Below are 57367 nucleotides of genomic sequence, written 5' to 3' on the forward strand. Positions count from 1 at the left end.
CGGTGCTGGGCTTTGGCAATACGCTGCTGGGCGTCCCGCTGAAAATCCTCTACCCCCTGGCCTGGCTGCTCAATGGCATCAGCCTGTTGCTGCTGCGCCCGTTCGCACGCACATCCGGCGTGGTGAAAAAGAGCGACGAACCGCAGCCCGACCACGACGATGAACCGGAACCGGAGGCCGACGAAAACCGTACCCCCGGCATGCCAGGCATCCACGCCCTGGACAACATCACGGTCAACGACATCCTGGTGCCCCGCAGCGAAGTGGACGGCATCAACCTGGATGACTCGGTCGAAGAGATCATCGAGCAACTGCGTACCTCCGAGCGCACCCGCCTGCCGGTGTTCCACAGTGATATCAACCAAGTCCAAGCCGTACTCAACACGCGGCAGATCCAGCACCTGCTGCCTGACGCCAGCCTGACCAAAGAAGCGTTGCTGGCGGCTTGCCACGAACCCTACTTCGTCCCCGAAAGCACGCCCCTGCAACTGCAATTGCTGAATTTCCACAAGCAACAGCGACGCCTTGGCATGGTGGTGGACGAGTACGGCGAAGTGCTGGGCATTGTCACCCTGGAAGATATCCTCGAAGAAATCGTCGGCGAATTCGAAAGCGAGCAGAGTGCAGACAACCCGCATATCGAAGCGCAACCGGATGGCCGCTATATCATCGACGGCGCCGCCTCGATCCGCGAACTGAACAAGAGCCTGAACTGGCACCTGCCCAGCGATGGCCCCAAGACCCTCAACGGCCTGGTCACCGAAGCCCTGGAGACCATCCCGGACTGCGCGGTGTGCCTGAAAATCGGCCGCTACCGCCTGGAAATCCTCGAGACCGAAGACAACCGGGTGAGCAAGGTGCTGATCTGGCACACCAGCAAAATGCCCGTCGCCGCTTAGTTTCCAGACAAAACACAATCAAATGTGGGAGGGGGCTTGCCCCCGATGGCCGAGTGTCAGTCACTGCATCAGGTGACCGATACACAGCTATCGGGGGCAAGCCCCCTCCCACATTTTGACTTGTTGTAAGTTCAAACCCCTTCCTATAATCCCTGCGGCTTATCCAAGCCCCGCCCGACCGCGTGCTACCCGCACCCAACGCGTCCAGGCACCGCTTCATCCTGTCTGACCGGTGTTCGCTCCCATCCCGAGCCACCCCGCGCAACCCCTGATCCATGGGTGTTCGACCAATAATAATCCGCGTCCAAACGCGCAATGACCGTCAGGGATATCGCCATGAGCACCACCTACAACGAGGCCGCGACCGCCGCCCCGACCAACTCGACTGCACGGGTCGCCACGGCGAGCATCGTCGGCACCGCCATCGAGTTCTACGATTTCTATATCTACGCCACGGCAGCTGCGCTGGTGATCGGCCCGGTGTTCTTCCCGCAGACCTCCGGCACCGCGCAGATGCTGGCGTCGTTCCTGACCTTCGGTATCGCCTTCATCGCCCGCCCATTGGGCTCGGCGCTGTTCGGCCACTTCGGTGATCGCATCGGGCGTAAATCGACGCTGGTGGCTTCGCTGCTGCTGATGGGCGTGTGTACCACGCTGATTGGCTTGCTGCCGGGTTATGACAGCATCGGGGCCTGGGCGCCGATCCTGTTATGCATACTGCGGTTTGGCCAGGGCTTGGGGCTCGGTGGGGAATGGGGCGGCGCGGCACTGCTGGCGACCGAGAATGCGCCCAAAGGCAAGCGCGCCTGGTTCGGCATGTTCCCGCAACTGGGCCCTTCGATTGGCTTCCTGGCGGCCAATGGCTTGTTCCTGATCCTGGCGATGAGCCTGAACGACGAGCAGTTCCGCAGCTGGGGCTGGCGCATCCCGTTCATCCTCAGCGCTGCGTTGGTGATGGTGGGCCTGTATGCGCGCTTGAAGCTGCATGAAACGCCAGTCTTCGCCAATGCCGTCGCCAAAGAAGCGCCGGTAAAAGTGCCGTTGGTGGAACTGTTCAGCCAGCATTGGCTGCCCGTATTGCTGGGCGCCGCGTCGATGGTGGTGTGTTATGCGTTGTTCTACATCACCACCGCGTTTTCACTGAGCTACGGCGTTTCGACCTTGGGCTATAGCCGCGAGACCTTCCTTGGCTTGTTGTGCTTTGCCGTGCTGTTCATGGGCCTGGCCACGCCGCTGGCGGCCTTGGCCAGTGACCGTTACGGGCGCAGGCCTGTGCTGATCGTCGGTGCGATCCTGGCGATCCTGTCGGGCTTTACCATGGAGCCGCTGCTGACCCACGGTTCGACCTGGGCGGTGGCGCTGTTCCTGGCCTTGGAGCTGTTCCTGATGGGCGTGACCTTCGCGCCGATGGGCGCCATGCTGCCGGAGTTGTTCCCAACGCGCGTGCGTTATACCGGCGCGTCGGCGGCGTATAACCTGGGTGGGATCGTGGGGGCTTCAGCGGCACCGTTCTTCGCGACCAAGCTGGTGGCGATGGGCGGGCTGAGTTATGTCGGCGGGTATGTGTCGGCGGCGGCGTTGCTCAGCTTGATCGCTGTGCTGTGCCTGAAAGAGACGCGGGATAATGATTTGAACAAGGTCGTCTGATAGACCGTCTTCGCGAGCAAGCCCCACATTTGATCGGGTTCACACATTTTGACTTGTGAACTCATTCAAGTGTGGGAGCCGGGCTTGCCCGCGATGGGCGCGACGCGGTTTAAAGCTCTACGACAACAGCCTTGGAAGCACGAGTAGCCTTGGCCCGAGCCGCTTCAATCGACTCATCCCGCGCCAGCGCCACACCCATGCGACGCTGGCCATTCACTTCCGGTTTGCCAAACAGGCGCAACGCCGTGTCCGGCTCGCTCAACGCGGCGCCCAAGTTGGCGAACGCGGTCTGGGTCGACTGCCCTTCCACCAGAATCACCGCCGAAGCCGAAGGCCCGAACTGACGGATCAACGGGATCGGCAGGCCCAGGATGGCGCGAGCGTGCAAGGCGAACTGCGACAGGTCCTGGGAAATCAGGGTCACCAGGCCGGTGTCATGCGGGCGCGGCGACACTTCACTGAACCACACCTGATCACCCTTGATGAACAGCTCCACGCCAAACAGGCCACGACCGCCCAGGGCCTCGGTCACCGCTTTGGCAACGCGCTCGGACTCGGCCAGGGCAATCGGGCTCATGGCCTGCGGCTGCCAGGATTCCTGGTAGTCGCCCTTCTCCTGACGGTGACCGACTGGCGCGCAGAAGGTGGTGCCACCGATGTGACGCACGGTCAGCAGGGTGATTTCGTAGTCGAAGTCGATAAAGCCTTCGATGATCACGCGGCCTTTACCGGCACGACCGCCTTCCTGGGCGTAATCCCAGGCTTTCTGCACATCGTCTGTGCTGCGCAGTAGGCTCTGGCCCTTGCCCGACGAACTCATCACCGGCTTGACCACGCACGGGAAGCCCAGGTCCTGGACGGCCTTGCTGTAGTCTTCGAAGGTATCGGCGAAGTGGTACGGCGAGGTCGGCAGGTCCAGCTCTTCGGCGGCCAGGCGGCGGATGCCTTCGCGGTTCATGGTCAGCGAGGTAGCACGCGCGGTCGGGATCACGGTGAAGCCTTCAGCTTCCAGTTCCACCAGGGTGGCGGTGGCGATGGCTTCGATTTCCGGCACGATGAAGTGCGGTTTTTCCGCCTCGATCACCGCACGCAGGGCGGCGCCGTCGAGCATGTTGATCACGTGGCTACGGTGCGCCACCTGCATGGCCGGCGCGTTGGCGTAGCGATCCACGGCAATCACTTCAACGCCCAGGCGTTGCAGTTCGATTACCACTTCCTTGCCCAGCTCACCGCAGCCACACAGCAAAACGCGGGTCGCGGTTGGCGACAATGGAGTTCCGATTCGGGTCATCTCAGGTCCTCAGGGGAGCGGATCATGGGGAGAAAGGCGGGCATTTTACATGAACTGTAAAAATTGGCCTCAGTTGGCGACGGCCCGCTTGCGGATTCGCCAAGCCATGATCAGCCACACCACCGTGACCCCGGCGAATTTCGATACCAGCGCGGTGCCCGCCACGGCCGGGGTGAGCGCGCCGATCAGGCCGAAGAAGATAAACGTGTCGAGGGGAATGCTCAGTGCTGAACTTATCCACAGGCGATCGTGCAGCGGGCGCTTGGTGATACTGAACACCAGCCAGTCAATGCACTCGGACACCGCGAACGCCGTGGCGCTGGCCAGGGCAATGGCCGGGTCGGACGTGACATACGACAGCACCAGCGCCGCCAGCATGGCAATGATTGCACCGTGGCCGAAGCGGGTTTGCACCATGTCGCGCAAGATGAAGACCAGGCCACCCCAGGCGGACCAGATGACGTCGAGGTGCGGGGCGGTGGAGAAGGCGAAGTTGATCAGCACGACGCTGCTGATGTAGGCGATCAGGAAGAGCATGGAGGACGGACCTGTGGGTGATGCCGCACAGGGTACTTCACAGCAACCCTTGTAGCGAGCGGACCTCTTGTGGTGAACGGGCTTGCTGTGGTGAGCAGGCTTCTTGTGGTGAGCGGGCTTCTTGTGGTGAGCGGGCTTGCCCCGCGCTGGGTGGCGAAGCCGCCCCAAACCCAGGCACTCAGTTCTAACTGGAAAAACTCAGTGCCTGAAATGGGGCGGCTTCGCCACCCAGCGCGGGGCAAGCCCGCTCACTACAAATCAGGCACCGGATTCCCCGGAGACCATAAACACCAACCCACTCGCCACCGCCCGCTCATGGCACAACCCTAACACCACCCGGCGCTCGGCATTGTCCATGCGGCTCCAACGCGTGATCTCATCCACCGTACGCTGGCAGCCGGTGCACAGGTCGTCATCGTCCAGCGCGCAAATACTCACGCACGGCGAGGCGACGGGGCGTTCAATGGGGTTCATGCTTCCTGCTCAACCAGGTCACGCGCATAACGCTGCGAGTTGTGCACATAGTGCGCAGCGCTGGCTTCGAGCATGCGTTTTTGCGCGTCGGTCAGTTCACGCACCACCTTGCCCGGCGAGCCCATCACCAGCGAACCATCCGGGATTTCCTTGCCTTCGCCGATCAGCGAGTTGGCGCCGATGATGCAATGTTTGCCGATCTTCGCGCCGTTGAGGATCACAGCATTAATGCCGATCAGGCTGTAATCGTCGACAGTGCAACCATGCAACATGGCGTTATGACCAATGGTCACGCCGGTGCCCAGGGTCAGCGGGTAGCCCATGTCGGTGTGCATCACGCTACCGTCCTGCACGTTACTGTTCTTGCCGATCAGGATCAGTTCGTTGTCGCCACGCAACACCGCGTTGAACCAGACGTTGGCGCCCTCCTCCAGCTTGACCTTGCCCACCAGTGTGGCATTCGGTGCCACCCAGCTCTGTGGATGAGTCTCGACACGGGCGTCGCCCAGGCGGTATTTCATGGTTTTCCCTCACGGCATTGCCATTCAAACGATGGCTTAGGTATTGATGAAGCTCTTGGGCGGCTGATGCAGGCTGATCTGAGCGTCGTCATAGAGCAGATTGATCAGTTCGACGATCATGATTGCCGTCAGCCCCCAAATCTTGTATTCGCCGAACCGATAGCTGGGCACGTACCAACTGCGGCCCTGGTAATCAATCCGATGGGTATGTTCGCGCGGATCCTGTCGGAAGAAGTCCAACGGCACGCTGAAAACGGCGGCAATCTCGGCATCGTTGGCCAGGTATTCGACGTAATCGGGGATAACGCCCACATACGGCGTGACGCGAATGCCATGCAAGGAGATCAACGGGCTCAGGGGGCCGATCACTTCGACCAGCCCAGGCGGCAGGCCGATTTCTTCTTCGGCCTCGCGCAGCGCGGTGAAGATCAGGTCCGGGTCTTCGGGGTCGCGGCGCCCGCCGGGGAAGGCCACTTCGCCACCATGGGTCGACAGGCCGCTGGCGCGCAGGGTCAGGATCAGCTCAGGTTCGTCACTGCGGGTAATCGGCACCAATACAGCGGCCTCGGGGAAACGTCCGTCCGTTTCCAGCGTATGCGGCGTGTGATTGCTTACCCGGCGAAGTAGCTCGTCCAGCATGAGTCATCTCGGTCTGTTGGCTACCTTGCATCATGCACCAAAGCGTGCGGGTGCCCAACCCCAAAACCCGCGCAGTGTCGCTAAACGACAACTTGCAGCGCCCTGCCCGTCACGCCAAGATAGACGCACTTTCCAGGAACCCCAGCATGAATTTCTGCAGCCAGTGCGGTAAACCGGTTACCCAACGCATCCCCGAAGGCGACGGCCGCCTGCGCTTTGTGTGTGATCACTGCTCGACCATCCACTACCAGAACCCCAATATCGTCGCCGGCACCGTACCGGTGTGGGGCGATAAAGTGCTGCTGTGCCGCCGCGCCATCGAGCCGCGCCTGGGTTACTGGACCCTGCCCGCAGGGTTTATGGAGAACGGCGAGACGGTGCAACAGGCCGCCGCCCGCGAAACCCTGGAAGAAGCCTGCGCCCGCGTGCACAACCTGAGCCTCTACACGCTGATCGACGTGCCGCACATCAACCAGGTGCATATCTTCTACCGCGCCGAGCTGGTGGACCTGGATTACGCCGCCGGCCCCGAAAGCCTTGAAGTGCAGTTGTTCGACGAAGCCGACATCCCTTGGTCCGAGCTGGCTTTCCGCACCGTGGGGCGTACCCTAGAATACTTTTTCGCTGACCGTCGGCAACAGTCGTTCCCGGTGCGCAGCGAGGCCGTGCCGCCAATGGGCAAGCCCACCCAATAACACTCCGGCAGATGGCCTTTAAAGGGATACCGTTTCAATGCGTTGGTTGCTTGCTCTTATCTGCCTGTCGTTCGTTACCCTGTCATCCGCCTCCACCGTGGAAACCCTGGGCGGTAAAACCGTCGAAAAAGTCCTGGTGCTCAAGTCCGCCCACCAGCTGCAGTTGATCAACGACGGCAAGCCCTTCAAGACCTACCGTATTTCCCTGGGCAAAAACCCCAAGGGCCACAAGTTGATCGAGGGCGACCGCCGCACGCCGGAGGGCCTGTACTGGATCGACTGGCGCAAGACCAGCGAGCGCTTCAACCTGGCCATGCACATCTCCTACCCGAATATCAGCGACGCCGCCCGCGCCCGCCGCGAAGGCGTGAAGCCGGGCAGCATGATCATGATCCACGGCACCCCCGACACCGAGGATTACCCGGAGCAGTGGTTCCACACCCTGGACTGGACCGACGGCTGCATCGGCATGCGCAATGTGGATATGCGTGAAGTCTGGACCCTGGTCAAAGACGGCACCCTGATCGAGATTCGGCCGTAATCTCGTACCGTTCGTAAAATAATCTGAAAATAATTCCTGCCCCTGGCAGGGCCTGCCGGTGAATACCAGTTCACCGTGCGGGCTGCGCACTTCTGTGCGCGATAAAGACCTCTCTAATACCACTTGATACCAGGCACCAATAGAGCGCCATAAAACCGGTGCTTGCACCGTTTTGGCAGCATTGACATGGTATTTAAGTGGTATTAATTTCCGGCCCATACCGGGCGACAACACTCCAATAACCGCATCGGAAACCTCACAGATGAACCCCATCCTGACGCTGCGTCCCGACGACAAACAATCCACGCCGCTGTACCTGCAACTGGCGCGCAACCTCGAAGCGGCGATCCATGCCGGCCAGTGGAAATCCGAACAAGCACTGCCGTCGGAGCGCGCCCTCAGCGAGCAGTTGAGTATTTCGCGAGTGACTGCGCGTAAAGCGCTGGAAGTGCTGTTTGCCCAAGGCCTCATCCGCCGCAGCCAAGGCTCCGGCACGTTTATCACGCCGCGCCTGGAACAACCGTTGTCACGCCTGTCGGGCTTCAGCGAGATGCTGCGGCTGAAGGGTTTTGTCCCCACCTCCCAGTGGCTGGAGCGCGATATCACCCCGCCGACCCACGAAGAGCTGATCCGCCTGGGCCTGTCGCCCACCGACAAAGTGGCGCGCCTCAAACGCCTGCGCAAAGCCGATGACACGGTCATGGCGATTGAAATGACCGCCATGCCCGCCTCCGTGCTGCCCCACCCGCAAGCCATCGGCAATTCGCTGTACGAATACCTGGAAAGCATCGGTAAGCCCGTCGTGCGTGCCCTGCAGCACATCCAGGCCATTAATGCCTCGGATGAGTTCGCCAAGCTGGTAGGTATTGCTCCCGGCACCGCCATGTTGCTGATGACCCGGGTCGGCTACACCGCCGACAACACCCCGATTGAAATCACCGACACCTACTGCCGCAACGACTACTACGACTTCGTCGCAGAACTGCGCCGCCATGACTATTCCGCTGAACTGCGAATTTAGAGAACTGCCCATGTCCGAAGACAACATCCTCACGCCCAGCGGCTGGATTCGCGGCCGCCTGGTGCACGAGCACGGCAAGGTCGTCGCCATCGAAGGCACGCCGTGCGACCCGGCTGACAACGACGTGCCCTACTTGCTGCCCGGCTTTATCGACCTGCATGTGCACGGCGGTGGCGGCAAGGACATCATGGAAGGCGTTGAAGCCTTCGAGACCATCACCCGCACCCATGTGCGTTTCGGCACCACCTCGCTGCTGGCCACCACCATGACGGCACCGGTGGATGAAATCTCCCGCGTGCTCGGCCAGCTCGGCACCTTCTGCGAGCAACGTCCTACAGGCAGCGCCCGTGTGCTCGGCGTGCACTTGGAAGGTCCCTACATCAACCCAGGCAAACTCGGCGCCCAACCCAACTTCGCCCACACCGCGTTGATGGCCGAAGTGGAAGCCTACCTGCGCCTGGCGCCGATCCGGGTGATCACCATCGCGCCGGAAATCGTCGGCCACGATGCGCTGATCCGCGCCCTCAGCGAACGCGGCGTGCGCATGCAAATCGGCCACACCCTGGGCAGCTATGAAGAAGGCGTCGCCGCCCTCGCCGCCGGTGCCACCAGCTTCACGCATTTGTACAACGCCATGAGCCCGCTGCATCACCGCGAACCGGGCATCGTCGGCGCCGCGTTGGCGCATGCCACGTACGCCGAATTGATCCCCGACCTGCTGCACGTCCACCCCGGCGCCATGCGCGTGGCACTGCGCGCGATCCCCTGCCTGTACTGCGTCACCGACTCCACCGCCGCCGCCGGCATGCCCGATGGCGAATACAAGCTGGGCAGCCACACCGTGACCAAATGCCTGGGCGGCGTACGCCTGGCCGACGGCACCCTGGCCGGCAGCACGCTGACCATGGACCAGGCGCTGCGCAACCTGGTGAAGATCGGCCTGCCCATCAGCGAAGCCTCACAACGCCTGTCGCAATTTCCCGCGGACTACCTGGGCCTGGAAGAACGCGGCCGCCTGCAACCCGGCAGTTTTGCCGACTGCGTGCGCCTGAACCGCTCCCTGACACTCACCGACGTAATGGTCGAAGGAGAAACCATTGACTTCAAAAATGCTTGAAGAGGCCCTGGCCTCCTGCGACGCCGTCGCGGCGCAGCTGCAACGCCTGGACCCGTTGCTGGAGGAAGTCGCCGGCCGCCTGCGCCGCCAGCCGCCGCAAGTGGCGATGACCATCGCCCGTGGCAGCTCGGACCATGCCGCCAGCTACTTCGCGTACTTGGCCATGCAGCATGTGGGCATTCCGGTCGCGTCATTGCCCATGTCCGTGGTGACCTTGTTGCAAGCGCCGATGAAAGTCAGCGGCCAGGTGGCATTTGGGTTTTCCCAATCGGGGCAGAGCCCGGACCTGGTCAACAGCCTGCGCCTGCTGCGTAAACGTGGCGCCTTGAGCGTTTCGCTGGTCAACGCCGAAGATTCGCCCTTGGAAGCCGCCTGCGAGTTTCATATACCGCTGTGCGCCGGGCCGGAACACAGCGTGGCCGCCACCAAAAGCTTTATCGCCACCCTCAGCGCCAGCGCGTTGTTGATCGGCCACTGGAACCAGGAAGCCGATTTGCTCGAAGCCTGCCGCGCCCTGCCCGACGAGCTGCGTACAGCCGCCAAGCAGGATTGGAGCACAGCCATCGACGCCCTGCGCGACTGCCAGCAATTGATGGTCATCGGCCGAGGCGCCGGCTTTGCCATCGCCCAGGAAGCCGCGCTCAAGCTCAAGGAAACCTCGGCGATCCAGGCTGAAGCGTTCAGCAGCGCCGAAGTGCGCCACGGGCCGATGGCGTTGATTGGCGATAACTATCCGCTGTTGATATTCGCCCCACGCGGCGCCGAGCAAGCCGGCCTGCTGAGCCTCGCCGCCGACATGCGTCAACGCGGTGCCCGCGTGCTGCTGGCCGCGCCGGACGATATCGCCGAGCGCGACCTGACGTTGAGCCGCGCCGAACACCCGAGCCTGGACCCGATCCTGGCGATCCAGAGTTTCTACGTGATGGCCGCAGGCCTGGCGGTCGCCCGGGGCATGGACCCGGACCAACCGCGCCACCTGAGCAAAGTCACTCGCACTCACTGAGTCGAGTGCCGTGTTTTCCTGATGAGTACCGTGCCCATGTCCAACAACAATAATGATCTGACCCTCTGCGCGCCCCTCAGCGGGCCGGTACTGACCCTGGGCAATGTTCCCGACGACGTGTTCGCCAGTGGCGCCATGGGCGACGGCATTGCCATCGACCCGCTGAATGATTGCCTGCACGCGCCGTTTGACGGGGAAATCATCCACGTCGCGCGCACCGGGCACGCCCTGACGATCCGCGCCAAGAACGGTGCCGAGGTGTTGATGCATGTGGGCATCGATACGGTGGAACTGAATGGCGAGGGGTTTGCCTTGCTGGTGAAGAACGGCGCGCGGGTGAGCCAGGGCCAAGCCCTGGTTCAGTTTGACCTGGACCGCATTGCGCGCCAGTGCAAGAGCCTGGTCAGCCTGATCATCCTGACCAATGGCGAGCGCTTTGAATTGCGTGCGCTTGCCGGGCGAACGGTCAAGGTCGGCGAGCCGTTGTTGCAGATCGTGGCGCGTTCGGCGGCGTCGGCTGAAACGCCTGTGGATAACTCGGCAGGTGAAGCCAGCGCCAGCGTACGCATTACCCATCGGGGCGGATTGCATGCGCGTCCGGCGGCATTAGTGCGCAAGGCCGCGCAGGGTTTCAGCAGTCAGGCGCAACTGCATTTTGGCGACAAGTCGGCGTCGTGCGACAGCTTGATTGGCTTGATGGGCCTGGGCATTGGTGAAGGTGATGAGGTCCGTGTGAGCTGTCGTGGCAAGGACGCTGAGGCGGCGCTGCAGGCGTTGGTCGCGGCCTTGTCCGCCGTCATTAAAGAAGAACACCACGCCCCCGCCGCAGCCCCCGCGCCGCGCCGGGCGAATACCGAAGTCGGTGTGTTGCAAGGCGTGTGTGCTGCGCCGGGCCTGGTGTGCGGGCCGCTGTTCCGCCTGACCGGCATCGAACTGCCTGCCGACACCGGCAACCACTCTGCCGATGAGCAACTGCAGCGTCTGGACGCGGCCCTGGAGCAAGTGCGCAGTGAAATCCGCAGCACCCTCGACCACGCCCGCCAGCGCAAGAACACCGAGGAAGAGGACATCTTCGCCGCCCATCTTGCGCTGCTGGAAGACCCTAATTTGCTCGAAGCTGCGACCGGCTCGATTGAACAAGGCAGCGCGGCTACCCATGCCTGGCGCGATGCAATCCAGGCGCAATGCGCAGTGCTGCTGGCCCTGGGCAAACCGCTGTTCGCCGAGCGCGCCAATGACCTGCGTGACCTGCAACAACGGGTACTGCGCGCATTACTGGGTGAAGCCTGGCACTTCGAATTGCCGGCCGGGGCGATTGTCAGCGCCCATGAACTGACGCCGTCTGACCTGCTGCAACTGAGTGCGCAACACGCTGTCGGCCTCTGCATGGCCGAAGGCGGCGCCACTTCTCACGTAGCCATTTTGGCTCGGGGTAAAGGCCTGCCTTGCGTGGTGGCGTTGGGCGCCGACGTACTCGACGTGCCCCAGGGCCAACGCGTGGTGCTGGACGCCGCCAACGGTCGCCTGGAACTGGCCCCCAGCGATGCGCGCCATGCTGAAGTACACCAGATTCGCGACGCGCAAAAGTTGCGGCGCCAGCAGCAACAAGCGCAAGCCCAACAACCCGCTCACACCACCGACGGTGTGAGCATCGAGATCGCCGCGAATGTCGCCTCCAGCGCCGAAGCCCAGGTTGCTTTTGAAAACGGTGCCGATGGCATCGGCCTGCTGCGCACCGAATTTCTCTTCGTCGACCGCCGCACCGCGCCCGATGAACAGGAACAACGCCACGCCTACCAAGCCGTGCTGGATGCCATGGGTGACAAGTCAGTGATCATCCGCACCATCGACGTGGGTGGCGACAAGCAACTCGACTACCTGCCGCTGCCCGTCGAGGCCAACCCGGTGCTGGGCCTGCGTGGCATTCGCCTGGCCCAGGTGCGCCCTGACGTGCTCGACCAGCAACTGCGCGCCCTGCTGCAAGTCAGTCCGCTGGCGCGCTGCCGGATCCTGCTGCCGATGGTCAGCGAGGTCGATGAACTGCTGCACATCCGCCAACGCCTGGATGAGCTGTGCGTGGAGCTGGAACTGACCCAGCGCCCCGAATTGGGCGTGATGATCGAAGTGCCCGCCGCTGCACTGATGGCCGAGCAGCTTGCGCGGTATGCAGACTTCCTGTCCATCGGCACCAATGACCTGTCCCAGTACACCCTCGCGATGGACCGCGACCACGCCGGCCTCGCCGCCCGCGTCGATGCGTTGCACCCGGCACTGCTGCGGCTGATCGCCCAAACCTGCGCGGGCGCTGCGAAACACGGGCGTTGGGTCGGCGTGTGTGGCGCCCTGGCATCCGACCCGCTGGCCACACCGGTGCTGGTCGGCCTGGGGGTCAGCGAGCTGTCCGTCAGCCCGCTGCAGATCGGCGAAATCAAGGACCGTGTCCGCCACCTGGATGCGGCGCAATGCCGGCAACTGAGCCTTGAGCTGCTTGACCTGAGCAGCGCCAAGGCGGTTCGCCAAGCCTGTCAACACCACTGGCCGCTGAGCTGACAACAACAAGAAAAAAGGAGACACGCCATGTACCAACATTTTATTGAAGGCCTGCAACGCCTGGGCCGCGCCCTGATGCTGCCGATTGCGATCCTGCCAATCGCCGGCCTGCTGCTACGCCTGGGCGACACCGACCTGCTGAACATCGCGGTGATGCACGACGCCGGGCAGGCGATCTTCGCCAACCTGGCGCTGATCTTCGCCATCGGCATCGCCGTGGGTTTCGCCCGCGACAACAACGGCACGGCGGGGCTGGCCGGGGCGATTGGTTACCTGGTGATGGTCTCCACGCTCAAGGTGATGGACACCACCATCAACATGGGCATGCTCGCGGGGATCGCCAGCGGCTTGATGGCAGGCGGGCTGTATAACCGCTTCAAGGACATCAAATTGCCGGAGTACCTGGCGTTCTTTGGTGGGCGGCGTTTTGTGCCGATTGTCACCGGGTTTTCGGCGGTCGGCTTGGGCGTGATATTTGGTTTGATCTGGCCGCCGATTCAGCATGGCATCAACAGCTTCGGCGTCTTGCTGATGGAAAGCGGCAGCCTGGGGGCGTTCGTGTTCGGCGTGTTCAATCGCCTGCTGATCGTTACCGGGCTGCACCATATCCTCAACAACATGGCGTGGTTTGTGTTTGGCACCTTTACCGATCCGGTGACCGGGGCGGTCGTGACCGGTGACCTGACGCGCTACTTTGCAGGCGACCCGAAAGGCGGCCAGTTCATGACCGGCATGTTCCCAGTGATGCTGTTCGGCCTGCCGGCTGCGTGTTTGGCGATGTACCGCAATGCATTGCCGGAACGACGCAAGGTGATGGGTGGGATTTTCCTGTCGATGGCGCTGACCTCGTTTTTGACTGGGGTGACGGAGCCGATTGAATTTGCGTTTATGTTCCTTGCGCCGTTTTTGTACCTGATCCATGCCGTGCTGACCGGCCTGTCGATGGCGGTCACGAATATGTTGAACATCCACCTGGGCTTTACCTTCTCCGGTGGGTTTATCGACATGGTGCTGGGTTGGGGCAAGTCCACCAATGGCTGGCTGGTGTTCCCGGTGGGGTTGGCCTACGCGGTGGTCTACTACAGCGTGTTCAACTACTGCATTCGTCGCTTCAACCTGAAAACGCCGGGCCGGGAAGATATCCAGGTGGTGCAGGCTGAGGTGATGACGGATAACCAGCGGGCCACGGCATACATCCAAGCCCTGGGCGGCGCGGAGAATCTGCTGAGCGTTGGCGCCTGCACCACACGCCTGCGTCTGGACATGGTTGATCGCAACAAGGCGGTGGACGCGGAGTTGAAAGCGCTGGGCGCCATGGCCGTGGTTCGGCCGGGGAACGGCGGGAGCTTGCAGGTGGTGGTTGGGCCGATGGCGGATAGCATTGCTGATGAGATTCGCTTGGCCATGCCTTCGTTTGTTGCCAGTACACCTGTGACGGTTGCGCCTGTGGATAAGCCGATGGCGGTGAATGTGCAGGAAGCCGAGAAATGGCTGAGCGCCTTGGGTGGCCGTGGGAATGTGCGGCAGTTGGAAGCGGTGGCGATGACCCGGTTGCGGGTGGAGTTGGGGGATGATTCGGGGTTGTCCGAAGCTGATCTCACTGCACTGGGTTGCCAAGGTGTCAGCCAGCTGGAAAGCGGTGTTTGGCACCTGTTGATTGGTGACAAGGCATCCGGGTTGAGTGAGGCGCTGGAGCGGTTGGTGACCCGCCCAATCAACGCCTGATCCCCCTGTGGCGAGGGAGCTTGCTCCCGCTGGGCTGCGTAGCAGCCTTTTGTTCAGAACACCCATTTTTTCAGACAGAACGCTGTGGCAGGTTTTGGGGGCGCTTCGCACCCCAACGGGAGCAAGCTCCCTCGCCACAGAGTGTGGTGTATTCAGTTACTGACCGACACTTCCTGTAGATCCAACACTCGATCAACCATCAACTGGATACCTTCCACCATTCGATGAATCCCAGCACCGCATCACGCTGGGGGCCGTCGACGTCAAACGCCAGATTGCCCGCCAGTCCCGGTCACTGAATGGGCAGCGACTGGCGAAGATTGGTGAGGAGAGTTCCGAGGGACAACCTGAAAGGCTCGTGGGAAATCTCCGAGAGCTCAAGATGTCGCAAGCAACGAAAACCCGGCCAAAGCCGGGCTCTTTAATCTCGGTTACTCAATCCGAGCAAACCGCTCAATAACAGGCTGTTCTCTATGCTCTGCCTGCCACAGGTCATAACTGCTCTGCATTGAGAGCCACATCTGGGCCTTGCTGATGCCCGCGCGCTCAAGCCGCACAGCTAGATCAGGGCTAACAGGCGCATGCCCATGAAGAATTCTTGAAAAGGTTTCCCTAGCGAAACCCAGGCGTCGAGCAACTTCAGTGATCGTCATTCCCAGCCCGGGAATGACATCCTCAAGCAGTATTTCCCCTGGGTGAGGAGGATTGTGCATACCCATAAACAGACCCCTTCTCAGTGGTAATCCAGATAGTCGACCAGCTCGACTTAATCGTCATACATGCAATAGCCGCATATCAGTTCTGATCGTCAGACTCATAACATTCCACCACTGAGAAAATACAAAGCAGGGAGACTAGGGAGATGGGTTCCGAGGGACAACCTGAAAGGCCTGTGGGAAAGATCTGACGCGCCTGTCCCAACGCCTTGGCGAGCAAGCCCCACATTCGACTGCATTCCTTCAGGATAAACGCGGTCGAATGTGGGAGCTGGCTTGCCTGCGATTGGCCCTTACAGCCAACAAAAAACCCGCTGACCAAACTGGCCCAGCGGGTTTCTTGTTTCTACAGCCAACAGATCAAAAATCCGCCAACTGCCACACCTCATACGCCGGTGTCTCATACGGATGGCTGAGCTTGAGTGCAGCCACGACAGCCACGATCAACTCATCCGCCACCACCAGCTCAACCTTCCATTCCTCAACCACTTCAACCTGGCCAACTTGCCCAATAAACGGCTGGCTGCCGTCCAACGCGCGGAATTGGCCCTGGCCCAGCACTTGCCAGGCGCAGCTGTCGTAGTTGCCGATGCGTCCGCCGCCGGCTGCGAAGACGGCGGTCTTCACCGTCTCCACATGGCTGTCGGGCACGAAGAAGCTGAGCTTGTACACAGCCTTAGTTCACCCACACGCGGGCGTTGCGGAACATGCGCATCCAGGCGCCGTCCTCGTCCCACTCTTCCGGGCGCCACGAGTTCTGCACGGCGCGGAATACACGCTCCGGGTGCGGCATCATGATGGTCACGCGACCGTCGCGGCTGGTGAGGCCGGTGATCCCGCGCGGCGAGCCGTTCGGGTTGGCCGGGTAGGTCTCGGTGACCTTGCCGTGGTTGTCGACGAAACGCAGGGCAACGGTGCCGGACAGGTCAGCCTCAAGCAGGGCTTCTTCGCTGGCAAACTCGGCATGGCCTTCACCGTGGGCGATGGCGATCGGCATGCGCGAACCGGCCATGCCTTGCAGGAAGATCGAGTTGGACTCCTGCACCTGCACCATGGCAACACGGGCTTCGAACTGCTCGGAACGGTTGCGCACAAAGTGCGGCCAGAACTCGCTGCCTGGGATCAGTTCGCTAAGGTTGGACATCATCTGGCAACCGTTGCACACACCCAGGGTGAAGCTGTCGTTGCGTTCGAAGAAACCCTGGAACGCATCACGGGCACGGCTGTTGAACAGGGCCGACTTGGCCCAGCCCTCACCGGCACCCAGCACGTCGCCGTAGGAGAAACCGCCGCAGGCGACGAGGCCTTTGAACTCATTGAGGTCAACGCGACCGGCGAGGATATCGCTCATGTGCACGTCGATCGCATTGAAGCCTGCGCGGTCGAACGCGGCCGCCATTTCCACCTGGCCATTGACGCCCTGCTCACGCAGTACGGCAACTTGTGGGCGAATGCCTTTCTTGATGTAAGGCGCGGCGATGTCCTGGTTGACGTCGAAGCTGAGCTTGGTGCTCAGGCCCGGGTTGTCTTCTTCCAGGATCACGTCGAATTCCTGCTCGGCGCAGTCGGCGTTGTCGCGCAGGCGTTGGATCTGGTAGCTGGTCTCGGCCCACTGGCGTTGCAGCAAGCGGCGCTGGCCGGCAAACACGGTGTCGCCGTTGAACGAGATGTTGATCTCGCCGTTGTTGATCGGCTGGCCGATCACCGCCACGCAGTCGTCCAGGCCAGCGGCGCTGAATTGTGCAAGCACGTCCGGGGTAGCGTCCTGGCGAACCTGGATCACGGCGCCCAACTCTTCGTTGAACAGGATGCCGTTGATTTCGGAGGCATCCTCGGCAACGCTGTCGAGCACGATGTTCAGGCCGCAGTGACCGGCGAAGGCCATCTCGACGACGCTGGTCAGCAAGCCGCCATCGGAACGGTCGTGGTAGGCCAGCAAGTGACCGTCGGCGTTGAGGCCCTGGATCACGGCGAAGAAGGCTTTGAGGTCTTCGGCGTCATCGACGTCCGGCGCGTGTTTGCCGAGCTTGCCATGGGTCTGTGCCAGGATCGAGGCGCCCATGCGGTTCTGGCCACGGCCCAGGTCGATCAGGATCAGGTCGGTGGTGCCCTTGTCCATGCGCAATTGCGGGGTCAGGGTCTGGCGGATGTCGGTGACCGGTGCGAAACCGGTGACGATCAGCGACAGCGGCGAAGTGACGCTCTTGTCGGTGCCGTCTTCGTTCCAACGGGTGGCCATGGACATGGAGTCCTTGCCCACCGGAATGGTGATACCCAGCTCAGGGCACAATTCCATGCCGACCGCTTTGACGGTGTCATACAGGCGTGCATCTTCGCCTGGGTGACCGGCTGCCGACATCCAGTTGGCCGACAGTTTGATGTCGGACAATTTACCAATGCGCGACGCGGCGATGTTGGTGAGGGTTTCACCAATGGCCATGCGGCCCGACGCCGGAGCGTCCAGCAGGGCCAGCGGCGTGCGCTCGCCCATGGCCATGGCTTCACCGGTGTAGACGTCGAAGCTGGTGGCGGTGACGGCAACGTCAGCCACGGGAACCTGCCACGGGCCGACCATTTGGTCACGGGCCACCAGGCCGGTGATGGTGCGGTCGCCGATGGTGATCAGGAAGCTTTTGCTCGCCACGGCCGGGTGGTGCAACACACGTTCGATGCTGTCGGCCAATTCCAGCGTGCTTGGGTCGAAGTCATCGCCCAGTTCGGCTTCACGTACCGCCGAACGGTGCATGCGTGGGGCTTTGCCCAGCAGCACTTCGAGCGGCATGTCCACCGGGCTGTTGCCGAAGTGGCTGTCGGTAACGGTCAACTGCGGCTCGGCCGTGGCTTCGCCGACCACGGCAAACGGGCAGCGCTCGCGTTCGCAGATGGCCTGGAAGCGCGCGAAGTCTTCAGGGCCGACGGCCAGTACGTAGCGTTCCTGGGATTCGTTGCTCCAGATTTCGTGCGGGGCCATGCCCGGCTCGTCGTTTGGAATGTTGCGCAGTTCGAAACGGCCACCACGGTCGCCATCGTTGACCAGTTCCGGGAAGGCGTTGGACAAACCACCGGCGCCGACGTCGTGGATGAAGCTGATCGGGTTCTTGTCACCCAACTGCCAGCAGCGGTCGATGACTTCCTGGCAGCGACGCTCCATCTCAGGGTTTTCGCGCTGTACGGACGCGAAGTCCAGGTCTGCCGAGCTGGTGCCGGTGGCCATGGAGGAAGCTGCGCCGCCGCCCAGGCCGATCAACATCGCCGGGCCGCCGAGTACGATCAGCTTGGAGCCGACCAGGATCTCGCCTTTCTTGACGTGTTCTTCGCGGATGTTGCCCATGCCGCCGGCCAACATGATTGGCTTGTGGTAGCCGCGCACTTCATCGCCACGCGGGGTGGTGATGGACTGTTCGAAGGTACGGAAGTAACCGGTCAGCGCCGGACGCCCGAACTCGTTGTTGAACGCGGCGCCGCCCAGTGGGCCTTCGATCATGATGTCCAGCGCGGTCACAATGCGCTCAGGCTTGCCGTACGGCACTTCCCACGGCTGTTCAAAGCCTGGGATCTGCAGGTTGGACACGGTGAAACCGGTGAGGCCCGCCTTGGGCTTGGCGCCTCGGCCGGTAGCACCTTCGTCACGGATTTCGCCGCCGGAACCGGTGGCTGCGCCCGGGAACGGGGCAATCGCGGTCGGGTGGTTGTGGGTTTCAACCTTCATCAGGATGTGCACCGGCTCCTGCACCGCGCCGTACTGGCGGGTTTCAGGGTCCGGGAAGAAACGGCCGGCGACGGAGCCGACGATCACCGAAGCGTTGTCCTTATAAGCCGACAGAACGCCTTCGCTGTGCATCACGTAGGTGTTCTTGATCATGCCGAACAGGCTTTTTTCCTGGCTTTCGCCGTCGATGTCCCAACTGGCGTTGAAGATCTTGTGACGGCAGTGCTCGGAGTTGGCCTGGGCAAACATCATCAGTTCGATGTCATGCGGGTTGCGCTTCAAGCCGTTAAAGGCGTTGACCAGGTAGTCGATCTCGTCTTCGGCCAAGGCCAGGCCCAGCTCGGTGTTGGCCTTCTCGAGGGCGGCGCGGCCACCGCCGAGCACGTCAATCGCGGTCAGCGGCTTGGGCTCGGCGTGGCTGAACAGGCCGGCAGCCTGTTCCAACTGGCTGACGATGATCTGGGTCATGCGGTCGTGCAGGCTGCTGGCGATCAGCTCGGCTTCGGCATCGCTGAACTGGCCGGCGACGTAGAAAGCGATACCACGCTCCAGGCGCTGGATTTTGTCCAGGCCGCAGTTGCGGGCGATATCGCTGGCCTTGCTCGACCAGGGCGAGATGGTGCCGAACCGCGGCAATACCAGGAACAAGCGGCCGTTAGGCTCTTGAACCGGAACGCTTGGGCCGTACTTCAGAAGGCGCGCCAGCACTTGCTGTTCGTCGGCGGTCAACACGCCGGTAACGTCGGCGAAGTGAGCAAATTCAGCATACAGGCCTGTAACCGCTGGAACCTTCTGGCTCAGTTGCTCAAGGAGTTTGCTGTGGCGAAAGGCAGAAAGGGCAGGAGCGCCGCGCAGGATCAACATCTTCGGGACAGCCTCGGGAAGGGGGTGTGCTTTGAGGCCGTGCATTCTAGCGTAAACCGTCGCCAACGGCACCCGAAACGCTACCGGTGGCTGGCGCCGAACGTCAGTTGGCCGGATTACAGCCCTTTCGAGGGGTCATAGTGGGCATTCGGCGCAGTTATTTTAACCGTCACAATCCCCTGCCAAGCCACGTTTCTGCGGGCTACAGCACAGTTTTGCGGGCGCTAGCAGACAAGTCCCGCGCTGTCGAGATATGGCGCCGTGGGCCGTTTGCGTATACTGCGCAGATGTTCTCCCCAACTGCTTTGCGCCCGCGATGCGCCAAATGGCTCATCGCAACCGGACTCTTCCTGATGCTCAGCGCCTGTGTTGATAAGCCCAGCACGCTCGAGCGAATCAAGGAGGATGGCGTATTGCGGGTGGTTACCCGGAACAGCCCGGCGACTTATTTCCAGGACCGCAACGGTGAAACCGGTTTCGAATACGAACTGGTCAAGCGCTTTGCCGACGACCTGGGCGTGAAGCTGGAGATCGAGACCGCCGACAACCTCGACGATCTGTTCGGCCAGTTGGGCAAGCCCAACGGCCCGGTCCTCGCGGCGGCCGGCTTGGTCAGCAGTGAACAGCGCCAGGCGCAGGTACGTTTCTCCCACCCTTACCTTGAAGTCACCCCGCAGATCATCTATCGCAATGGCCAGTCCCGCCCGACCAATGCGGCGGACCTGGTGGGCAAGAAGATTATGGTGCTCAAGGGCAGCACCCACGCCGAGCAACTGGCGGCGCTTAAAAAGCAGAACCCTGCCATTGAATACGAAGAATCAGACGCCGTTGAGGTCGTCGACCTGCTGCGCATGGTGGACGAGGGCCAAATCGACCTGACCCTGGTGGACTCCAACGAAGTGGCGATGAACCAGGTGTACTTCCCCAACGTGCGCGTGGCGTTCGACCTCGGCAATGCCAGCAACCAGAGCTGGGCCGTCGCCGCCGGTGACGACAACAGCCTGCTCAACGAGATCAACAGTTACCTGGATAAAGTCGAGAAAAACGGAACGTTGCAGCGTCTGAAAGACCGCTACTACGGGCACGTCGACGTGCTCGGCTATGTGGGCGCCTACACCTTCGCCCAACATCTGCAGCAGCGTTTACCCAAGTATGAGAAACACTTCCGGGCCTATGCCAAGGCAGAAAAGGTCGATTGGCGCCTGTTGGCAGCCATTGGCTATCAGGAATCGCTGTGGCAGCCGGCCGTCACGTCCAAGACCGGCGTGCGCGGCCTGATGATGCTGACCCAGAACACCGCCCAGGCGATGGGCGTGTCCAACCGCCTGGACCCCAAGCAAAGCATCATGGGCGGTGCCAAGTACCTGGCCAAGATCAAGGATGAACTGGACGACAGCATCGCCGAGCCGGATCGCACCTGGTTCGCCCTCGCCGCCTACAACGTCGGCACCGGCCACTTGGAAGATGCCCGCACCTTGGCCAAGCGCGAAGGCCTGAACCCGAACAAGTGGCTGGACGTGAAGAAGATGCTGCCGCGCCTGTCGCAGAAGCAGTGGTACAGCAAGACCCGCTATGGGTATGCGCGCGGTGGGGAGCCGGTGCATTTTGTGGCGAACATCCGGCGTTACTACGACATCCTCACCTGGGTGACCCAGCCGCAGTTGGAAGGCAACCAGGTGGTCGAAGGCAACTTGCATGTGCCGGGCGTGGACAAGACCAAGCCGCCGGAAGATAACCCGCAGTTGTAAGAACACAGCAAACCTCATGTGGGAGGGGGTTTGCCCCCTCCCACATTTGGATCTCCACCTGGCTTAGAGGCCGGTGAGCAGATGCACTACGCCGCCCGCCAACACCATCACCCCAGACACACCTGCCGCCCTTAACGCCGCCTCGTCCACCCGCCCCGCGTCCTGCAACTGCACCCGCACCCGCGTCAGCGCCACACGCTGCTGCGACTTGAGATTATCCGCCCCACCCAATGCGCTCAGCATGTCGGCCGACAACAGACTTTGCTTCGGCGCAGTGACGGTCTCGGCAATCAAATCCGGCGTCAGCGCCTTCCAGAACGCCCGCTGTAGTTTCTCGAACATGCTCAGTGCTCCACGACAGGTGAGGTTTCAACGGTAGCCGCGTGATATTGGCGCAGGGCCTCACGCACTTCGGCGGCTTCTTCCAGGCCCAACACCTGGCGGGCGATGATCTGGCAGTCCGCCAGGTCCAGCTCGCGCACGGTGGCCTTGATGGTGGGGATCAACGGCACGCTGACCGACAACTCGTCCACGCCCAGCCCGATCAGTACCGGCACCGCCAGCGCTTCGGACGCCAACGCGCCACACACACCGACCCACTTGCCATGAGCATGCGCGGCCTTGACGGTGGTGGCGATCAAGCGCAGCACCGCCGGGTGGAAGCTGTCGGCCTGGCTGGCCAATCGTGGGTGGTCGCGGTCCATGGCCAGCGTGTATTGGGTCAGGTCATTGGTGCCGATGGAGAAGAAGTCCACATGGGGGGCAAACACGTCCGCCATCAGCGCCGCCGACGGCACTTCAATCATGATGCCCAGCTTCGGCAACTCGGTGAGCTTCAGCGCCAGCGCTTCCTCTTCAAGGATCTTGCGCGCCAGGTGCAGCTCCGACAGCAGGCTGACCATCGGCAACATGATGTGCAGCCGCGCAAACCCGGCACTGGCGAGGATCGCGCGGAACTGTTCGCGCAGCAGCTCAGGACGTTCCAGGCACAGGCGAATGCCACGCAGGCCAAGAAAGGGATTGGTCTCAGCGTCCATGGGCACATAGGCCAACGGTTTGTCGCCGCCAACATCCAGGGTGCGCACTACCAGGTTGCGCTCGGAGCCCAGGGCGCGGGCGATCGCGGTGTAGGTGCCGGCTTGCTCCTCGGGGCTCGGCGCGCGGTGGCGGTCCAGGTAGAGGAACTCCGAACGCAACAGGCCGACACCTTCGCCGCCGAGGGTCAGGGCGTGCTCCACTTCTTGCAACGAGGCCACGTTGGCGGTGACTTCGACGTGATGGCCGTCGCGGGTGGTGGCCGGTAACGACGCTTGCGCCACGTCGCGCTGATGGCGCAGCACCTGCTGTTTGCGCGCGGCCTCCAGGTGTTCGATCTCGGCCAGGTTCGGCTCCAGGTGCAGCTCGCCTTTGTCGGCGTCGAGCAGCACCTGTTTGCCATTGGCCAACCCCAGCACGTCGACCGAAACACCGCAAATGGCCGGCAGGCCAAGGGCACGGGCGAGGATCGCGACATGGCTGGTCGCGCCGCCGCCGACGGTGACGAACCCCAGCACTTTGCGGGTATCCAGGCTGGCAGTCTGCGAAGGCGTCAGTTGCTCGGCGATCAGGATTGCACGTTCCGGCAAGTCCCAGGCACTGTCCTGAATCCCCAGGATCAGCTTCAGTACACGCTGGCCGACGTCCGCCAAGTCTGCCGCACGTTCGGCCAGCAGGGCATTGCCTGAACCCTGGAACAGCTTGGCTGTGGCGAGCGTGGCACGGTTCCAGGCAAAGGCGGCGCTCTTGCCGTCAGCCAGCAGACTGTGGGCTTGTTCGAGCAAGGTCGGGTCCTCGAGCAATTCCTGATGAGCGCGGAAAATCTCCGCCTGGGCACTGGCGCAAGCCTTGTCTTGCAACGTTTGCAGGGCTGCGGTGGCAGCCCGCAGGCCACGCGCCAGGGCGGCACGCTCCGTCGCTTCATCCGTACCGTGTTCAGGAATGGCCAGTTCGGACTCGATCACCTGAACCACCTGGCCAAATGCCGAACCCGGTGAGGCGCACACGCCTTTAAGCAACGTCGCCGACAACACCGTCGCGGCCGGTTCGGCAACGGTCGCCACCGCCTCGCCACAGCCTTGCGCCAACAAGGCCACCAGTGCCTTGATCGCCGCCTCGGCATCCTCGCCCGCCGCGCTCACTTGCAGGGTGTCGCCCTTCACCGTTTGCAACGCCATGATCGCCACCAGCGACTTGGCGTTGGCGCTCTGGGTTTGCTTGTGCAGGTAGATGCTGGCCTTGAAACCCTTCGCCGCCTGGGCGAATACCGCCGCTGGGCGAGCGTGCAGGCCGTTGGCGTTGGGTAAGGCCAGCGGCTTGGAAAACAGTGCATCGCCCTCCTCTTCGTCCATCACGTCAACGGCTTCACTTGGGGATAACTGCAACAGCGGCTGGCCGGACGCCACAAGACCGCTTGCCAACACGCTAAACGGCTCACCGCTGACCACCAGCATCAAGGTCAGCAAACTGCGCGCATGGAGCGCCACGTAGTCGGCATCGAATTCGATCAGCGCCTGCCCGGCCTCCACCCGCTGGCCTTCCTGCACCCGCCGGGTGAAGCCCTGGCCCGCTAGGTTGACGGTGTCCAGCCCGATATGCAGCAGCACTTGGACCCCGTTGTCGTCGGTGATGCTGACGGCATGCCCGCTGTCCTGGATATTGCTGATCACCCCAGCCAACGGGGCACACAAGGTCTGCGAGGTCGGGTCGATGCACAGGCCGTCGCCGATCACGCGACTGGAGAATACCGGGTCGGGGACCTTGTCCAGTGCCAGCAGCACACCGGATAGGGGCGCCAGCAGTTCCAGGGGTTTAGATAGGGTCATGACTTCACCTGCTGTTTTGTTCTGTAAAAATCATTGGCTGGATGCAAATCTTTGGGGTAACGACGGTCTAGTTATTTCCACCAGTATTCGACTTGCACACCCACGTTCGACCCATGCCGCGCCGTGCCATAAGAACCGGTATCAGACAACGCCGACCCCGCCGCCAATTCATTCGCCGCACGCTTGGCCGCCTCGTTCCAGGTTGCATAGGTGTAGTACAAGCGCACCTCCGGCCGCGCCCAGAATTCCGGGCCTTTGGGGGACCAGGTCGGGGCGAAGGTGAATTTGCTCAGTTTGCGCGTGCCGCCGGTGGCGTCGACCTGATCATGCCCAAGCTCGGTGACCAGTTTGAACTGCTCGCTGATCGCGTACGCCGGGCGCACACCGATGGACATCCAGGTCTGGTCCTGGCTGCCGGGACGAATATCCTTCTGGTACACCGCCTCGACCTGTCCACCGAAACGCGGGGTCACCTGCCAGTCGAAAAACTCCACGGCGCGGTAACTTTTGCTGCTGTTGTCCAGGAAGGTATTGCCGGTGTAGCCCAGGCCGGTGCCGGGGCCTTCGCCGTACTGCAAGGCGAACTTGTTCTTGCCGCCCAGAAAAGGTTTTTGCACATGCTGCGCAGTGATCGCCCAGCCGCTGTTGGTGTCACGCCCGCCGGCTTTTTCGATGTAGCTCAGGCCCAGTTCCAGCTCACCGCCGCGGTTGGTCTTGAAGCCCGCGACGTTGAAGTCGTGACGGGTGGCGTATGCCTTCTGATACAGATTGTCCTTGCGCGAAATGGCGTAGCTGTATTTGAGGTCGCCGATCAGCACGTCCTCAATCCCGCCGCCCGTGGCGCTCTGGTTCCAGTAGTAGAAGTCGGAGATATGGATGTCGTTACGTTTGTAGTAACGCCGACCGGCCCACAGCGAGCCACCATTGAGGCTGGGCAGGTTGGACCATTGTGCATACATTTGCGGCATGCGCGCGGTGCCGTTGTTTTCGCCCTGGAATTTCAGCTCACGATCGTACTTGTTGTAGAGCGACGCCATTGCATCGACGCTGAGCACCGAGCCGTCATCAAGGGTGAGCAGGTCCTGGCGCAGTTCCAGCTCGGCGTATTGCTCGCATTCGTTACCCAGACGGTACTTGGTTTGCGCCCCCGGCAGTTGGAAACATTGCTGTGGGCCGCTGCCTGTTGAAGTGCCCGCGCCGCTGCGCAAGTAACCGGCGAATTCCAACGCCTGAGCGCCAAACGGCAGGCTCAGACAAGACGCAACGAGGCCCAGCTTTATTGTTGTTTTCATGCAGCACTCCGATATTTTTATTATGTTTTTCAAAGCGTCCCGTGCTCCCACACGGGGTTACAACGGGCCTCAGTCCTTGAGGTGCAACACAAACGATTCGTACGGGCGCAGCGCTACCGTGCCCGTACGCACCGGGCAGTCCGGGTAGTTGCTGATCAGCAGGCGTTGTTCGCTGGCCGGGTTGATGACGCCGTCCGGCAGTTGGATTTCGCAGGGCGTGCCGTAGAAGTTGTTCAGCACCAGCAGCCGCTCGCCATGGCCTTCGCGCAGGTAGGCCCAGACCTGCAGATGGTCTTGCAGCAGCTGGCGATAAACACCGGCCTGGATCAGCGGTTCATGACGGCGCAAGGCGATCAGCGCACGGTAGTGATGCAGCACTGAATCCGGGTCATCCAGCTGGCGCTCGACGTTGATCTGCGCCGCATTGGCCGGGATGCCGATCCACGGCTCGCCGCTGCTGAAACCGGCGTTCGCCTGGGCATTCCACTGCATCGGCGTGCGGCCGTTGTCGCGGGACTTCTGCATGATCGCGGCCATGCTCGACGCCTCGGACTCGCCCGCATCGCGCTTGAGCCGGAAGATGTTGAGGGTCTCCACATCGCGATACTGCTCGATCCTGTCGAAGCCCGGATTAGTCATGCCCAGCTCTTCGCCCTGGTACACAAATGGCGTGCCTTGAAGGAAGTGCAGCGCGGTCGCCAGCATCTTGGCCGAGACCACACGGTGCTCACCGTCATGGCCGAACCGCGAGACCACCCGTGGCTGGTCGTGGTTACACCAGAACAGCGCGTTCCAGCCTCCACCGGCCTGCATGCCCAGTTGCCAATCCGAGAGGATCTGCTTGAGCTGCAGGAAGTCGAAGTCGGCCTTCACCCACTTCTGAAGGTTCGGGTAATCGACTTTCAGGTGATGAAAGTTGAAGGTCATCGACAGCTCTTTCGACTCTGGCCGTGAGTAGCGGATGCAGTGTTCGAGGCTGGTGGACGACATCTCGCCGACGTTGATCAGGTCGTGCCCTTCGAAGACTTCGCGGTGCATTTCCTGCAGGTATTCGTGCACGTTCGGGCCGTCGGTGTAGAAGCGACGGCCGTCGCTGCTGTCTTCGGGAAAGTCGGCGGGCTTGGAGATCAGGTTGATCACGTCCAGGCGGAAACCGCCCACGCCTTTGTCGCGCCAGAAGCGCATCAGCTTGAACACCTCGGCGCGCACCTTGGGGTTGTCCCAATTCAGGTCGGCCTGGGTGTGGTCAAACAAGTGCAGGAAGTACTGCCCGGTTTGTGCCTCGTATTCCCAGGCCGAGCCGCCGAACTTGGATTCCCAGTTGTTCGGCTGGTCGCGCCAGATGTAGAAGTCGCGGTACGGGTTGTCGAGGCTGCTGCGCGCCTGCTGGAACCACTCGTGTTCGATGGACGTGTGGTTGACCACGATATCGAGCATCAGCTTGATGCCACGCTTGGCCGCTTCGCTGATCAGCAGGTCGCAGTCGGCCATGGTCCCGTAGCTGGGGTCGATGGCGTAGTAGTCGCTGATGTCGTAGCCGTTGTCGCGCTGTGGCGAGCGCAGGAACGGGGTAATCCACAGGCAGTCGACACCCAGCCATTTGAGGTAGTCGAGTTTGTCCACGATGCCCAGCAGGTCACCGGTGGCGTTACCCGCGTGGCTGTGGAAGCTTTTGGGGTAGATCTGGTAGATCACCGAGTGTTGCCAGTTTTGCATGGTGGGTTCCTTCAGTTGATTTTTGTGCAGGCCTTTCGGGCCTCATCGGGGGCAAGCCCCCTCCCACATTTGAAATGCGTTTCAATGTGGGAGGGGGCTTGCCCCCGATTGCGGTAGATCAAGCAACCCTGTACCCAGGCCGAACAATCTTCATGCTCAACGCACAGGTCAGAACAAACGGCACCACCATCGCGATGACCATGCCGATCACAAACACCGCGATGGATTGCGGCACGATCGAAATGAACCCAGGCAAGCCCCCCACGCCGATGGCCGACGCCTGCACCTTGTTCAGCGACAGGAAAATGCTGCCCAGCGCCGAGCCCACCAGGGCCGCATAAAACGGAAACTTGAAGCGCAGGTTCACCCCGAACATCGCCGGTTCAGTGATGCCGAAGTACGCGGAAATCGCCGAGGTCGACGCCATGCTTTTGTCCCGCGCATTGCGGGTGGTGTAGAACACCGCGAGCGCGGCGCTGCCTTGAGCCAGGTTGGACATGACGATCATCGGCCAGATAAAAGTGCCGCCCTGGGTGGAGATAAGCTGCAGGTCCACGGCGAGGAACATGTGGTGCATGCCGGTGATCACCAGCGGCGCATACAGCAGGCCGAAAATCGCCCCGCCGACCATCGGCGCCAGGTCAAACAGGGTGACCACGCCTTCGGTGATCAGGATGCCGAGGTGACGGGTCACCGGGCCGATGATGGCCAGGGCCAGCACACCGGTCACGACGATGGTGGTGATCGGCACGACGAGGAGTTGAATTGCATTGGGCACCCGCGCACGTAGCCATTTCTCGATCACACTCATCACATAAGCCGCCATCAGGATCGGCAGGATCTGCCCTTGGTAGCCCACCTTCTCGATCTGGAACCAACCGAAAATATCGAAGTACGGCAGGCTTTGACCGTCGAGCCCGGCCACTGCCTTGCCATAGTTCCAGGCGTTGAGCAGGTCCGGGTGCACCAGCATCAGGCCGAGCACGATGCCAAGGATTTCACTGCCGCCAAAGCGCTTGGCCGCCGACCAACCGACCAACGCCGGCAGGAACACGAACGAGGTGTTGGCCATCAGGTTGATCAGGCTCCACAGGCCATCCAGGTTCGGATACGCCTCCAGCAGCGTCTTGCCCTCGATGAACATGCCCTTGGCGCCCATCAGGTTATTCACGCCCATCAACAGGCCGGCGATGATCAGTGCGGGCAGGATCGGCATGAACACATCGGAGAACACCCTGACCAGCCGTTGCATGGCATTGGTCTTGTCGGCGCCCTTCTTCTTCACATCGGCGATGGTGGCGGCGGCAAGGCCGGTCTGTTCGCGCAGGGCGGCGTAGACCTTTTCCACTTCGCCGGGGCCGATCACCACTTGGAACAGGCCACCGGTAAAGAACGAACCCTTGACCAGATCGACCTGGTTCAGCGCGCTGCTGTTGACCAGGCTCGGGTCCTTGAGCGCCAGGCGCAGGCGGGTCACACAGTGGGCAGCTTGCTCAAGGTTGTCGCTGCCCCCGAGGTTTTCGAGGATCTCGCGGGCAATGTTCGAATAGTCGTGGCTCATGCTTGTTTTCCACTTTGATTTTTTTATTTGAGGGGCAGTCATTGGCAGCACGCCGAGGGCAAAACTACTCGTCTGTACGAGTTAAAGCAACAACTCGTCTGTATGAGTTACATTTTGTTTATCTTCTGCAGGCCACCACACCGCTGCAAGCCGCATACATCCAAGGGTCTAATGGACAAACCCCCTCTCTGCCACTAAGGTTCCTGCCTTGACCGCAACCCCGGCAAAGAGCCATCCCCATGAGCAAATACAACCAGATCTATACGGATCTGCTTGCCAGCATCACCACTGAACGCCTGCAGCGCGGCACGCGCCTTCCCTCCGAAACCGAATTGATGGACAGCTACCAGGCCAGCCGAGGCACCGTGCGTCGGGCCATCGAGCAGCTGCAGGAGCGTGGGTTTGCGCAAAAGATCCACGGCAAGGGCACCTTCGTGTTGTCGCCCAACCCGATCGAGTTCCAACTGGGCGGCATCGTCAGCTTCCACGAAACCCACGCCGACCTGGGCGATGACGTACGCACCGAAGTGGTCGAATTCACCCAGTTCCCACTGGAAGGCTCACTGCTGCAACACATCGAAGCCGAACCGGGCACCCTGATCACCCGCATCAAACGGGTACGGCGCATCGGCGGCAAACGGGTGATCCTCGACATCAACCACTTCGTGGCCGACGTGATCCCCGGCCTGGACCGCGCGATTGCCGAGCAGTCGATCTACGCGTTTATCGAACAGACGCTGCAGCTGCAAATTGCCTATGCCCAACGCACCATCGAGGCCCTGCCGCGCAGCAAGGACGACCAGACGCACCTCGACCTCGAGGGCCAAAGCCACGTGATCGTGGTGAGCAACCAGACGTTTTTGCAGGACGGGCGGCAGTTCGAGTACACCGAGTCGCGGCATACGTTGGATAAGTTTTACTTTTCGGATATTGCGCGGCGGTAAGCATAGGTCGGGAAGATCATTGTACTGCGATACTCTTCGCCAGCCCTGCCATCCATGCAGCAGTCATCTTCTCTCCTACCGCCGCGAACTCTGGGTGAGTGCTTCGCCGATATACAACCGATCCCTTTGACTAATCATGGAAGCTTACTGATTTCAATTCATCGAGGGTTTTGCGCCGACGTTTTGGTATGGCGGTCAATTCGTACCCCAAGCCCTCGAGGATCGCTTCGACTTTGCGAATTCCCACTTCGGAGATCGTGTTGTTCTCGATCCCCGAAATGGTGGAGCGGCTCATGCCATGACGGTGCGCAAGCTGACTTTGTGAAAGGCCCGCTGTTTTACGGAGGCTACGGATCAATTTGCCTAACTCCTCCATATCAAAATGCACCCCATACACTGCATAAATAGATAAATCTGAATTTATGCACCCTATACGATGCATTCCATTCTGAATATTGTTTATCTGATACAGTTTTTGACCAAAAGCTTACATGCCATAAACACAAAACCCCGGCACATGGCCGAGGTTTTGTTGTTCAACATTTACCTGCTAACGCAGGATCACTCCCACTCAATCGTCGCCGGCGGCTTGCTCGACACGTCATACGTCACGCGCGAAATACCTTCGATCTCATTGATGATACGGCCGCTGACAGTCTCCAGCAGTTCGTACGGCAGGTGTGCCCAACGGGCGGTCATGAAGTCGATGGTTTCTACGGCACGCAGGGCCACAACCCATGCGTAACGACGACCATCGCCTACAACACCCACGGATTTCACCGGCTGGAACACCACGAACGCCTGGCTGACTTTGTGGTACCAGTCGGCCTTGCGCAGTTCCTCGATGAAGATGTGGTCGGCACGACGCAACAGGTCGGCGTATTCCTTTTTCACTTCACCCAGGATACGCACACCCAGGCCTGGGCCTGGGAATGGGTGGCGGTAGACCATGTCGTACGGCAGGCCGAGTTCCAGGCCCAGACGGCGGACTTCGTCCTTGAACAGTTCGCGCAGCGGTTCTACCAGCTTGAGGTTCATTTCCTCAGGCAGGCCACCCACGTTGTGGTGGGACTTGATCACGTGGGCCTTGCCACTCTTGGCGCCGGCCGACTCGATCACGTCAGGGTAGATGGTGCCTTGGGCGAGGTACTTGATGTTGTCCAGTTTGTTGGACTGGGCATCGAAAACGTCGATGAAGGTGCGGCCGATGATCTTGCGCTTCTTCTCCGGGTCGGACTCGCCGGCCAGGTTGTTGAGGAACTGGTCCTCGGCGTTGGCGCGGATCACTTTGACGCCCATGTTCTCGGCGAACATGGCCATCACTTGCTCGCCTTCGTGCAGGCGCAGCAGGCCGTTGTCGACGAAGACGCAGGTCAGTTGGTCGCCGATGGCTTTGTGCAGCAGCGCGGCGACCACGGAGGAGTCAACGCCGCCGGACAGGCCGAGCAATACGTTGTCGGTGCCGACCTGGGCACGAACCTGGGCGATGGCATCTTCAGCGATTTTCGACGGGGTCCACAGGGCTTCACACTCGCAGATGTCGAGAATGAAGCGCGACAGGATGCGGCCGCCTTGTTTGGTGTGGGTCACTTCCGGGTGGAACTGCACGCCGTAGTAGCGACGCTCGTCGCTGAACATGCCGGCGATCGGGCAGCTCGGGGTGCTGGCCAGGATGTGGAAGTCTTCCGGCATCTTGGTGACTTTGTCACCGTGGCTCATCCACACGTCGAGGCCGAACAGGCCGTCGGCGTCGATGTGGTCTTCGATACCGTCCAGCAGGCGGCTCTTGCCGACCACGTCCACACGGGCATAACCGAATTCACGCAGCTCGGAACCTTCAACCTTGCCGCCCAGTTGCTCGGCCATGGTCTGCATGCCGTAGCAAATGCCGAAGACCGGTACGCCCAGGTCGAATACGGCTTGCGGGCAGCGCGGGCTGTTGGCTTCGTGCACGGACTCGGGGCCACCGGCGAGGATGACGCCTTTCGGTGCGAATTCGCGGATCGCTTCGTCATCCATGTCGAACGGGTGCAGTTCGCAGTACACGCCGATTTCACGCACGCGGCGGGCAATCAGCTGGGTGTACTGGGAACCGAAGTCGAGGATCAGGATGCGGTGGGCGTGAATGTCGAGGGCCATGAAGTCAGTCTCGTCTAATGAATCAGAAACAACTCGGGGCTGAAGAACAGCCCCGGTTACTTAACATTTTGCTGGAAGCCTCAACCTACGCGGTAGTTTGGCGCTTCCTTGGTGATCTGCACGTCGTGGACATGGGATTCAGCCATGCCGGCGCCGGTGATCCGTACGAACTCTGGCTTGGTGCGCATTTCTTCGATGTCGGCGCTGCCGGTGTAGCCCATCGAGGAACGCAGGCCGCCCATCAGTTGATGGATGATCGCGCTCAGGGTGCCTTTGTATGGCACACGGCCTTCGATGCCTTCCGGGACGAGCTTCTCGGCGCCTGCCGAGGAGTCCTGGAAGTAACGGTCGGAAGAGCCTTGCGCCTGGGACATGGCGCCCAACGAACCCATGCCGCGGTAAGCCTTGTAGGAACGGCCCTGGAACAGTTCGATCTCGCCTGGCGCTTCTTCAGTACCGGCGAACATCGAGCCCATCATCACGCAGGAAGCACCGGCCACGATGGCCTTGGACAGGTCACCGGAGAAACGGATACCGCCGTCGGCGATCAACGGGACGCCAGTGCCTTCAAGGGCAGCGGCGACGTTGGCGATGGCGCTGATTTGCGGCACGCCGACACCGGCGACTATACGCGTGGTGCAGATCGAGCCAGGGCCGATACCGACCTTGACCGCATCAGCGCCGGCTTCGGCAAGCGCCTTGGCCGCTGCGCCGGTGGCGATGTTGCCGCCGATCACTTGTACGTCAGGGAAATTCTGTTTGACCCAGCGCACGCGGTCGATCACGCCTTTGGAGTGACCGTGGGCAGTGTCGACCACCACCACGTCAACACCGGCAGCAACCAGCGCCGAAACGCGGTCGCCGGTGTCTTTACCGGTACCGACTGCTGCGCCGACGCGCAGACGACCTTGGTCATCCTTGCTGGCCAGCGGGTAAGCCTTGGCTTTTTCGATGTCGTTGACGGTCATCATGCCTTTGAGGGCGAAGTTGTCGTCGACGATCAGCACGCGCTCGATGCGGTGCTTGTGCAGCAGTTCGCGCACATCGTTCTTGTCGGCGCCTTCCTTGACCGTGACCAGACGCTCTTTAGGCGTCATCACTTCGCGGACGGTGACTTCAAGACGGTTCTCAAAACGCACGTCACGGGAAGTGACGATGCCGACCAGGTCGCCATCGTGCAGCACCGGAACGCCGGAGATGTTGTGCAGGCGGGTCAGTTCGAACAGGTCACGCACGGTGGCGTCGGCTTCGATGGTGATTGGATCTTTCACCACACCGGCTTCGTAACGCTTGACCTTGCGCACTTCGGCAGCTTGCTGCTCGATGGTCATGTTCTTGTGGATGATGCCGATGCCGCCTTCCTGAGCCATGGCAATTGCCAAACGGGCTTCGGTGACGGTGTCCATGGCAGCGGAAACCAGGGGAATATTCAGCTCGATGCCACGGGTTAGGCGGGTCTTGAGACTGACTTCGTTAGGAAGCACCTCGGAATAACCGGGCACTAGGAGAATGTCGTCGAATGTCAGAGCTTCTTGGCTGATACGCAGCATCGCGGGGGCTCCCGAGCGGGAAAATGGAAGCGCGCCATTATATACATGCACCCTGCCGGGCTCAATGTAAAACTCTGACAAACTTGGTAATACTGATAGATGGGTTAAAGCTCGACTTTGACCCAACTCATCTTCTGGTCCAGCCAATCGGCGAATTCGTCGATAAAGCTCTGCTTGAACCCCGCCTCCGCCCAGTTGTTGAAGATGAATCCCAGGTTGGAAAAACCGCATTCCTGCAGGAACAGGAACCCGTTGATGTCGTCTTCATGCCCACACAGCGGGCAGGTGAAGTTGTCGGTGTGGCCGGGCATCCAGTCTTCCAGGCTTTCGAACAGCGCTTCGCCGACTTCCTTGAGGCATTCCGGGCAACCGGCTTCCTCGAGAAAGCCTTTGGCCGGGGTGTAGATGCAGCGTTTGTAGATGATTTCCAGCCCGTTGATGGGCTCGTTGAACGGCAACGCCTCGGGGTGCAGCACCACGGCGCGGGCGCCATCGGCCAGGGCGTAGGCCATGCGGTTGCCGGTGCGACCGCAGGTGGTCAGCTCTTCCTTGATGATGTTCTTGCGCACCAGCCAACGCACGATCGCCCGGGCGCGGGGTTCGTGGACGGGCAAGGTGGAGATTTTCGGGACAAGGATGCTTTGGGAATTCATGGGAGTCCTGCGGTGTGGCGTCTGGCGTCATCGGGGGCAAGCCCCCTCCCACATTTTTGAAGGGTGAATACCTTCAAAGGTGGGAGGGGGCTTGCCCCCGAAGAGGCCCTGAAGGCTGGCAGCTTAATCCCTGCCCCACACAGGTCAAGTACTCAAATACCGTCCAATCAACGCAATTCCACTGGCGAGCACCAACCATGTCACCAACCGCACAAACGCCTCACGCGACATACGCATGGTCAACCTGCGCCCACACCACAGCCCGAGCGCCATCGCGGGCAACAGGCACAGCGCCAACATCAGCAACGGCAGATCCGCATACACCCCGGCAATCAAAAACAGGCTCAAGCGCACCACCGTGCTGCAACTGATCAACGCACTCTGGGTGGCACGCGCCGCGTCCTTGGGCAGGCGGCTGTTCAAGTAGATCGCATATAAAAAGCCGCCACTGCCAAACAACGCGCCGAACAAGCCGCCCACCGTCCCCATCGGAATCGACCACCCCGCCGCCAGCTGCGCGGGCCGCGCCTTGACCATCAGGCTGTAGAGCGCATAGGCGCTGATAAACAGGCCCATCAACAGCAGCAACACGTCGGAATGCAGATTGAGCAAAAACACCACACCCAGCGTGCAACCGATGGCCATGCATGGCAGCAATCGCAGCAGCTCCGGCGTGTTCACGTCCCGCCGCGATTGCAGCAGGTTGCCAAACGCCGCGACAAAGTCCAACAGCACCAGCAACGGGATGATTTTCGACAGCGGCATAAATAGAATCAGGATCGGGCCCGCGACCAGCGCAGTGCCGAAACCCGCAATGCCAAACACGATGTAGGCCACCACCACACCCACGCCGATCAGCAGCCAATCCGCACCACCAAACGACCACTGACTCATCAGCTCAACCGGGCTCATGGGGAATTCCTTGTTAGAGACAGTCATCACTTTAGCCATCGGCGAGCGATGCGACTAATATCTTCAAAGCCCTCCACTCATCTCGAAAAGGCATGACGCGTGATTTCCACCCGCCAACTGCGCTACTTCGTCGAAATCGCTGACAGCGGCAGTTTCAGCGCCGCCGCCGAGCGCCTGTTCGTGGCGCAATCGGCCCTGAGTCGACAGATCAAAGCGCTGGAAACCCAGCTGCACACCCCGCTGTTCGAACGCACCGCACGCCAACCGCGACTCACGGCTGCGGGTGAGGCCTTCTATCCGCGAGCACGCAACCTGCTGAGTGAATTACTCAAGGCCAGCGAGCTGGCAACCCAAGTGGGCAATGGCGAACTCGGCACGCTGCGCCTGAGCCATTCGAGCACCGTGCCGATGAGCGGCCCGCTGCTGCAAGGCATCAGCACCTGGCTGGACCGCTGCCCTGGGGTGTCGATGGATATCGTCAAACTGTCCTCCGAAGCGCAGCTGGAAGAAATCGCCGACGGTCGCCTGGAAGTCGGCGTGCTGCGCTTGCCCGTGCTGCGCCAGCGTGAGGGGGTGCGGGTGGTGCCTTTATACGGCGAGCAACTGCTGCTGGCGGTGCCGCCCAATCATGCGCTGGCGCGCAGTCCTGCGCCCATCGAGCTGGAGCAATTAAGGGACGAAGCGTTTATCTCGATCCCCCACCCACAACGCGGCGGCCTGAGTTATCTGTCAGCCGAGTTGTGCATGCGCGCGGGATTTTTTCCCAAGGCCGCGCGAGTGATGTCGCGCAAGACCACCCAGCTGCAGCTGATCCAGGCCGGCTTCGGCATTGCCTTGTTACCAAAATCCATGCAGGACATTGCCCCGGCCAACGTGCATTTTTTGCCCCTGGCCGACCCGGACTGCCTCAGCACCGTGGCGCTGGCCTGCGCACAGACGCCGAGCGCGCTGGTGGAGCAATTCTGCCAAACCTTGCGCGAATGCCTATAAACTGCCGCCCATGATTAAAGATCGCTTCTCATGATTAAAGACCCGTTTGCCCGACTGGGCCTGGACCGCGAAGTCCTGACTGTCAGCCAGCTCAACGGCCGCGCGCGGGTGTTGCTGGAAGACGTGTTCACCAATATCTGGGTAGAAGGCGAAATCTCCAACCTCGCCCGCCCGGCCTCCGGCCACGTGTATTTCACCCTCAAGGACAGTGGCGCCCAAGTGCGTTGCGCGCTGTTCCGCAATAACGCCGCACGGGTGCGCCAGGCATTGAAAGATGGCCTGGCCGTGAAAGTGCGCGGCAAGGTCTCGCTGTTCGAGGGCCGTGGCGACTACCAGTTGATCCTCGATACCGTCGAGCCGGCCGGTGATGGGGCGTTGCGCCTGGCGTTCGATGCGTTGAAGGAAAAGCTCAGCGCCGAAGGCTTGTTCAGTGCCGAGCGCAAGGTACCGTTGCCTGCGCACCCTCGGCGCATTGGTATTATCAGCTCGCCGACTGGCGCGGTGATTCGCGACATCATCAGCGTGTTCCGCCGTCGGGCTCCGAACATTGAATTGACGCTGATCCCCACCGCCGTGCAAGGCCGCGAAGCCATCCCTCAGATTGTGCGCGCGTTGAAACTGGCGGATGCCCGTGGCTTCGACGCGCTGATCCTGGCCCGTGGCGGCGGCTCACTGGAAGACCTCTGGTGCTTCAACGAGGAAGCGGTGGCCCGTGCTGTGGACGCCTGTATCACGCCAATCGTCAGCGCTGTCGGGCATGAGACCGATGTGTCCATCAGCGATTTCGTGGCGGACGTGCGCGCCCCTACCCCCTCCGCCGCGGCTGAACTGCTCGCGCCAGACGCCAGCCACCTGGTGCGCCAAGTCGAAAACCTGCACCGCCGCCTGGTGATGCTGATGCGCAACCGCCTGAGCCATGACCGCCTGCGCCTGGAAGGCATGGCCCGGCGCCTGCGTCACCCCGGCGAACGCCTGCGCCAACAGGCCCAGCGTCTCGACGACCTGGACATGCGCCTGCGTCGCGCGTTTGAGCGCAGCCTCAATACCCGGCGCGAACGGCTGATCCGCCTGGAAACCCGCCTCGCCGGCCAACACCCGGGGCGTCAACTGGCCCTGCTGCGCCAACGCCTGGAGAGCCTCGCCGAACGCCTGCCTCGCGCCATGCGCGAAGGCCTCAAGGCGCGGCGCCTGCAGCTGCAAAGCCAGGTGCAGACGCTGCAAGTGGTCAGCCCGCTGGCGACCCTGGGCCGTGGCTACAGCATCCTGCTGGACGAGCGCGGCCAGGCCATTCGCACTGCCGCGCAGACCCACACCGGACAGCGCCTGACCGCACGCCTCGGTGAGGGCCAATTGCAAGTGCGGGTGGAAGACAACCACCTGACACCCGTCACCCTTTCGTTATTGGATTGATTGATGCCACGTCTATTTAGCTTGTTGATGCTGCTGTGCCTCACGTTTAACGCCCACGCCGACAGCTACATCACCCGCACCCTGAACAAACCGGTGCCAGGGGGGGTGGCCGTGGTCGAGCTGGGCCCTTCGGCCGCCGCACCGAAAGCCACTTACCAAGGCAAGCCGGTGCTGGTGGTGAAAGAGGCGGACAACTGGCTGGCGATTGTCGGCATCCCTCTGACCGTCAAGCCGGGCAACGAGCGCATCAGCAGTGGTGGGCGAAGCCTGCCGTTTATCGTCGGCTACAAGCAGTACCCGGAACAACGCATCACCCTGAAAAACAAAAGCCAGGTGAACCCCGACCCGGCGCAGCTCAAACGCATCGAGGCGGAGCTGGCAGTGCAGATCAAAGCCTACCGCAGCTTCAGCCCGAGCCTGCCGAGCAACCTGGTGCTGGACAAACCGGTGAACGGGCCGCTGTCGAGCAAGTTTGGCGTGCGTCGTTTCTTCAACGGTGAAGAGCGCAACCCTCACTCGGGCCTGGACTTCGCCGTGCCCGCCGGTACGCCGATCAAGACGCCGGCGAACGGTAAAGTGATTCTGGTGGGCAACTACTTTTTCAACGGCAACACGGTGTTCGTCGACCATGGCCAGGGCTTTATCAGCATGTTCTGCCACATGTCGAAGATCGACGTGAAAGTCGGCCAGCAACTGGCACGCGGCGCAGTGGTGGGCAAGGTCGGTTCGACGGGCCGCGCGACGGGGCCCCACATGCACTGGAATGTCAGCCTGAACGACGCACGGGTTGACCCGGCGATCTTTATCGGCGCGTTCCAACCCTGAAAGGTTCAATTGCGCGCCCGATAATGGGCGCGCAATTAAAACCAGCCTGCCACTCATCCCCAAGCATAAAATCTCGTTTCCTACGCAGATAGAAGAACTTCTCTCAATTTTTAGCGACTGCTTGCCATCTTTCACCCCGGCGGTTAGGGTTGAGCTTATGAAAACCTCTCACACCCTCATTCAGCTCCGCCAGCACCGCAGCCTGTGCCTTGTCAGCGCACGACTGCCAGGCTGAATCGATCTGCCTCGTCCTTACGTTTTATCCCTAAAAACAGTTCTACGGCAGGCCGCCTTTTCTCGGCCCCTACTACAAAGGATTTCCCGATGAGCATGCTCAAAGACCCGTCTTCGAAGTACCGCGCGTTCCCGACCATCGATATCCCGGACCGCACCTGGCCATCGAAGACCATCACCGAAGCGCCGATCTGGTGCAGCTCCGACCTGCGTGATGGCAACCAGTCGTTGATCGAGCCGATGGATGCCGTGAAAAAGCTGCGGTTCTGGAAGACCCTGGTCGCCGTTGGCGTGAAGGAAATCGAAGCGTCGTTCCCGGCCGCCTCGCAAACCGACTTCGACTTCGTACGCACCCTGATCGAAGACAACCACATCCCCGAGGACACCACCATCCAGGTGCTGACCCAGGGCCGTGAAGACTTGATCGCACGGACCTTCGAATCCCTGCGCGGTGCCAAGAAAGCCATCGTGCACTTGTACAACGCCACGTCGCCGTCGTTCCGCCGCATCGTATTCAACCAGGATAAGGAAGGCATCAAGGCCATTGCGGTCAACGCGGCCAAGCTGTTCGTCAAATACGCCGCCCAGCAGCCGGAAACCCAGTGGACCTTCGAATACTCCCCGGAAACCTTCAGCGCCACCGAGCTGGAATTTGCCAAGGAAGTCTGTGACGCGGTGATCGAGGTGTGGAACCCGACGCCTGAGCACAAGATGATCCTCAACCTGCCGGCCACCGTGGAATGCGCCACGCCGAACATCTATGCCGACCAGATCGAATGGTTCGGTCGCCATATCAACCGTCGTGACAGCGTGATCATCAGCCTGCACACCCACAACGACCGTGGCACCGGCGTGGCCGCCACCGAGCTGGGCCTGATGGCTGGCGCTGATCGTGTCGAAGGCTGCCTGTTCGGCAACGGCGAGCGTACCGGTAACGTCGACCTCGTCACCGTCGCGCTGAATATGTACACCCAGGGCCTCGACCCACAACTGGACTTTTCCGACATCGATGGCGTGCGCAAAGTCGTCGAGGAGTGCAACCAGATCCAGGTTCACCCGCGCCACCCATACGTCGGTGACCTGGTGCATACCGCGTTCTCCGGTTCGCACCAGGACGCGATCCGCAAGGGCTTCACCCAGCAGAAAGACGACGCGCTGTGGGAAGTGCCGTACTTGCCGATCGACCCAGCCGACATTGGCCGCAGCTACGAAGCGGTGATTCGCGTGAACAGCCAGTCGGGCAAAGGCGGCATCGCCTACCTGCTGGAGCAGGAATACGACATCAGCCTGCCGCGTCGCATGCAGATCGAGTTCAGCCAGGTGGTACAGGCCGAAACCGACCGCGTCGGCCTGGAAATGACCGCACCGCAGATCTACGCCTTGCTGCAGCGTGAATACCTGCAAGCCAACACTCCGTATGCGCTGGTCAGCCATCGCCTGCAGGAAGAGAACGGCAACAGCTTTGTCGAGGTGGAAGTTTCGGGCAAAGGCCAGGGCGAAACCAACCTGCACTGGAAAGGCAAAGGCAACGGCGCGCTGGAAGCGCTGGTGGCGGGCCTGCCGATTGGCGTTGAGATCATGGACTACAACGAACACGCAATCGGTGCCGGCACTAACGCTAAAGCGGCGGCGTACATCGAACTGCGTGTGAACGGCGAGCGCCCGGTCCATGGCGTGGGCATTGATGAAAACATCACCACGGCCAGCTTCAAGGCCCTGTTCAGTGCGCTTAACCGCTCGTTGAGCCAGCAGGAAGCCAAAGCGGCTTAAGCAGTCTGCTTAAATGTGAAAGGCCCCTGGATAGGAGTCCAGGGGCCTTTTTTTGGTTTTGTGATGTCTGTGAGGGCCTCATCGGGGGCAAGCCCCCTCCCACATTTTGAATGTATTCACAGATCAACGTGTGGGAGGGGGCTTGCCCTAATGCCCGTCAGTCAAGGGTGAGCACCGTACCTGTGGGGAGGGAGCTTGCTCCCTCGCCACTGGTTACTGTTCGCTCTTGCTGCTTCTTAACTGACTGGCATTAGGGCTTGCCCCCGATAGCGGTCTGTCAGACAAACTGGAAAGTATCGGCATCCAGGTTCGCCGGAAACCGCGTGCGATACGCCGCCAATTCCGCCGCATCCAGGTTCACCTGGAACACCCCATCCGCCTCCCCCGCACTCAGCAAGGTCTCACCCTGGAAGTCCAACACCTGACTGTCCCCGGTGTAGGCAAACCCCTTCCCGTCCGTCCCCACCCGATTCACCGCCGCCACGTAGCACAGGTTCTCGATGGCCCGCGCCGGCAGCAGGCGGTTCCAGTGCGAGCGCCGCGCTCCGGGCCAGTTGGCGGTGTACAGCAGCAAGTCAGTGTCCTGGGCATCGCGGCTCCACACCGGAAAACGCAGGTCGTAGCAAATCAACGGCCGAATGCGCCAGCCCTTCAATTCGAACTGCACCTGGCGCTCGCCGGGGGTGTAATGGTCGTGCTCGCCGGCCATGCGGAACAGGTGGCGCTTGTCGTAATGCAGCACCTCGCCATCAGGCCGCGCCCACAGCAGGCGGTTGCGGTGGCTGCCGTCGGCGGCCTGGATGATCACGCTGCCGGTGATGACCGCGTTGTACTTGGCTGCTTGGGCTTTTAACCAGCGATGGGTCGGGCCGTTTTCAGGCTCGGCGAGGGTCTCGGATTCCATGGAAAAACCGGTGGTGAACATCTCTGGCAGCACGATCAGGTCGGCGCCTTTGGCTTGCTCCAGCAACAATTCGAAGTGCTCAAGGTTAGCCTGGCAGTCGTGCCAGGCCAGAGTGGTCTGGACCAGGGCGATGTTCAGGTTCGGCAACGCATTCAGATCACGCATAGTTTTTCGGCTGCTTGTTGCAGCGTTTCCTCGCGTTTGGCAAAGCACAGGCGCACCAGGCGCTGGCCTTGGGGTGGGTTCTGGTAGAACACCGAGACCGGGATGGTGGCCACGCCGTGTTCACGTGTCATCCACAGCGACATGGCGACGTCGTCCAAGTCCGGACGGATCTGTGAGTAATCCACCAGTTGGAAGTAGGTGCCGGTGACGCGGGTAAAGCTGAAACGCGATGGCGCCAGCAAGTCACAGAACAGGTCGCGCTTGGCTTGGTAAAAAGCCGGCAGCTCCTCAACATGCTCCGGATGTTCGGCCATGAAGTCGGCCAACGCGTACTGCAACGGGGTGACGCCGCAAAAGTTGACGTATTGGTGCACCTTGCGCAGTTCGGCTGTCAGGGCCGGTGGCGCGACCACGTAGCCGGTTTTCCAGCCGGTGACGTGGTAGGTCTTGCCGAAGGAACTGACCACGAAGGCACGCTGATAAAGCTCCTCGTGGGCCAGTACGCTGACGTGGGGCACGCCGTCGAATACCAGGTGCTCGTAAACCTCGTCGCTGACCAGGTAGATATCGCGGTCGCGGATCAATGCCGCTAACAGATCAAGCTCGGCGCGACTGATCAGCGCGCCAGTGGGGTTGTGCGGTGTGTTGAGGATGATCATGCGCGTACGCGGCGACAGCGCCGCCTGGATCTTCTCGAAGTCGAGGGCAAAGCCATCCAGGCTCAGTTGCACGTGCACGCAACGGCCACCGGCCAGCTCGACCGAGGGCTCGTAGCTGTCGTAGCACGGGTCGAACACGATGACCTCATCGCCATGACGAATCACCGCTTGAATTGCGCAGAAGATCGCCTCGGTGGCCCCAGGGGTGATGGTCACTTCACTGTCGGCATTGACCGTGGCGCCATAACTGCGGGCGATCTTGGCGGCCACCTGCTGACGCAGCACCGGCAGGCCGGTCATGGGTGCATATTGGTTGTGACCGAGGGCGATATGCTTGCCGACCGCGTCCAGCAAACCCTGAGGGCCATTGAAGTCCGGGAAGCCTTGGGACAGGTTGAGCGCACCGGTTTCGGCGGCGAGTTGCGACATCGTGGTGAAAATCGTCGTGCCGACATTCGGCAGCTTGCTGGTGATCATCGGAGGCCCCTGCAGGTGAGCCCCAAGTTTTAAGCTGCCAGCCGCATCGGGTCAAGGCACAAACCTGCGGGCACAAAAAAGGGCTCATCAAGAGCCCTTTTTGCGAGGTCGGAATCAGCGCTTATCGCGGCGCTTCTTGTCGGCCTTCTTGTGGTGAGTCATCAAACGACGCTTCTTGTTCACCTGACGGTCCGTCAGTGTGTTCTTGTTGCCTTCGTACGGGTTCTCGCCACCCTTGAACTCGATACGGATCGGCGTACCGACCAGTTTCAAGACACGGCGGTAGGTGTTTTCCAGGTAACGCACGTAGGACTTCGGCACCTTCTCGATCTGGTTACCGTGGATCACGATAATCGGCGGGTTGGCACCGCCCAAGTGGGCGTAACGCAGTTTGATCCGGCGGTTGTTGACCATCGGCGGCGCGTGCTCGCCAACGGCGTCTTCCAGGATCTGGGTGAGGCGGTTGGTCGGCCAGCGGGTAACCGCGGACTTGAACGAGTTCTGCACGGACGCGTAGAGGTTGCCCACGCCGGTACCATGCAGTGCCGAGATAAAGTGAATATCGGCGAACTCGACAAAGAACAGTCGGCGCTGTAGCTCGATCTTGACGAAATCGCGCTCGCTCGGCGTCATGCCGTCCCACTTGTTGATAGCGATGACCAAGGCTCGACCGGCTTCCAGGGCAAAGCCCAGCAGGTTGAGGTCGTGGTCCACCACGCCTTCGCGGGCGTCCATCACGAAGATCACCACGTTGGCGTCTTTGATCGCCTGCAGGGTTTTGACCACCGAGAACTTTTCAACTTCCTCGTGGATCTTGCCGCGTTTGCGCACACCGGCGGTGTCGATCAGCGTGTACTTCTCGTCGTTACGCTCGAACGGGATGTAGATACTGTCGCGGGTGGTGCCGGGTTCGTCGTAGACGATGACCCGGTCTTCACCGAGCATGCGGTTGACCAGGGTCGACTTGCCGACGTTAGGGCGGCCGATGATGGCGATCTTGATACCGTCTTTTTCACTCGGGCCAGGAATGCGCTTGGCTTCCTCACCTTCGGCGACGATCTCTTCTTCACCCTCTTCTTCCTCATCATCATCCTTCGGGAAGGTGCTGAGGGCAATTTCCAGCATCTGGGTGATGCCGCGACCGTGGGCACCGGCGACCGGGATCGCGTCGCCCAGGCCCATCGGGCTGAATTCGGCACGGGCCTGCTCAGGATCGATGTTGTCGATCTTGTTGGCGACCAGATAGGAACGCTTGTTGCGCTTGCGCAGGTGCTCGCCGATCATCTGGTCGGCAGCGGTGTAGCCCGCACGGGCGTCCACCAGGAACAACACGACATCGGCTTCTTCAATGGCCAGCAGCGACTGCTCGGCCATCTTTTCATCCATGCCATGCTCGTCACCGGAGATACCACCGGTGTCGACAATAATGTAGGAGCGCCCTTGCCACTTTGCCTCACCGTATTGGCGATCACGGGTCAGACCGGACAAGTCGCCGACGATGGCGTCGCGAGTCCTGGTCAGGCGGTTGAACAAGGTGGACTTGCCGACGTTAGGTCGGCCCACCAGGGCGATTACGGGAACCATGCGGCTCTCCACTTCGTTATTTCAGAAAATACAAAAGCCGCTGCAAGGCAGCGGCTGGTGCTCGGGGCAGCATAATCAAATGCCGCATGCCCCGCCGAAGCGGGGCCGCCTGGGTGTTACCCCAAGCATAGTTCTTACTTGATGGTCAGGGCTTCCAGCTTGCCGCTGTTGCCAAACACATAAAGCATGTTACCCACCACCAGCGGACGGGCACGCAGGCCGTCGCTGTCGATACGCTCGCGACCGACGAAGCGACCGTCCACCTGGCTCAGCAGGTGCAGGTAGCCTTCGAAGTCACCTACCGCTACATAGCTGGAGAACACTTCCGGTGCCGACAGTTGACGGCGAGCCAGGGAATCGTTGCTCCACAGTGCAGTGGTGGAACGCTCGTCGACACTTTCAACGGTGCCGGACGCCAGGCTTACGTAGACGCTGCCAAAGCCTTGGGCGACACCGGCGTAGCTGGAAGCATCACGCTGCCAGTTGACGCGGCCGCTCTGCAGGTCCAGCGCCGCAACACGGCCCTGGTAAGTCGCGACGTAGAGGGTTTCACCGGACAGCAGCAAGCCGCCGTCGATGTCCACTACGCGGTCCAGCTCGGAACGACCTTGGGGAATGGCCACACGGGTTTCCCAGGCCGGCACGCCGTTCTGGGTATCCAGGGCGACCACTTTACCGGTCGACAGGCCTGCAACGGCCAGATTATTGGTCACAATCGGACCACTGGTACCGCGCAGCGTCAGTACCGCCGGGGTGCTGTCGTACAACCAACGCTGTTCGCCAGTGCTGGCGTCGAGGCCGATCACACGGTCATCCTGGGTCTGCACCACGACGATATCGCCGTTGGTGGCAGGCGGTGCGAGGACTTCACTGGTCACGCGAGCGCGCCATTTCTCTTCACCGGTGCTGGAATCCAGGGCCACGACTTCGCCTTTCAGCGTGCCGAGCATGACCATGCCGTAACCCACGCCTACGGCGCCGGAAACTGGCAATTCGAGGTCTTTCTTCCACTTCACATCGCCGTTCATGCGATCCATGGAGATCACTACGCCGGTGACGTCAGCGGCCACAATGTTTTCACCGTCGATTGCCGGTACCAACATGTTGTAGGTGTCGCCTTGGCCGTCACCGATGGAGCGGCTCCACTGCTTTTGCAGGATCACTTCTTCCTTGAAGCTGGTCAGCTCGGCCGGAGGCAGTTCTTTTTTACTGTTGCTGCTGCAACCCGCGGCCAGAACGGCCAGAGCCAGCAATGCTGCATGTTTCCAACGGATCACGTCACGCATCCCCTTTGGCCAAGTCGTCCAGCTTGATTTGTAAGCCACCGACCGCCGCTTCATCAGACAGCGCCGCCTTGGCTTTTTGGTACGCAGCATTGGCTTCGTCGGTACGACCCAATTGGACCAACAGGTCGCCCTTGAGCTCTTCGCGAGTGGCTACAAATGCCTTGTCAGCATCGCCGTCGAGCAGTTTGAGTGCTTCGTCAGCCTTGTTCTGTGCCGCCAGTACCTGAGCCAGGCGCTGACGTGCGATTTCACCCAGGGTCGGGTTGGTCGGCTTGTCGGCGATGGCCTTCAGTTCAGCGGCTGCGTCATCCAGCTTACCGGTGTCGACCGCGACTTTCGCGACGAACAGGCTGCCGTATTGGGCGTAGGTGCTACCGCCGAATTCGTTCTTCAGCTTGCCGGCCAGGTCTGCGACCTGCGCAGGATCAGGCTTGCCGTCCGGCGTCAGGGTGGTTTCCAGCAATTGCTGATAGAGGATCGAGGCGCCTTGGGACTGGTTGGCCTGATACTTGGTCCAGGCTTGCCAGCCGAACACCACCACTAAAGCCAGCAGGCCGCCAGTTACCAGGGGCTTGCCGTTACGCTGCCACCAGTCCTTGAACTCGGCCAGTTGCTCATCATCAGTACTCGACACCCCAATACTCCTTAATCGCTAAATTCGGCTGTTCGACAGCTTCAACCCTGCACGACGCAGGTGGCCAAGTGCGCGGCGAGCGCATCAAAGGCAATGTTCTGTTGCTCGCCCTGGCCACGCAGGGGTTTGAAACCTATCACTTGCTGGGCCAGTTCGTCTTCGCCGAGGATCAGTGCATACAGCGCACCGCTCTTGTCGGCCTTCTTGAATTGGCTCTTGAAGCTGCCGGCGCCGGCATTGATCTGCAGGCGCAGGTTCGGCAGTTGGTCGCGGACTTTTTCGCTCAGGGCCAGGGCCGCCAGTTCGGCCGCCTCGCCAAAGGCGCACAGGTACACGTCCACCTGACGGGAGATCTCTTCCGGGACCTGCTCCAGGGTTTCGAGCAGCAGGATCAGCCGCTCGATGCCCATGGCAAAACCTACGCCCGTGGTCGGCTTGCCGCCCATCTGCTCGACCAGGCCGTCGTAGCGGCCACCGGCACACACGGTGCCCTGGGCGCCGAGTTTGTCGGTGACCCACTCGAACACGGTCTTGCTGTAGTAGTCGAGGCCACGCACCAGTTTCGGGTTGATCACGTACGGGATACCAGCCGCATCCAGGCGAGCCTTGAGGCCCTCGAAGTGCGTACGGGATTCGTCGTCCAGGTAATCGGCCATTTTTGGCGCATTGACCAGCACGGCCTGGGTGTCGGCGTTCTTGGTATCGAGGACGCGCAACGGGTTGGTCTTCAGACGGCGCTGGCTGTCCTCGTCCAACTTGTCCAGGTGGGCGGACAGGTACTCAACCAGGGCAACGCGGTAGCGGCCCCGGGATTCGCTGGTGCCCAGGCTGTTGAGTTCAAGCTTGACCGCGTCGCGGATGCCCAACAGGCCCCACAGGCGCCAGGTCAGCACGATCAGCTCGGCGTCGATGTCCGGACCGTCGAGGTTGAACACCTCCAGGCCGATCTGGTGAAACTGGCGATAACGACCTTTCTGCGGGCGCTCGTGGCGGAACATCGGACCGATGTACCACAGTTTCTGCGGCTGGCCGCCACCGGTGAGGCCATGCTCGAGCACGGCGCGCACGCACGCGGCAGTACCTTCCGGACGCAGGGTCAGGGAGTCGCCGTTACGGTCTTCAAAGGTGTACATCTCTTTTTCGACGATGTCGGTCACTTCACCGATGGAGCGTTTGAACAGCTCGGTGAACTCGACGATCGGCATGCGGATCTGCTTGTAACCGTAGTTATCCAGCAGGCGCGCGACCGTGCTCTCGAAGTAGCGCCACAGGGGCGTCTGCTCCGGCAGGATGTCGTTCATGCCACGAATGGCTTGCAGAGACTTGCTCACATCAAATCCTTAAATTCGTTCTTAGCCGCGCGCGATCAGCGCTGCGTCAGCCGCGACCTTCTGGGCCGCTTTCTCGCGGATCAGCCTTTCGAGCTCATCCACCAGATTGTCATTCGTCAACTTCTGCGACGGCTTGCCGTCGATATAAATCAGGTTCGGTGTACCGCCGGTCAGGCCTACGTGAGCCTCTTTGGCTTCGCCCGGCCCGTTGACCACGCAACCGATCACTGCAACATCCAATGGCACCAGCAGGTCTTCGAGGCGGACTTCCAGTTCGTTCATGGTTTTCACCACGTCGAAGTTCTGCCGCGAGCAGCTCGGGCAGGCAATGAAGTTGATGCCACGGGAACGCAAATGCAGAGATTTGAGAATGTCGTAACCGACCTTCACTTCCTCTACCGGGTCTGCCGCCAGGGAGATGCGGATAGTATCGCCAATCCCTTCGGCGAGCAGCATACCGAGACCCACCGCAGATTTCACTGTGCCTGAGCGTAAACCACCCGCTTCAGTGATACCCAGGTGCAACGGCTGCACGATTTCCTTGGCCAGCAGGCGGTAGGCTTCTACCGCCATGAACACATCGGAGGCCTTTACGCTGACCTTGAAGTCCTGGAAATTCAGGCGTTCAAGGTGTTCAACGTGGCGCAATGCCGATTCAACCAGCGCCGCCGGGGTGGGCTCGCCGTATTTCTTTTGCAGGTCTTTTTCCAGCGAACCGGCATTGACGCCGATACGGATTGGAATGCCGCGATCACGGGCTGCATCGACCACGGCGCGCACACGGTCTTCGCGACCGATGTTGCCCGGGTTGATACGCAGGCAGTCCACACCCAGTTCGGCTACGCGCAGAGCGATCTTGTAGTCGAAGTGAATGTCGGCCACCAACGGCACCTTGACCAGTTGCTTGATGCGACCGAAGGCTTCGGCAGCGTCCATGTCCGGTACGGACACCCGCACGATGTCTACGCCGGCGGCTTCCAGACGGTTGATCTGGGCGACCGTAGCGGCGACGTCATTGGTGTCGCTGTTGGTCATGCTCTGTACCGCGATGGGGGCATCGCCACCCACCGGCACCGAGCCGACCCAGATCTTGCGCGATACGCGACGTTTGATTGGAGATTCGCCGTGCATGACTATTGTCCCAACTTCAGGCGAGCGGTCTCGCCGGTGGTGAACGGCGCCACGTCCACAGGCTGGCCGTTGTAGGCCACTTGCGCACCACGGGCAAAGCCCAGACGCAGCGTCAAAGGAGGCTTGCCGCCCAGGTCGAGCGTATCTCCCTTACGCTTAAGGCCACTGGCCAGCACTTTGCCGTTGCCATCGGTGACTTGCGTCCAGCAGTCAGCGACGAAGGTAATCTGCACGCGCCCATCACCGGCGATCAACGCAGGGGTGGTGGGTGGCGAAATGGCCGGCGCGCTTGACGCGGCAGTCGCAGGCGCCTGCACGGGAGCGGCCGGTGTATGCGCCTGGGCAACCGGGGCCGCCGGTGTTTGTGCGGGTGCAGCCGGGGTCGTAGGGGCGGTGGCGGAAGCGGCTGTTTCCGGCGCTGGCTGCTCGGTAGCAAGCGGCGCTTCAGGTGCGGCCTGACCTTCGACAACCGCCTGGTCTTCCGGCTCGTCCAGCGGATGAATCTGCGTGGTGCCGTCGGCGCTTTCGACTTCGACGTGCTCCATGGCGTTACTGGTCAGGTCCTTGGTGCGCTGGGAGGCCTGGTCTTGCCACCAGACAAAGCCACCGCCAATGACCGCGATCAGCAGCAACAGGCTGACAATTCGCAAAATCGTGTGGGAAACCCGTACCGGTTCTTCAATACGACCCAGGCCATGGACATTGCTGCCCTGGGAGTCGGTACCGGTGAACTGGTCGAACTCCTGGACCAGCACGGTCTGGTCAATGCCCAGCAACTTGGCGTAGGCGCGGATATAGCCGCGGGCGAAGGTATGCCCAGGCAGCTTATCGAACGCGCCGGCTTCCAGGTTGCCAAGGGACGTGGTGGTCAAATTGAGCTTGAGGGCCACTTCCGCCAGCGACCAACCATTGCTTTCGCGGGCCTGACGCAAGGTGTCGCCTGGGTTTACGCGATTAGCTGCTACAACTTCCGGGTGCGCCGCTTTCATCATTGCTCCGACAGGTATTGCTGATATTCCGGCGTACCGGGATAGAGTCGTTCGAGTTGCTGGCCAAAACGTGCGGCCGTGTCGCGTTCTTCATGAACCGTCGCCAGGCGCACACCGAGCAATAGACTACGTGCATTTTGCCCACTGAGCAGGCTAAAACGCTCGTAATAGTCACGTGCCGGCACATAATGCCTGTCTTCGTAGGACAACTCAGCCATTTCAAGCAATGCGCGAGGCTGGCGACCGTTCAAGTGCAGGGCTTTTTCCAGCTGTCGGCGGGCGCTGTCGCGCTGGCCGAGGCGCATCGAGGTCACCCCAAGGTTCTCGAACACCCGAGAGCGCTCAGGATAGAGGGTATCGGCGCTGGCTTGCTGAAAATAAAGGGCGGCCTGGTCATACCGTTTTTGCTCGAACAGGAAGCTGCCGTAATTGTTCAGCAGCCGCGGGTCGGCAGGACGGGAGGCCAGGGCCTTGTGAAAATACTGTTCGGCCAGCTCAGGCTCGGCCTGGGCCTGGAACACCAGGGCCAGTGCGGCATTGGCGTCGGCATCGTCGCTGTCCAGCTCAAGGGCCTTTTTCAGCGGTACCTTGGCCTGCTCGCTCATGCCTTGCCGAAGGTAACCCAAGCCCAGTTGCACATAGGCAACTCGCGCCTCATCACGGCCTTTACCGGTTTGCAAAGGGCTGTCATGACCCGATGAAACACAACCGGCCGCAAGGCCGGTAACAAGCAACAGCAGCGCAAGGCGCAAGGGCATAGAGATCCTCTCTCAGATTCGATTCACAGCAATTTGCGGCAGATCGTCGGCGGCGTTCAATTCACGCACGGCGATATAACGCTCGCTGCGGCGGGTGCGGTCCATCACCTGCCCTACCAATTGGCCACAGGCGGCGTCGATGTCTTCACCACGGGTGGTGCGTACGGTGACGTTGTAGCCGGCCTGGTGCAGTTGATCCTGGAAACGGCGGATAGCGTTGTTGCTCGGCCGCTCGTAGCCAGAATGTGGAAACGGGTTAAACGGAATCAGGTTGATCTTGCACGGGGTGTTCTTGAGCAACTCGATCATCTCGACCGCGTGTTCGACCTTGTCGTTGATGTCCTTGAGCATGGTGTACTCAATGGTCAGCACGCGTTTCTCACCCAAGGTCGCCATATAACGCTGGCAAGATTCGAGCAGCATCTTAAGCGGATACTTCTTGTTGATCGGCACCAATTGGTTACGCAATGCGTCATTGGGTGCGTGCAGCGACAACGCCAGGGAGACGTCGATGTGCTTGGCCAGCTCATCGATCATCGGTACCACGCCGGAGGTCGACAGGGTCACACGGCGCTTGGAGATGCCGTAGCCCAGGTCGTCCATCATCAGGTGCATGGCCGCAATCACGTTGTCGAAGTTCAGCAGCGGCTCACCCATGCCCATCATCACCACGTTGGTGATGGCACGGTCGACGGTCGCCGGGACGCTGCCAAAGGATTTGTTGGCAATCCACACCTGGCCGATGACTTCGGCGGCGGTGAGGTTGCTATTGAAGCCTTGCTTGCCGGTGGAGCAGAAACTGCAGTCCAGGGCACAGCCTGCCTGGGACGAAACGCACAAAGTACCGCGCTTGCCCTGGGGAATGTAGACGGTCTCGACGCAGCTGCCGGACGCCACGCGCACCACCCACTTACGGGTGCCATCGCTGGAGATGTCCTCGCTGACCACTTCAGGACCACGGACCTCAGCAATGGCCTTGAGCTTGTCGCGCAGGGCCTTGCTGACGTTCGTCATGGCGTCGAAATCGTCGACGCCAAAGTGGTGAATCCACTTCATTACCTGACCGGCACGGAAACGCTTCTCCCCGATTGAGTCGAAGAATTTCTCCATTTCCGGCTGGGTCAGACCCAGCAGGTTGGTTTTAACAGTCGATGTAGTCATGGATTCACCCTCACTCTTTAAGCCGATGCTTAGCGAGCGGTTACTTCAGTAGCGGCGAAGAAGTACGAGATTTCGCGAGCAGCAGCAGCTTCGGAGTCCGAACCGTGTACAGCGTTGGCGTCGATGGACTCAGCGAAGTCAGCACGGATGGTGCCGGCAGCGGCTTCTTTAGGGTTGGTAGCGCCCATCAGTTCGCGGTTCAAAGCGATAGCGTTTTCGCCTTCCAGAACCTGAACAACAACAGGACCGGAGATCATGAAGGCAACCAGGTCGCCGAAGAAGCCACGAGCGCTGTGCTCAGCGTAGAAGCCTTCAGCTTCAGCCTTGGACAGTTGCTTGAGTTTCGAAGCTACAACCTTCAGGCCGGCTTTTTCGAAACGAGTGGTGATCTCGCCGATGACGTTTTTTGCAACAGCGTCAGGCTTGATGATGGAGAAAGTACGTTGAACAGCCATGGTGTAACTCCAGAAACGGTAATTTACGAAAAATTAAACCCGCGAATTATACGCGGGTTATTGGGTATTGCCTAACTGCGTAAGGGAGGCGTCAGTCCTGCTCTTCTTTCCAGGCAGTCTGGATGGCCTCCAGGACCTTTTCACCGCCACGATCCCGCTCATCTTCAAACCCTGGCAACGCCATGACCATGTCACGCAAAGCTACAAAGTTCAGGGAATAAGGATCCAGACCCGGGTTGCCGTCGGCCAACAGGATAGCGATCTCTTGCACATCAACCCATTTAAGACTCATGACACTTCCTTGAATCAATGCGGCGCTTCGGCTGCATGGTTGAGGGAATATTTCGGGATTTCGACGGTGATGTCTTCAGTTCCGACCTTCGCCTGACAGCTTAGACGCGAAGTCGCTTCCAAGCCCCACGCACGGTCAAGAAAGTCCTCTTCCAGCTCATCGGCCTCTTCGAGGCTGTTGAAGCCCTCGCGAATGACGCAATGACAGGTGGTGCAGGCGCACACACCGCCGCAGGCGCTTTCGATTTCGATGTGGTTGTCATGGGCAACTTCGAGGATGGACTTGCCGGTCTCAGCCTCCACGACCATACCATCCGGACAATGCTCGGCGTGTGGCAGAAAAATGACCTGCGGCATTAATTATTCCTCGAGTTCATTCAGGTTGCGCCCCGCCAGGGCGGCTTTTACCGACTGGTCCATACGGCGGGCGGCAAAGGCATCGGTCACTTGCGACAGACGCTTGGTCTGTTGCTCGATGGCGTAGCCATCGGTGCCTTTTATCAGTTCGGCCAGTTCCTGCATCTGCAGGTCGATCACCATGCGCTCTTCGGCGTCCAGCAGGCGCTCGCCGTCAGCATCCAGGGCACCCTGCACGGCTTCGAGCAGGCGCTGGGCGTCGACTTGCTGCTCACGCAGTACGCGGGCGACCTTGTCGTCACCGGCGTATTGGAACGAATCCTTGAGCATCTTGGCGATTTCGCCGTCGGTGAGGCCGTAGGACGGCTTGACCTGGATGCTGGCTTCAACGCCCGAGGCCAATTCGCGCGCAGCGACACTGAGCAGGCCATCGGCGTCGACTTGGTAGGTCACGCGGATCTTCGCGGCACCGGCCACCATCGCCGGAATGCCGCGCAATTCAAAGCGCGCCAGGGAGCGGCAGTCACTGATCAGCTCGCGCTCGCCTTGCAGCACATGAATCATCATGGCCGTCTGGCCATCTTTGTACGTGGTGAAATCCTGGGCGCGGGCGACGGGGATGGTGGTGTTGCGTGGAATCACCTTCTCCATCAAGCCACCCATGGTTTCCAGCCCCAGAGACAGCGGAATCACGTCGAGCAACAGCAGTTCGCCACCATCACGCTTGTTACCGGCCAAGGTATCGGCCTGGATGGCGGCACCAATGGCGACCACTTGATCCGGATCGATTTCAGTCAGCGGCTGGCGACCAAAGGCCTCAGCCACGACATCACGAACGCGCGGAACGCGGGTGGAACCGCCGACCATGACCACGGCACCGACGTCTTCCAGCTCAACACCGGAATCACGCACGGCACGGCGGCAAGCTTTCAGGCTGCGAGCGACCATCGGTTCGATCAACGCATCGAAGGCTTCGCGAGTCAGCTGGGCCGACCAGGTGCCGTAGGACACTTCAACAGTTGCAGCATCCGTCAGCGCTTCTTTGGCCGCGCAGGCGGTTTGCAGCAGATTACGCTGCGCACCTGGGTCCAGGTCGGCCGACAAGCCGGCACTGCTGATGATCCAGCCCGCGATGGCGTGATCGAAGTCATCGCCACCCAAGGCGCTGTCACCACCGGTGGCCAGCACTTCAAAGACACCGCCGGTCAGGCGCAGGATCGAAATATCAAAGGTACCGCCGCCCAGATCGTAAATCGCGACCAGGCCTTCGGCGTGCTGGTCCAGGCCATAAGCCACCGCTGCAGCGGTCGGCTCGTTGAGCAGACGCAACACGTTCAGGCCGGCGAGTTTCGCCGCGTCCTTGGTCGCCTGGCGCTGGGCGTCATCGAAATACGCCGGAACGGTGATCACTGCCCCCACCAATTCGCCGCCCAGGGTGGTTTCTGCACGCTGGCGCAGCACCTTGAGGATATCGGCCGACACTTCCACCGGGCTTTTCGGGCCCTGGACGGTGTCGATAAACGGCATATGGGATTCACCGCCGACAAAGCGGTACGGCAGCTGGTCGCCCAGTTGCTTGACGTCGGACAGACCACGACCCATCAAGCGCTTGACCGACAGCACGGTGTTCAAAGGATCGGCAGAGGCCGCCAACTTGGCCGACTCGCCCACTTCGGTGCGATCAGCGTGATAACGCACGGCAGACGGCAGAATCACTTGGCCATCAGCGTCGGGCAGCGGCTCGGACAGGCCGCTGCGCAAGGCAGCAACCAGGGAATTGGTGGTGCCCAGGTCAATCCCCACCGCCAGGCGACGCTGGTGCGGTTGAGGGCTTTGGCCGGGTTCGGCGATTTGCAGTAATGCCATGGTAATCAGGTCTTATCTGTCTATCAGGCGTGCATCACGGGCAGCACACTGGGTTAATCGTCGAGGCGCTCTTCTAGCTGGCGCACTTCGTAGGTGAGCTTGTCGAGGAACTGCATGCGCCGCATCAGGCGTTCGGCCTGTTCGCGTTGCGCTGCATCATTCCAACAAGCTGCGAAGCTTTCGTTGAGCTCATCCTGGGCCGTTTTCAGACGACGCTTGAAGACTGCGACACCCGCCACATCGGCTTCGTCCTGCAAGTCTTCGAGCTCTTCGCGCCACTGCATCTGCTGCATCAGGAAGTCCGGGTCGTGCACCGTGACTTCAATCGGCACCTCGCCACCATTCATTGCGAGCAGATAGCGCGCACGTTTGGGCGGGTTTTTCAGCGTCTGATAGGCCTCATTGAGGCTGGCCGATTTCTCCAGCGCCAGGCGTTGCTCACGCTCGGAAGCGTCAGCGAAGCGGTCCGGATGCACCCCACGCGCCAGTTCTCGGTAGCGCGTGGCAAGCTGCTCAAGGTCCAGCCGAAAGCTCGGCTGCAGCTCGAATAAAGCGAAATGACAAGGAGTACCCACGTATAGCCTCAGATGTTGAAGCTTTCGCCGCAGCCACATTCACCGCGTACGTTGGGGTTGTTGAACTTGAAGCCTTCGTTCAACCCTTCCTTGACGAAATCGAGTTCGGTGCCGTCCAGGTAGGTCAGGCTTTTAGGGTCGATGATCACTTTCTCGCCGTGACTTTCGAACACCTGGTCCTCTTCAACCACCTCGTCGACAAACTCCAGCACGTAGGCAAGGCCGGAACAGCCCGTGGTGCGAACACCCAGACGAATCCCCTCACCTTTACCGCGCCCATTCAGGGAGCGGCGAATGTGCTGCGCAGCCGCTTCTGTCATGCTGATAGCCATCGTTGACTCCTTACTCGTCGCCAAATGCTTAGATCAAGCCTTTCTTCTGCTTGTAGTCGCGAACAGCCGCCTTGATGGCGTCTTCAGCGAGTACGGAGCAGTGGATTTTCACTGGCGGCAGGGCCAGTTCTTCGGCCAGCTGGGTGTTGCTGATAGTGACAGCCTCATCCAGGGTCTTGCCTTTCATCCATTCAGTCGCCAGGGAGCTGGAGGCGATGGCCGAACCGCAGCCGTAGGTCTTGAACTTGGCGTCTTCGATAACGCCAGCGTCGTTGACTTTGATCTGCAGGCGCATCACATCGCCGCACGCCGGAGCGCCGACCATGCCGGTGCCGACATCAGGGTCTTCCGCGTTCATCTTGCCGACGTTGCGCGGGTTTTCGTAGTGGTCGATGACCTTTTCGCTGTAAGCCATGGTACTGAATCCTCACTCATCAGGGCCGCTCTGGAACCCTGTAGAAACGCCTGCGTTTTCCGCCACGTTGCTACAGAGCTGGGGTGGCGGCTTCTATAGTTAGTGTGCCGCCCACTCGATCTTGGAAATGTCGACACCGTCTTTGTACATGTCCCACAGCGGCGACAGTACACGCAGCTTGTTGACGGCTTCGCAGACTTTCTGCGCGGCGTAGTCGACTTGTTCTTCGGTGGTGAAGCGGCCGAACGTAAAGCGGATCGAGCTGTGTGCCAGTTCGTCGTTGCGGCCCAGGGCACGCAGTACATACGAAGGCTCAAGGGACGCCGAGGTGCAGGCCGAACCGGACGAAACCGCCAGGTCCTTGAGCGCCATGATCAGCGACTCGCCTTCGACGTAGTTGAAGCTCAAATTCAGGTTGTGCGGTACGCGGGCAGTCATGCTGCCGTTGATGTACAGCTCTTCAAGGTTTTCGACCTGCTTGTAGAAGCGGTCGCTCAGGGCCTTGATGCGCACGTTTTCGGCAGCCATGTCTTCTTTGGCTACGCGGAAGGCTTCGCCCATGCCGACGATCTGGTGGGTCGCCAGGGTGCCCGAACGCATGCCGCGCTCGTGACCGCCGCCGTGCATCGTGGCTTCGATGCGCACGCGTGGCTTGCGACTCACGTACAGGGCGCCGATGCCTTTAGGACCGTAGGTCTTGTGGGCGGAGAACGACATCAGGTCGACTTTCAGTTTCGACAGGTCGATGTCGACCTTGCCAGTGGACTGAGCAGCGTCGACGTGCAGCAGAATGCCCTTGGAACGGGTCAGTTCGCCGATGGCTGCGATGTCGTTGATGGTGCCGATTTCGTTGTTCACGTGGATCACGGACACCAGGATGGTGTCTTCACGCAGCGCGGCTTCGATCATGGCCGGAGTGACGATACCGTCGGTGGTCGGCTCGAGGTAGGTGACCTCGAAACCTTCACGCTCCAGTTGGCGCATGGTGTCGAGGACAGCCTTGTGCTCAATCTTGGTGGTGATCAGGTGCTTGCCTTTGGTCGCGTAGAAATGCGCCGCGCCCTTGATAGCCAGGTTGTCGGACTCGGTGGCACCGGAGGTCCAGACGATTTCACGCGGATCGGCGTTGACCAGGTCGGCGACCTGGCGACGAGCGTTCTCGACCGCTTCCTCGGCTTTCCAGCCGAACACGTGGGAACGGGAGGCTGGGTTGCCGAAATTTCCGTCAACCAGCAGGCATTCGCTCATCTTTTGCGCGACACGCGGATCAACCGGGGTGGTCGCTGAGTAATCAAGGTAAATCGGCAATTTCATGGACTTTCTCCTAAATCAGGCTGGCTGGCGCGCCGTTAGCTCTTCGGCTGTCACTCGACGGCGGACGCTTCGATCTTGTCCAGACGCGGCGCCTTGGTGTTGCAACGGCGCTGGTCCTGACGCTGGGCT

52 protein-coding genes and 1 pseudogene (2 of these 53 cut by a window edge) are annotated in these 57367 nt (G+C 61.0%); 15 read left to right on the forward strand and 38 right to left on the reverse strand.

Annotated elements, in window-relative coordinates:
- Positions 1 to 899 carry the 3' portion of a transporter associated domain-containing protein gene (locus tag ACI512_RS29430; RefSeq protein WP_015885701.1) on the forward strand. The gene continues 340 nt to the left of window position 1, outside the view, so only the last 899 of its 1239 coding nucleotides appear in the window; its start codon lies off the left edge, out of view; the stop codon is at positions 897 to 899.
- Positions 900 to 1235: 336 nt separating this feature from the next.
- Entirely contained in the window at positions 1236 to 2546 is a 1311-nt protein-coding gene (locus ACI512_RS29435) for an MFS transporter (RefSeq protein ID WP_046035250.1), read from the forward strand.
- Between the two features lie 109 nt (positions 2547 to 2655).
- On the opposite strand, the gene purT is transcribed toward ACI512_RS29435, so the two are convergent.
- The 5 genes from purT to ACI512_RS29460 all read right to left on the reverse strand — a co-directional run bounded on the left by purT (position 2656) and on the right by ACI512_RS29460 (position 6008).
- A complete protein-coding gene (gene purT, locus ACI512_RS29440) occupies positions 2656 to 3837 on the reverse strand; it encodes a formate-dependent phosphoribosylglycinamide formyltransferase (RefSeq protein ID WP_014719785.1) in 1182 nt (393 codons plus the stop codon).
- Positions 3838 to 3906: 69 nt separating this feature from the next.
- Complete coding sequence (locus ACI512_RS29445) at positions 3907 to 4374, reverse strand: VUT family protein (protein WP_015885703.1); 468 nt, start codon at positions 4372 to 4374, stop codon at positions 3907 to 3909.
- Positions 4375 to 4632: 258 nt separating this feature from the next.
- On the reverse strand, positions 4633 to 4848 hold the full coding sequence (locus tag ACI512_RS29450; RefSeq protein ID WP_231809407.1) for a DUF1289 domain-containing protein: 216 nt from the start codon (positions 4846 to 4848) through the stop codon (positions 4633 to 4635).
- Complete coding sequence (locus ACI512_RS29455; RefSeq protein WP_015885705.1) at positions 4845 to 5369, reverse strand: gamma carbonic anhydrase family protein; 525 nt, start codon at positions 5367 to 5369, stop codon at positions 4845 to 4847. The genes ACI512_RS29450 and ACI512_RS29455 overlap by 4 nt, the downstream gene beginning before the upstream one ends.
- A gap of 36 nt (positions 5370 to 5405) precedes the next feature.
- Positions 5406 to 6008 carry a CoA pyrophosphatase gene (locus ACI512_RS29460; RefSeq protein ID WP_015885706.1) on the reverse strand — a complete coding sequence of 201 codons (603 nt, stop codon included), beginning with the start codon at positions 6006 to 6008 and terminating at the stop codon, positions 5406 to 5408.
- Between the two features lie 146 nt (positions 6009 to 6154).
- Between ACI512_RS29460 and ACI512_RS29465 the strand changes: the two genes are divergently transcribed.
- The 7 genes from ACI512_RS29465 (at position 6155) to nagE (ending at position 14660) form a co-directional block, all read left to right on the forward strand.
- Positions 6155 to 6703 (forward strand): NUDIX hydrolase, encoded by a 549-nt coding sequence (locus ACI512_RS29465; protein WP_231809406.1) that lies wholly within the window; start codon positions 6155 to 6157, stop codon positions 6701 to 6703.
- 37 nt (positions 6704 to 6740) lie between these two features.
- On the forward strand, positions 6741 to 7244 hold the full coding sequence (locus ACI512_RS29470; RefSeq protein ID WP_015885708.1) for a murein L,D-transpeptidase family protein: 504 nt from the start codon (positions 6741 to 6743) through the stop codon (positions 7242 to 7244).
- Positions 7245 to 7506: 262 nt separating this feature from the next.
- On the forward strand, positions 7507 to 8265 hold the full coding sequence (locus ACI512_RS29475; RefSeq protein WP_015885709.1) for a GntR family transcriptional regulator: 759 nt from the start codon (positions 7507 to 7509) through the stop codon (positions 8263 to 8265).
- A gap of 10 nt (positions 8266 to 8275) precedes the next feature.
- Positions 8276 to 9382 carry an N-acetylglucosamine-6-phosphate deacetylase gene (nagA, locus tag ACI512_RS29480; RefSeq protein ID WP_236379543.1) on the forward strand — a complete coding sequence of 369 codons (1107 nt, stop codon included), beginning with the start codon at positions 8276 to 8278 and terminating at the stop codon, positions 9380 to 9382.
- Positions 9375 to 10385: an SIS domain-containing protein gene (locus tag ACI512_RS29485; RefSeq protein ID WP_236379553.1), complete on the forward strand. Its 1011-nt coding sequence runs from the start codon at positions 9375 to 9377 to the stop codon at positions 10383 to 10385. The genes nagA and ACI512_RS29485 overlap by 8 nt, the downstream gene beginning before the upstream one ends.
- Positions 10386 to 10421: 36 nt before the next feature.
- On the forward strand, positions 10422 to 12935 hold the full coding sequence (ptsP, locus tag ACI512_RS29490; protein WP_236379544.1) for a phosphoenolpyruvate--protein phosphotransferase: 2514 nt from the start codon (positions 10422 to 10424) through the stop codon (positions 12933 to 12935).
- A 27-nt stretch (positions 12936 to 12962) separates the two neighbouring features.
- Positions 12963 to 14660, forward strand: a complete 1698-nt coding sequence (gene nagE, locus ACI512_RS29495) for an N-acetylglucosamine-specific PTS transporter subunit IIBC (RefSeq protein ID WP_236379545.1) — start codon at positions 12963 to 12965, stop codon at positions 14658 to 14660.
- A gap of 152 nt (positions 14661 to 14812) precedes the next feature.
- Here nagE and ACI512_RS29500 read toward each other — a convergent pair.
- The 4 genes and pseudogenes from ACI512_RS29500 to purL all read right to left on the reverse strand — a co-directional run.
- Positions 14813 to 14946 (reverse strand): annotated as a pseudogene (locus tag ACI512_RS29500) (DUF6124 family protein); the annotation flags it as partial.
- A gap of 145 nt (positions 14947 to 15091) precedes the next feature.
- Positions 15092 to 15379, reverse strand: coding sequence for a HigA family addiction module antitoxin (locus ACI512_RS29505; protein WP_010207958.1), 288 nt, complete (start codon positions 15377 to 15379; stop codon positions 15092 to 15094).
- Between the two features lie 357 nt (positions 15380 to 15736).
- On the reverse strand, positions 15737 to 16048 hold the full coding sequence (locus ACI512_RS29510) for an NIF3 1 (protein WP_015885716.1): 312 nt from the start codon (positions 16046 to 16048) through the stop codon (positions 15737 to 15739).
- A gap of 4 nt (positions 16049 to 16052) precedes the next feature.
- Entirely contained in the window at positions 16053 to 19949 is a 3897-nt protein-coding gene (purL, locus tag ACI512_RS29515; protein WP_015885717.1) for a phosphoribosylformylglycinamidine synthase, read from the reverse strand.
- A 287-nt stretch (positions 19950 to 20236) separates the two neighbouring features.
- Between purL and mltF the strand changes: the two genes are divergently transcribed.
- Complete coding sequence (mltF, locus tag ACI512_RS29520) at positions 20237 to 21697, forward strand: membrane-bound lytic murein transglycosylase MltF (protein ID WP_405121455.1); 1461 nt, start codon at positions 20237 to 20239, stop codon at positions 21695 to 21697.
- A 63-nt stretch (positions 21698 to 21760) separates the two neighbouring features.
- On the opposite strand, the gene ACI512_RS29525 is transcribed toward mltF, so the two are convergent.
- The 5 genes from ACI512_RS29525 to treP all read right to left on the reverse strand — a co-directional run bounded on the left by ACI512_RS29525 (position 21761) and on the right by treP (position 29127).
- Entirely contained in the window at positions 21761 to 22039 is a 279-nt protein-coding gene (locus ACI512_RS29525; protein ID WP_093543268.1) for a PTS transporter subunit EIIB, read from the reverse strand.
- A 2-nt stretch (positions 22040 to 22041) separates the two neighbouring features.
- Positions 22042 to 24558: a phosphoenolpyruvate--protein phosphotransferase gene (gene ptsP, locus ACI512_RS29530; RefSeq protein WP_405121456.1), complete on the reverse strand. Its 2517-nt coding sequence runs from the start codon at positions 24556 to 24558 to the stop codon at positions 22042 to 22044.
- 71 nt (positions 24559 to 24629) lie between these two features.
- Positions 24630 to 25850 (reverse strand): maltoporin, encoded by a 1221-nt coding sequence (locus tag ACI512_RS29535; protein WP_405121457.1) that lies wholly within the window; start codon positions 25848 to 25850, stop codon positions 24630 to 24632.
- 69 nt (positions 25851 to 25919) lie between these two features.
- Positions 25920 to 27566, reverse strand: coding sequence for an alpha,alpha-phosphotrehalase (gene treC / locus ACI512_RS29540; protein WP_405121458.1), 1647 nt, complete (start codon positions 27564 to 27566; stop codon positions 25920 to 25922).
- A 118-nt stretch (positions 27567 to 27684) separates the two neighbouring features.
- Entirely contained in the window at positions 27685 to 29127 is a 1443-nt protein-coding gene (gene treP / locus ACI512_RS29545) for a PTS system trehalose-specific EIIBC component (RefSeq protein ID WP_015885722.1), read from the reverse strand.
- Positions 29128 to 29366: 239 nt separating this feature from the next.
- Between treP and treR the strand changes: the two genes are divergently transcribed.
- The gene (treR, locus tag ACI512_RS29550; protein ID WP_214497438.1) at positions 29367 to 30071 is read left to right on the forward strand and encodes a trehalose operon repressor; all 705 of its coding nucleotides are present in this window, start codon (positions 29367 to 29369) and stop codon (positions 30069 to 30071) included.
- A 130-nt stretch (positions 30072 to 30201) separates the two neighbouring features.
- On the opposite strand, the gene ACI512_RS29555 is transcribed toward treR, so the two are convergent.
- From ACI512_RS29555 to ACI512_RS29575, 5 genes are all read right to left on the reverse strand, one after another.
- Entirely contained in the window at positions 30202 to 30447 is a 246-nt protein-coding gene (locus ACI512_RS29555) for a helix-turn-helix domain-containing protein (RefSeq protein ID WP_236379550.1), read from the reverse strand.
- Positions 30448 to 30632: 185 nt separating this feature from the next.
- Positions 30633 to 32210, reverse strand: coding sequence for a glutamine-hydrolyzing GMP synthase (gene guaA / locus ACI512_RS29560; protein ID WP_015885725.1), 1578 nt, complete (start codon positions 32208 to 32210; stop codon positions 30633 to 30635).
- Positions 32211 to 32290: 80 nt separating this feature from the next.
- On the reverse strand, positions 32291 to 33760 hold the full coding sequence (gene guaB / locus ACI512_RS29565) for an IMP dehydrogenase (protein WP_124424893.1): 1470 nt from the start codon (positions 33758 to 33760) through the stop codon (positions 32291 to 32293).
- 104 nt (positions 33761 to 33864) lie between these two features.
- Positions 33865 to 34413 carry a hypothetical protein gene (locus tag ACI512_RS29570; protein WP_015885727.1) on the reverse strand — a complete coding sequence of 183 codons (549 nt, stop codon included), beginning with the start codon at positions 34411 to 34413 and terminating at the stop codon, positions 33865 to 33867.
- Between the two features lie 144 nt (positions 34414 to 34557).
- Entirely contained in the window at positions 34558 to 35325 is a 768-nt protein-coding gene (locus tag ACI512_RS29575; protein WP_043205848.1) for a sulfite exporter TauE/SafE family protein, read from the reverse strand.
- Between the two features lie 99 nt (positions 35326 to 35424).
- Here ACI512_RS29575 and ACI512_RS29580 point away from each other — a divergent pair, with 99 nt between their 5' ends.
- The 4 genes from ACI512_RS29580 (at position 35425) to leuA (ending at position 40554) form a co-directional block, all read left to right on the forward strand.
- Positions 35425 to 36315 (forward strand): LysR family transcriptional regulator, encoded by an 891-nt coding sequence (locus tag ACI512_RS29580; protein WP_405121459.1) that lies wholly within the window; start codon positions 35425 to 35427, stop codon positions 36313 to 36315.
- A 30-nt stretch (positions 36316 to 36345) separates the two neighbouring features.
- On the forward strand, positions 36346 to 37725 hold the full coding sequence (gene xseA / locus ACI512_RS29585; RefSeq protein WP_250947276.1) for an exodeoxyribonuclease VII large subunit: 1380 nt from the start codon (positions 36346 to 36348) through the stop codon (positions 37723 to 37725).
- Positions 37726 to 37728: 3 nt separating this feature from the next.
- Positions 37729 to 38550 (forward strand): M23 family metallopeptidase, encoded by an 822-nt coding sequence (locus ACI512_RS29590; protein WP_064053757.1) that lies wholly within the window; start codon positions 37729 to 37731, stop codon positions 38548 to 38550.
- 324 nt (positions 38551 to 38874) lie between these two features.
- Positions 38875 to 40554 carry a 2-isopropylmalate synthase gene (leuA, locus tag ACI512_RS29595; protein ID WP_015885732.1) on the forward strand — a complete coding sequence of 560 codons (1680 nt, stop codon included), beginning with the start codon at positions 38875 to 38877 and terminating at the stop codon, positions 40552 to 40554.
- Between the two features lie 277 nt (positions 40555 to 40831).
- Here leuA and ACI512_RS29600 read toward each other — a convergent pair whose 3' ends face one another.
- The 19 genes from ACI512_RS29600 to iscR form a co-directional block, all read right to left on the reverse strand.
- On the reverse strand, positions 40832 to 41623 hold the full coding sequence (locus ACI512_RS29600) for an amidohydrolase (RefSeq protein WP_405121460.1): 792 nt from the start codon (positions 41621 to 41623) through the stop codon (positions 40832 to 40834).
- Positions 41611 to 42759 (reverse strand): pyridoxal phosphate-dependent aminotransferase, encoded by a 1149-nt coding sequence (locus ACI512_RS29605; RefSeq protein ID WP_405121461.1) that lies wholly within the window; start codon positions 42757 to 42759, stop codon positions 41611 to 41613. Before ACI512_RS29605 ends, ACI512_RS29600 begins: the two co-directional genes overlap by 13 nt.
- A 114-nt stretch (positions 42760 to 42873) precedes the next feature.
- Entirely contained in the window at positions 42874 to 44343 is a 1470-nt protein-coding gene (gene der, locus ACI512_RS29610; RefSeq protein WP_043205850.1) for a ribosome biogenesis GTPase Der, read from the reverse strand.
- Positions 44344 to 44477: 134 nt separating this feature from the next.
- Positions 44478 to 45629 (reverse strand): outer membrane protein assembly factor BamB, encoded by a 1152-nt coding sequence (gene bamB, locus ACI512_RS29615; protein WP_064053760.1) that lies wholly within the window; start codon positions 45627 to 45629, stop codon positions 44478 to 44480.
- On the reverse strand, positions 45622 to 46263 hold the full coding sequence (locus ACI512_RS29620; protein ID WP_015885737.1) for a YfgM family protein: 642 nt from the start codon (positions 46261 to 46263) through the stop codon (positions 45622 to 45624). The genes bamB and ACI512_RS29620 overlap by 8 nt, the downstream gene beginning before the upstream one ends.
- 41 nt (positions 46264 to 46304) lie before the next feature.
- Entirely contained in the window at positions 46305 to 47594 is a 1290-nt protein-coding gene (gene hisS / locus ACI512_RS29625) for a histidine--tRNA ligase (protein ID WP_064053761.1), read from the reverse strand.
- Between the two features lie 21 nt (positions 47595 to 47615).
- Positions 47616 to 48725, reverse strand: a complete 1110-nt coding sequence (gene ispG / locus ACI512_RS29630) for a flavodoxin-dependent (E)-4-hydroxy-3-methylbut-2-enyl-diphosphate synthase (RefSeq protein ID WP_015885739.1) — start codon at positions 48723 to 48725, stop codon at positions 47616 to 47618.
- Between the two features lie 2 nt (positions 48726 to 48727).
- On the reverse strand, positions 48728 to 49714 hold the full coding sequence (locus tag ACI512_RS29635; protein WP_405121462.1) for a RodZ domain-containing protein: 987 nt from the start codon (positions 49712 to 49714) through the stop codon (positions 48728 to 48730).
- A complete protein-coding gene (pilW, locus tag ACI512_RS29640) occupies positions 49714 to 50472 on the reverse strand; it encodes a type IV pilus biogenesis/stability protein PilW (RefSeq protein WP_015885741.1) in 759 nt (252 codons plus the stop codon). Before pilW ends, ACI512_RS29635 begins: the two co-directional genes overlap by 1 nt.
- Before the next feature lie 12 nt (positions 50473 to 50484).
- Entirely contained in the window at positions 50485 to 51633 is a 1149-nt protein-coding gene (rlmN, locus tag ACI512_RS29645) for a 23S rRNA (adenine(2503)-C(2))-methyltransferase RlmN (RefSeq protein WP_003238464.1), read from the reverse strand.
- A 29-nt stretch (positions 51634 to 51662) separates the two neighbouring features.
- Positions 51663 to 52088: a nucleoside-diphosphate kinase gene (gene ndk, locus ACI512_RS29650; RefSeq protein WP_003175956.1), complete on the reverse strand. Its 426-nt coding sequence runs from the start codon at positions 52086 to 52088 to the stop codon at positions 51663 to 51665.
- Between the two features lie 91 nt (positions 52089 to 52179).
- Positions 52180 to 52380 carry a Fe-S cluster assembly protein IscX gene (gene iscX, locus ACI512_RS29655; protein ID WP_043205852.1) on the reverse strand — a complete coding sequence of 67 codons (201 nt, stop codon included), beginning with the start codon at positions 52378 to 52380 and terminating at the stop codon, positions 52180 to 52182.
- A gap of 14 nt (positions 52381 to 52394) precedes the next feature.
- Complete coding sequence (gene fdx / locus ACI512_RS29660) at positions 52395 to 52736, reverse strand: ISC system 2Fe-2S type ferredoxin (RefSeq protein ID WP_015885743.1); 342 nt, start codon at positions 52734 to 52736, stop codon at positions 52395 to 52397.
- 3 nt (positions 52737 to 52739) lie between these two features.
- Entirely contained in the window at positions 52740 to 54602 is a 1863-nt protein-coding gene (hscA, locus tag ACI512_RS29665) for a Fe-S protein assembly chaperone HscA (protein ID WP_236380572.1), read from the reverse strand.
- 53 nt (positions 54603 to 54655) lie between these two features.
- Complete coding sequence (hscB, locus tag ACI512_RS29670; RefSeq protein WP_046035232.1) at positions 54656 to 55177, reverse strand: co-chaperone HscB; 522 nt, start codon at positions 55175 to 55177, stop codon at positions 54656 to 54658.
- Positions 55178 to 55185: 8 nt separating this feature from the next.
- The gene (iscA, locus tag ACI512_RS29675; protein ID WP_003209680.1) at positions 55186 to 55509 is read right to left on the reverse strand and encodes an iron-sulfur cluster assembly protein IscA; all 324 of its coding nucleotides are present in this window, start codon (positions 55507 to 55509) and stop codon (positions 55186 to 55188) included.
- Positions 55510 to 55537: 28 nt separating this feature from the next.
- The gene (gene iscU / locus ACI512_RS29680) at positions 55538 to 55924 is read right to left on the reverse strand and encodes a Fe-S cluster assembly scaffold IscU (RefSeq protein WP_003175965.1); all 387 of its coding nucleotides are present in this window, start codon (positions 55922 to 55924) and stop codon (positions 55538 to 55540) included.
- Between the two features lie 99 nt (positions 55925 to 56023).
- The gene (locus ACI512_RS29685) at positions 56024 to 57238 is read right to left on the reverse strand and encodes an IscS subfamily cysteine desulfurase (protein ID WP_010207898.1); all 1215 of its coding nucleotides are present in this window, start codon (positions 57236 to 57238) and stop codon (positions 56024 to 56026) included.
- A 50-nt stretch (positions 57239 to 57288) separates the two neighbouring features.
- Positions 57289 to 57367 carry the 3' end of a Fe-S cluster assembly transcriptional regulator IscR gene (gene iscR, locus ACI512_RS29690; protein WP_003194020.1) on the reverse strand. 413 nt of this gene lie beyond the right edge of the window, so the window shows 79 of its 492 coding nt (coding positions 414-492); its start codon lies beyond the right edge, outside the window — the gene reads right to left on this strand; its stop codon occupies positions 57289 to 57291.

The sequence above is a fragment of the Pseudomonas petroselini genome (genome assembly GCF_045037875.1).
Lineage (GTDB): Bacteria > Pseudomonadota > Gammaproteobacteria > Pseudomonadales > Pseudomonadaceae > Aquipseudomonas > Aquipseudomonas petroselini.

Excerpts from the sequence above, each read along its gene's own strand:
- ACI512_RS29685 (WP_010207898.1), bottom strand. The coding sequence starts at position 57,238 with ATGAAATTGCCGATTTACCTTGATTACTCAGCGACCACCCCGGTTGAT.
- iscX (WP_043205852.1), bottom strand. The coding sequence starts at position 52,380 with ATGAGTCTTAAATGGGTTGATGTGCAAGAGATCGCTATCCTGTTGGCC.
- guaA (WP_015885725.1), bottom strand. The coding sequence starts at position 32,210 with ATGGCCCTCGACATTCACGCCCACCGCATCCTGATCCTCGACTTCGGT.
- ACI512_RS29450 (WP_231809407.1), bottom strand. The coding sequence starts at position 4,848 with ATGAACCCCATTGAACGCCCCGTCGCCTCGCCGTGCGTGAGTATTTGC.
- purT (WP_014719785.1), bottom strand. The coding sequence starts at position 3,837 with ATGACCCGAATCGGAACTCCATTGTCGCCAACCGCGACCCGCGTTTTG.
- iscU (WP_003175965.1), bottom strand. The coding sequence starts at position 55,924 with ATGGCTTACAGCGAAAAGGTCATCGACCACTACGAAAACCCGCGCAAC.
- ACI512_RS29590 (WP_064053757.1), top strand. The coding sequence starts at position 37,729 with ATGCCACGTCTATTTAGCTTGTTGATGCTGCTGTGCCTCACGTTTAAC.
- treR (WP_214497438.1), top strand. The coding sequence starts at position 29,367 with ATGAGCAAATACAACCAGATCTATACGGATCTGCTTGCCAGCATCACC.
- ACI512_RS29575 (WP_043205848.1), bottom strand. The coding sequence starts at position 35,325 with ATGAGCCCGGTTGAGCTGATGAGTCAGTGGTCGTTTGGTGGTGCGGAT.
- guaB (WP_124424893.1), bottom strand. The coding sequence starts at position 33,760 with ATGCTGCGTATCAGCCAAGAAGCTCTGACATTCGACGACATTCTCCTA.
- ptsP (WP_236379544.1), top strand. The coding sequence starts at position 10,422 with ATGTCCAACAACAATAATGATCTGACCCTCTGCGCGCCCCTCAGCGGG.
- ptsP (WP_405121456.1), bottom strand. The coding sequence starts at position 24,558 with ATGACCCTATCTAAACCCCTGGAACTGCTGGCGCCCCTATCCGGTGTG.
- treC (WP_405121458.1), bottom strand. The coding sequence starts at position 27,566 with ATGCAAAACTGGCAACACTCGGTGATCTACCAGATCTACCCCAAAAGC.
- ACI512_RS29635 (WP_405121462.1), bottom strand. The coding sequence starts at position 49,714 with ATGAAAGCGGCGCACCCGGAAGTTGTAGCAGCTAATCGCGTAAACCCA.
- ACI512_RS29475 (WP_015885709.1), top strand. The coding sequence starts at position 7,507 with ATGAACCCCATCCTGACGCTGCGTCCCGACGACAAACAATCCACGCCG.
- ACI512_RS29455 (WP_015885705.1), bottom strand. The coding sequence starts at position 5,369 with ATGAAATACCGCCTGGGCGACGCCCGTGTCGAGACTCATCCACAGAGC.
- pilW (WP_015885741.1), bottom strand. The coding sequence starts at position 50,472 with ATGCCCTTGCGCCTTGCGCTGCTGTTGCTTGTTACCGGCCTTGCGGCC.
- mltF (WP_405121455.1), top strand. The coding sequence starts at position 20,237 with ATGTTCTCCCCAACTGCTTTGCGCCCGCGATGCGCCAAATGGCTCATC.
- ACI512_RS29505 (WP_010207958.1), bottom strand. The coding sequence starts at position 15,379 with ATGGGTATGCACAATCCTCCTCACCCAGGGGAAATACTGCTTGAGGAT.
- nagA (WP_236379543.1), top strand. The coding sequence starts at position 8,276 with ATGTCCGAAGACAACATCCTCACGCCCAGCGGCTGGATTCGCGGCCGC.
- ispG (WP_015885739.1), bottom strand. The coding sequence starts at position 48,725 with ATGCACGGCGAATCTCCAATCAAACGTCGCGTATCGCGCAAGATCTGG.
- ACI512_RS29435 (WP_046035250.1), top strand. The coding sequence starts at position 1,236 with ATGAGCACCACCTACAACGAGGCCGCGACCGCCGCCCCGACCAACTCG.
- ACI512_RS29485 (WP_236379553.1), top strand. The coding sequence starts at position 9,375 with ATGCTTGAAGAGGCCCTGGCCTCCTGCGACGCCGTCGCGGCGCAGCTG.
- hscA (WP_236380572.1), bottom strand. The coding sequence starts at position 54,602 with ATGGCATTACTGCAAATCGCCGAACCCGGCCAAAGCCCTCAACCGCAC.
- nagE (WP_236379545.1), top strand. The coding sequence starts at position 12,963 with ATGTACCAACATTTTATTGAAGGCCTGCAACGCCTGGGCCGCGCCCTG.
- der (WP_043205850.1), bottom strand. The coding sequence starts at position 44,343 with ATGGTTCCCGTAATCGCCCTGGTGGGCCGACCTAACGTCGGCAAGTCC.
- ACI512_RS29555 (WP_236379550.1), bottom strand. The coding sequence starts at position 30,447 with ATGGAGGAGTTAGGCAAATTGATCCGTAGCCTCCGTAAAACAGCGGGC.
- ACI512_RS29605 (WP_405121461.1), bottom strand. The coding sequence starts at position 42,759 with ATGATCACCAGCAAGCTGCCGAATGTCGGCACGACGATTTTCACCACG.
- ACI512_RS29535 (WP_405121457.1), bottom strand. The coding sequence starts at position 25,850 with ATGAAAACAACAATAAAGCTGGGCCTCGTTGCGTCTTGTCTGAGCCTG.
- iscA (WP_003209680.1), bottom strand. The coding sequence starts at position 55,509 with ATGGCTATCAGCATGACAGAAGCGGCTGCGCAGCACATTCGCCGCTCC.
- xseA (WP_250947276.1), top strand. The coding sequence starts at position 36,346 with ATGATTAAAGACCCGTTTGCCCGACTGGGCCTGGACCGCGAAGTCCTG.
- ACI512_RS29525 (WP_093543268.1), bottom strand. The coding sequence starts at position 22,039 with ATGTTCGAGAAACTACAGCGGGCGTTCTGGAAGGCGCTGACGCCGGAT.
- ACI512_RS29460 (WP_015885706.1), bottom strand. The coding sequence starts at position 6,008 with ATGCTGGACGAGCTACTTCGCCGGGTAAGCAATCACACGCCGCATACG.
- ndk (WP_003175956.1), bottom strand. The coding sequence starts at position 52,088 with ATGGCTGTTCAACGTACTTTCTCCATCATCAAGCCTGACGCTGTTGCA.
- leuA (WP_015885732.1), top strand. The coding sequence starts at position 38,875 with ATGAGCATGCTCAAAGACCCGTCTTCGAAGTACCGCGCGTTCCCGACC.
- fdx (WP_015885743.1), bottom strand. The coding sequence starts at position 52,736 with ATGCCGCAGGTCATTTTTCTGCCACACGCCGAGCATTGTCCGGATGGT.
- ACI512_RS29570 (WP_015885727.1), bottom strand. The coding sequence starts at position 34,413 with ATGAATTCCCAAAGCATCCTTGTCCCGAAAATCTCCACCTTGCCCGTC.
- ACI512_RS29600 (WP_405121460.1), bottom strand. The coding sequence starts at position 41,623 with ATGCGTGATCTGAATGCGTTGCCGAACCTGAACATCGCCCTGGTCCAG.
- ACI512_RS29445 (WP_015885703.1), bottom strand. The coding sequence starts at position 4,374 with ATGCTCTTCCTGATCGCCTACATCAGCAGCGTCGTGCTGATCAACTTC.
- treP (WP_015885722.1), bottom strand. The coding sequence starts at position 29,127 with ATGAGCCACGACTATTCGAACATTGCCCGCGAGATCCTCGAAAACCTC.
- bamB (WP_064053760.1), bottom strand. The coding sequence starts at position 45,629 with ATGCGTGACGTGATCCGTTGGAAACATGCAGCATTGCTGGCTCTGGCC.
- ACI512_RS29465 (WP_231809406.1), top strand. The coding sequence starts at position 6,155 with ATGAATTTCTGCAGCCAGTGCGGTAAACCGGTTACCCAACGCATCCCC.
- purL (WP_015885717.1), bottom strand. The coding sequence starts at position 19,949 with ATGTTGATCCTGCGCGGCGCTCCTGCCCTTTCTGCCTTTCGCCACAGC.
- ACI512_RS29470 (WP_015885708.1), top strand. The coding sequence starts at position 6,741 with ATGCGTTGGTTGCTTGCTCTTATCTGCCTGTCGTTCGTTACCCTGTCA.
- rlmN (WP_003238464.1), bottom strand. The coding sequence starts at position 51,633 with ATGACTACATCGACTGTTAAAACCAACCTGCTGGGTCTGACCCAGCCG.